The organism is Paenibacillus sp. G2S3 (assembly GCF_030123105.1).
GTDB lineage: Bacteria > Bacillota > Bacilli > Paenibacillales > Paenibacillaceae > Paenibacillus_AQ.
Window position 1 is genome coordinate 749,728 of sequence record NZ_CP126095.1, and the last position, 57,671, is coordinate 807,398.

Sequence of the window (57,671 nt, forward strand, 5' to 3'; positions counted from 1 at the left end):
AATGCCCGGGTTACCCGGGATAGGAGCGGAAAAGGGCGAATGCCTATAATCGTCTTTAAGAAGTGAAAAAAGCGTGTACATGCTTGATTTTCGGCGCTTATGTAGTACTATAGTGTAGGTGCTATTTTCTTAGGTACGGAGAAACAAACGTAGGTTGGTTCATTATTAGTGTGCGTCAGGGGTGGACGTTTGTCCGTCGATTTCGCTCTTTACAGCGTGAAATCGTTAATGCTTGAAAAATGCGCTCCAGTGCAATATAGTAGAGCAAGAAAGACACATTAGGGGATGATAATCTTATGCAGCTGAAGAAGCTAAACGATAAAAGTATCGACCAATTATTTGAAGCTATTTTAACGTTAAAAAATATGGAAGAATGTTACGTGTTCTTTGATGATTTGTGCACTGTGAACGAGATTCAATCGCTGTCGCAGCGACTGGAAGTAGCGCGTATGCTCGGCAAAGGCTCGACCTACAACCAGATCGAAGCAGAGACGGGTGCAAGCACAGCTACGATATCCCGTGTAAAACGTTGCCTGAACTATGGCAATGATGGTTATAAATTAACATTGGAACGTTTGGGACGCTAATTTATGGTACCGGGCGTACTTATTATCAGTCATGGCTCTCGCGACGAGGCTTGGGTGTCGATCGTGGAGGAAGCCGTAAGCGGATTATCGCTAGGTGAAAAGATTCCTGTGGTGGTCTCTTTTTTAGAGCTGGTAGAGGGCCGTCTGATTCAAGATGGAATAAATGAGCTAGAACACGCAGGGGTCACAGATATTATTGTGATCCCATTGTTCGTTTCCTCAGGAAGCACACATGTTGATGAGATAGAATATGCACTAGGCGCCAAACCTGAGCCTGAACGTGAGACGGATTTAGCGTTGTTCTCAGTGAAAGCTAAAGTTCACTATGGTTATCCTATCGACGATGATCCGGACATCGCTGTAATGATCTGGGACAAGCTGCGTGAGCTGTCTACGGAACCCAAGCGAGAGACGATTCTACTGGTGGGTCATGGCAGTATCTATGATGGTTTCCGGCAGCGGTGGCAGCAAGGAATATCTTCGCTGGCGGGGCGAGTACGTGAGGTAAGTGGTGTAGCGGCGGCTGACTATGGTCTGCTGAGTCCGGATAGTGTAAGAAGCAAGGTAGAGTATTGGCAGGAGCAGGGTCACGAGGTACTGGTGGCGCCGCTTTTTTTGAGTGAAGGCTATTTTACTAAGCATGTGGTTCCGAACAGACTTAAAGGGCTAACCTATAAGTATTCTGGTCAAACGCTTCTGCCCCATCCCCTTCTTCCGCATTGGATTGAGAGACAGGTAGAGGCACTCCTCGAACAGATTCGAATGAAACGATAAAGCACCTACCCTTGAGCACACTTAATCATAAAAAAAGTGCCCACATCCATGGATAATACGGGATTTGTTGCATACACATATAAATAGTTGTTTTTCTCTAACTTAGTGTCATTAATTGCTGTATAATGGAATATTTGCATGAAAGGGCCTTTAACATTGATTGTAGTGGTCCGAATTAGGTATAATCAATTAGGTTATTCTATTATAAAAACAGGTGGCGTTCCGGTAATGAAAACTGCGAGATTGATTTATAATCCCACTTCTGGACGGGAAGAAATGAAGAAGCGGCTCGCCGATATTTTGGACCGGCTGGATATTGGTGGCATTGAAGCCACCTGCCATGCAACAACCGGAGAAGGCGATGCTATGCTAGCTGCTGCAGATGCAGTAGAACGCGGTTATGATTTGATCATAGCAGCCGGTGGCGACGGCACTTTAAATGAGGTTATTAATGGTATGGCGGAGAAGCCTAATCTTCCCCCGCTCGGCGTTTTGCCGCTTGGTACTACTAATGATTTTGCACGTGCAATGGGGATCCCGAAGAACTGGGAAGATTCCTGTGATCTGATCATTCGCCAAGAGACACGTCCGATTGACATCGGTAAGGCAAATGACCGTTATTTTATTAATATAGCAGGCGGCGGTAGTCTAACCGAACTGACATATGAAGTTCCTAGTAAGCTGAAGACCATGATAGGGCAGCTTGCGTACTATTTAAAAGGTATTGAAAAAATGGTCAGCCTGTCACCTCAGGAACTAATCATTCGTGCCAATGGACAGGAAGTTATTCATGATGAGTTCATGCTGTTCCTGATTGCAAATACGAATTCTGTTGGCGGCTTTGAAAAGCTTGCTCCCGGCGCTCGTATCGATGACGGTCTGTTAGACGTTATTGCAGTTAAAAAATGCAACCTGGCAGAGTTTGTTCGTTTGGTCAGATTGGCCCTTCGCGGCGAGCATTTGAATGATAAAAAGGTTGTTTATTTCCGTACGGATGCGATGGATGTAATCTCTCCAGGACATGTCCAATTGAACTTGGATGGAGAATTGGGTGGAGAATTGCCAGGGCGATTCCGGATTTTGCCACAGCATTTGCGGATTTTTGCTGAGAATAACTAAAGCTCGATGCAAAGCTAAGAATAACCTGAAGATATAGTGGGTTTATACAGCGATGATAATGAAAGAAGTGAACTATAAATAATGAGTAAACACCGCAGTGGACGCAGCACCAGCCGCCCAGTCGGCAAGGCGCCTGTCGCCGGACTGCCTGTGAATAAAAATGATGAGGTTATGCTCGATATCATCGGCATGACCCATGAAGGTGAAGGGGTAGGCCGCGTTGAAGGCTTTACCCTTTTTGTGCAGGGAGCTCTTCCCGGAGAGAAGGTCCGGGCAAAGGTGCTCAAGACGAAAAAGCAGTATGGCTACGCCAAGCTGCTGAATTTAGTAGAGGCGAGCAGCGCCCGCATCGCGGCGCCTTGCGAGATCTATGACCAATGCGGCGGCTGCCAGCTGCAGCATATGGACTATGCGGCACAGCTGGCGTGGAAACGGCAGCTGGTGGTGGACAACCTGGAGCGGATTGGGAAGCTCCAGGTGAGTGGTGATGCTGGCGGGAACGCTGAAGCGGCTCAGACAGATGGTATTGTCGTCCGCCCAACACTGGGCATGGACGAGCCTTGGCGTTATCGCAACAAGGCGCAGGTGCCGATTGGCGTAACAGAAGGCGGCCTTGTGGGTGGTTTTTACGCACGGGGTAGTCACCGCATCATCGATATGGAAACCTGCTTGATTCAGCATGAAGACAACGATGACGTTGTACGCAAGGTGAAAGATATCGGACGGAAGCTCGGCATTTCCGCTTACGACGAAGAATCCGGCAAAGGCTTACTGCGTCACGTTGTCGTGAAAGTTGCCTTCCGCACAGGTGAGATGATGGTCGTCCTCGTCACGAACGGTGACCGTATCCCACATCTTGACGAATGGATCGCTGAGATCCGCCGTGAAATCCCAGCCGTAACAAGCATTTGCCAGAACGTGAACACTAAGAAGACAAATGTAATCTTCGGTGATACAACGCGTACCCTGTGGGGGAACGACGTTATTTACGATTATATCGGCGATGTGAAATTTGCAATCTCTGCGCGTTCTTTCTATCAGGTTAACCCGGCTCAAACCGAGGTACTCTATGGTAAGACGGTGGAGTATGCTGGACTTACTGGCAACGAGACTGTTATAGATGCTTATTGCGGTATCGGAACGATTTCGTTGTTCCTTGCACAGCATGCTAAACAGGTCTACGGTGTAGAAATCGTACGTGAAGCGATTGAAGATGCTCGAGCGAATGCCACTTTGAATGGTATGGATAACGTGGTGTTTGAGGTAGGCGCATCTGAGGATGTCATTCCTAACTGGAAAGAGCAGGGGGTTACGGCAGATGTTATCGTGGTCGATCCTCCGCGTAAGGGCTGCGATCCACGACTTTTGGAGACGATCCTGGCAATGAAGCCGGAACGTGTGGTGTATGTATCGTGTAATCCATCGACACTGGCAAGGGACTTGCGGGTGCTCGAAGATGGAGGGTACAAGACAGTGGAGGTAACTCCGGTGGATATGTTCCCGCATACGGTACATGTGGAGTCGGTGGCGTTGTTGGTTAGGAATAGTACAGTGAAATGAAATTCTTCTATTTACTGGGGTTTTCCAATATGGTACAGATTAAAAATGTCGGTGGTACAGATGGCGTAGAACAGACTTGATGTAAAATTGATGTAAAAATTCACCGAATTTCAGCTTAAATGAACAGAAGACACCGGGAAACTCTCCTGTGCGTCTTCTTTTTTATGCATGTGCAGAGTCAGATGCAAATATCGATATTACAGTAATTGTTCAAAGAAAATAGCTGAAAAATAAAATCTATGGCATTCTTGAACTGGAAATAAAGCCCTAGATAGCCCTGACGATTTAACTAACGTGTCCCGTTAGCCATCTATGTCGCTCACGCGACACCACAGATTATGGAAGTAATTGCGTTCTTCCATGGGAGCTCAATAATCAATTAGAACATTATCTGCTACGATGGTGAATTCCCTTAAAGGACTTCCAAATAAAACGTTAAGCTGAAAACCAGCATCTGTGGAGTAAACCTCGTCATAAAGCCAGTAACTGCCTATACTTAAGTCAGCAGGTTGAAGGTTTTTCACGCCTATAAATGTTAATTTTACATCGGTGTAATAATAATATCCTCCTCTAGAATCTAAGGTTATTATGAACGTGTCCTCAGAAGGTATTTCAAGTGAAAGTACTCTTGGATCGTGTAACGACTTTTCACACAATTGAACAACATTGTCTGGGAGTGAGTCCTTTATCGACTTATAGCTTCGAAGGTATTCATTTCCAATAATGCTCATACGCTTATCGTACTCATTTCGCCACTGCTCAGCCATTTTTCTAAGTTCTACCGAAGGGAAATGCGAATTTACCTTTCCGTTATGAATATAGGGGTGAAAGATCTTAGGGAGAAATTTTAGTAAGTCATTTTTCAAATACGCTAATCCGTCCCTACAGATTTCTTCAAAGTTCATCCCTACCGCTTTATAAGAAGCGACATCTTCTTCCCAATCCTTTTCCGTTTCATGGAATACCAAAAACCCTCTAATCTGTATTTCCTCATACCACTCTTTTGTGAAATAGTTCATGTTCCGTCCTCTATGCTATATGTATCTAACTTACTACATACTTTAACGTACGTATGGGAGTTTTGTTGTGTTAATCTGCCCGTTAGTTGAATAAGAATAAGGCTTCACCCCATATTGAAATAAAGCACCCGTTAGTTTATGTGTTATTTCTCACAAACATATAATATTATTCAGGTGAATAGACAGAGAAATTAGAATTATACATAAGTATTCGATAGATCGTTAGTGTCTATATTATAAATGGGGGAGGCTTGAAATACATGGACAGCGTATTGCCTATTGGAAAGAAACATGGATGTTTTACTATAATCGGTGGTTTTGAAGCATATCAAGAAGAAGTTGCTAAAGAAGGAATTGCAGACCTAGAACAAAATAAGCAAAAGTTTATAAATGGGGAAAGAAGTATTGAGCATAATATTGATTCTGTCGATTTTTTTGATAGCTGGATACAATTATATAAGTCTTACATGAATTACAAATGCCAGTGTAAATGCGGAAAAGTACATTATATTAATGGAACTACTTTATTAAGAAAAAAATCGAGAGATTGCGGGGATGATTGTGCGATAAAGCAAGAGCGTATTAAAAAGAGACTAGCTTCGTACCCTAGAGTAAAGGATACAAGCTATAATATTGATTATTCCAATACCATACATGAATCATTAGAGATATTAGAGTGTATTGATGATGGTTATGAGGAAGAACCTGTAATATTTAATAAACAAAAAAAGAATGGGGGCACATTTAAAGTATTCAAGTTATATAAATGTCATTGCTATCTTTGTGGTAAAGAATATCAATTTAAATCATCAGATTTTGAGATAAAAATTGATGCATACGGATATAGAGCGAAAGAAGGATATTATTGTGATGCTTATTGTGACTGTCATAACATTTCATCATTTCAATGGCGAACTATAAAAATACTGAGAGAATATAATGTAGCATATAGAGTTGAAGTTGAGTTTCAAGACTTATATGGTGTAGGGCATAAGAAATTGTTGCGTTATGATTTTGCTGTTCTCGGTTCAGATAATAGCATTAAATGTCTTATTGAGTGTCAAGGTGAACAGCATTATAAGCCTATAGCTGAGTTCGGTGGTGTTTCACAATATCAGTCTCAAGTAAAGAATGACGAATTAAAACGTGTTTATGCCAAGTCACATAATATATCTTTATTCGAAATTCCGTATACTTGTAATACATACGAAAAGGAAATAGAATTTCTTAAAACAGCTAGAATTATTTAATCACATATTTTCAGATATCGATTAACTTAACGGCTCTTGTCAAGATGCACTGAGTTAATGAGATAATGATTGTTGGATATCGGATTAAGAGAGCATAAAATTCCAATTTATCGGTGAGCTGGATTTGAAAGCACATAAGACACTTCGGTGTCTTTTTTTATATCATCGCCAACTTTCCCAGTCACACCTAATTGTTATTTCTTCCACTAACCTGCCCATTAGCTTAATCAAACACCCTCAATCTACTACTTTGTTTTCTGAGTCTAATACTTTATTTTTCAGTCTAGAACTTTATTTTCTTTTGACAATAATGGCTTCACTGTGTTTTGTATGTATCCCTCTGGAGTAGCAATCTTATATAGAGACGGATCTGCAGTAGCGATCATTTTATCTTTGGAGTCCAAAGGTGCTTACCAAGTTTATCGTGGTTTAAGTACCGGTATACAGATCGAGGTAGCAAAGGGTCATTTTAAGCAGACTCCGGAGTTGGCAGTTACCGGCTCAAATATCAATTACGTTTATGATTCTGCGCTCGATGATGTACTACAAACAATTCCTGATCCGCCAAAAGAGCATGTTTATATTTACAATATTGAATTGAATAGTGCTACCGGGGAGATTCAAAAGATCAGGCTTTCTGATAACCAAGCAATTATCAGTGCATCAAAGGTAAAATGTGATTAAGAACTGGCTAAAAAACATAGGGACTGGCTAAGAGTAGCCGGCCCCTATGTTTTTTAATTATTAGTTCGAAATTTCCACCCGCATTCGGAAGGATCAGACCGCGGAACAAAGTAGCAGAAGGCGATTCTATCAGTAAAAATCCGGAGTAGAGAGTTTTTGAAGCTGAATATGGTTACCATTTAATTAAGAGGGAAGGGGTTACAATTTAAGCAGAATGCCAACACCGCCAGATCCCCAGAGATATATGCATATCTTCCTGGTACATTTTCTGCGCCGCAATCGTCGCAATTGCCAATAGTTAATATAGCATTACGCCAATCACTCTCTTGACGCATTTGTTCTGCTTCCTCTTCTGACTGCAGATAAGCCTTTACTTCCTCGCTCCACTCCTCCAGACTTTCAATTGCTGCAGGCAAAGATCTATAATACTTGAAATTGTCGTCCACGATTTCCTGGAGGTTGATATCTAACTGATCCTTTCCAAAATCTTCAGTGTTGCTACTGATAAAATATAATTCTTGGTTAGAATCGTCCATGTATTCAAGGATACTGAAAAAAATAACCGCATCCCCCATGCTTTTCTTTTTATCTTTTTTAAAAAAGGGCTCTTTATTCATAAGCACATCGTCAATTAACGATGACTTCTTTGCTTCACTTAAGTTTATGTGTACGGTTTTTTTACTGTTAAATAAGTTATCAATACGTTGAGATAAATCTGTATATTCTTGAAGTATTGCAGGTTTTAATTCTTTAAGCAAAGTCATGCTCAATTCTAGCTGAGCACTTATTTCGGTATGCTTTGAAGATTTTGCGATTTTTAATGCCTCATTTATTGTATTTTTAGCTGCATTCAAGTAGTGATCTGTTGCAACTAGAATGCGCTCATTTTTGATTCTATTCCATTCGTGGGCTATTTGAGTGGGCACAACTAGTTTAATGTGATAATCCATAACAAGGTTTTCCAGTATAGTAAGCATGCGCTTTTCATATTTGCCTTTAACTAAATCTATCCATATACATGTATCAATAACAACACTGGGTTTAGGTCCACGATACATCAATTTGCTCGACTCCTCTTTTTCACACGATTCCCTTGCTATGCTGATTTCTATAATAGCACATAGCCCGATTGGTAAAACGGTATTTTCCCACAATCGAGCCAGTATGAGGATCTGCAGGAGTTGGCACGATGTCGGCGCTGCTCGTATTGAGCAGCCTTGTACCTAGATGGCCAGTACAATAGAATTTTGGCCACGAAACCCCACCACCCACTAAAAGTCCAAGCGACTGGCAGGAAAAGCACTTGCCCACACTTGCCGTTCCATTGGGCTTTTTTGCTGCGCAACCGTGGGTACCCGGTGGCGTGGGAGGGCAAGACCTGAAGAGAGCCGGAAGGCGCGGCCTGGATGACACTTGCCGCTCGCTGCAAAGCTTATCAGGGCGCTTGAAAGGGTCCAGGATTTTCCACTGCGCGTTTCTCCTGCCAGCAGAAAATAAAGTATTAGACTGGATGTTCTTATTCCCCGCGGTATTTTGAATCGTCATACCGTCAGACTCCATAAAATAAGTTTTAGACTTACCCTAGAAATTGAAACAGCGACAGCAAAGGACGAGAAAATAAAGTCCTAGACTATCGCTGTTTCATTGAACTAACGTTTCCAGTTAGTTCAATATGCGTCCCCTGTAATGCTACTAGCTCAAAAAATTGCCCTCACTTATGATAAGGTTCACCATAGTGGATGTAAGTGAGATTTTTAGGAAATTCGGCACTCACTAAAATTACTATATGATACAATAATATATATAGTAGGGTTTAAATACATATCTAATGAGGTGGATTATGAGCAATCAAGTCACGCTACTTAATATTTTGCTAGAAGAGTTTTTGAGGGAAAGTAATCTGAAAAATGCAGACATAGCATTCGAATCATTTGCAACAAATCAAATATTTAAGGATTATGATATTAGTTTTGAAGAAATACAGCTTGGATTAGTTGGAGAGAAAAAAGATTATGGTATTGATGGCATATTTATATTTGCTAATGATGAGCTAATTAATTCTGAAGAAGAATTTCAAGCAAGCAATAAACCAGTATTTGATTTCCACTTTTTACAATACAAAAACACTGATACTATTTCCGAAGATGTTATTAATAAGTTCATCGTAGCTAGTGAAGAATTATTTAATTTAGAAAAGGATTTTAATACTCTTGAGGGAGTGATATCCGAAACACTTAAAGACAAAATATTACTAATTCACAAACTTATTAAACTGACTGCTTCAAAACATCCTAGAATTAATATTAATTTCTATCATGTTTGTAAAGGCGATGCTTCAAACATCTATGGTCCAAGACATAACAATTATAGTTACATTCATAAAATTGAAACACTAAGAACAAAAATTACAGAAACAAACTTAGGTAATATTACTTTTGACTTTAAAATAATTGATGCATCAACTATTTTAACGTTAGCTCGTAAAGAACCTAGTTACTCGCTTCAACTAAAATTAAATGAGAATCCAATTGCACTAGAATATAAAGAGACTGATGAAAGAGGTTATATCGCTTCAGTAAATGTAATTGAATACTTCAAATTTCTTGTTGATTCAACGGATAATTCTTTAAGGAAATATCTATTTGAATCTAATATTCGTGATTATCAAAACAACACAACTGTTAATTCTGAAATAATACAAACATTAAAAAATAAGAATGAATTAGATTTTTGGTGGTTAAATAATGGAATTACGATTATAGCTGAAAATGGCACCTTAACAGGAAAGACTTTGCATTTGGATAATGTTCAAATAGTTAACGGTTTACAAACTTCTCATTCAATATACCATACATTTGCAGAGGGACTTCCAGAATCAGACTCTCGATCTATTTTACTGAAAATAATAATTACGGATAAAAAAGAAACAACCGATGTAATAATAAAATCAAATAACTCTCATAATCCTGTTCCACCTGCTTTATTAAGGGCAACAGATAAAGTGCAAAGAGATATTGAAGACTATTTACTATCTCATGATCTTTATTATGATAGAAGAAAAAACTATTATAAAAATTTAAAAAAACCTACTAAACAAATTATTTCAATAAATTATTTATCACAATGTTTAACTGCCTTAGTCGAAAAGAATCCCTCAAAAGCAAGGTCCAATCCAACAATCTTAACAAAAAACGAACAAGATTATAACAGATTATTTCCAACCACTAGACCAATGGAAGTATATTCAAACTCAATTAAATTAATGAAAAAAATTGAAGCTTATCTAAAACAATCTTTTATTGCTGAAGATGAAGTAGATGTAGCAGTTGCGACGTATTATCATTTCCATATTGGTAGAGTATTAATATCTTATCTTTCAAATCAAGCAAGATTTAATGGGGAAAGACTCCTAAAAACATTTGATTTAAATCAAATTATTGACTCAAAGATAAATGTTGCTTTAAGAATAACCAAACAACTTGTATTAGACTATGCTTCTCATAATCAACAGCATAATTTAACTTATATATCTAAACAAATACCATTTAGTGATTATATAAATACTAATCTTGATTCTTTACTAACATCATAGTTTCCTACAGGTTGATTTTTTGGATAGTTAAGACTTCACTACGATACGGTTCAGCGTAATGTATCTAAACTCAAAGTACAGTTTGACTATAAGATTTACATATCGATTTTAACAAAAACCCATTCCCTTAACGGGAAGTGGGTTTTTAAACTATCGTTTTCGGTTAGAGTTTAACCACTTAATTATTTCATTGATTTGCTAACGTGACAATTTCCTCTTTAGTCAAATCTCCGCTGTCGAATTTAATGAAAGTACCATTTTGTAACAATCATAGATATCCCTCCTGGTATATGGTTAGCCCAAGGTTCAAATCGCCCTTCGATTCTGTTTATGTTAAATTTCTCTCCACGTTCATTATAATTAAATCTTCGCCTATATTTCTTGTTGTACTTGTTTGGTTACGGATATCGATGCTAGTGACAACTTGGTTTATTTTATGACCAACCGCCTTATGATATTCAATCGCAAACAAATATGTCTCTCCTGAGGCATCAAAAAAATGAAGTCTAACTTTTGAGTCTGATTGACTAAGAACAAGCGGATATGGTTCGTTAATTTCTAACTTATATATTTGAACCGAGTAAGACGGTGTAAGTAATTTAAAATCCGCAACATTTTTCAGCTTTTCCAATTCAACATTTGGATAAGCTAGCGTAGGTTTAGCTGATGCGATGAGTAGCCCATTGCTGATTCCAATATATAGCGAAAAGATAAGAACCAATGAAATAATCCGTTTAAACAAGGGCTGTTCCTCCAAATTTTTTGGTAATATTGTGCTCTTGTTTAATTCAACTAACATACCTGTAAATTTAATGTTCTCTACAGTCTAGTATTTTTTTGAGATGAACACTTTATTTTTCAGTCTAAAGCATTATTTTCTTCTGACAGTACCGACAGTGCAGGGATAAACTGCAGCTGACGAACTGAAATAATAGATATTAGCAATAAATCGCCTTGACCTATAGTTCCTATATTGCTATATTTACCAGTATATGAGACTAGCAATGAATAGTCTTTTAGTATAGACACTTCACTGCTACATGCTACATTACAAATTGGGAGTTGATATGTGTATGACAAAGGATTTTTCTGATCTCTTGGAGAGTGTACGAATACGAAACGGATGGACGCAGGAATACTTGGCTTATATGTTGGGATATAGTGCTTCACACATTAGTAAAATTTTGAGAGGGGATAATTCCGTCACTATTGGTTTTATTAATCAGGTTATTGGGCCGCTCAATATCTCGCGGTATCAAGCTTTGGTTTCATTTTACCGCAATAGTGCCTTCGTTAAGCTTGGAGTTGATGTTCGAGGGGAGTTCATTCCTGAATCCGTTGCACTAAGAGCAGTGGAGGGCGGTAATTATCAGATCACAACATATTGGCCATCATTTCTTAGTTACAGATATTTAGATAAAACTGATAGTAAAAATATACAATGGGAGTTCAAAGATCTTACCGATCTTTCTACTGAGACGGGGATTAGCCAGGAACGATTAAAGGAAATTTTTGATTGTTACTACATACGCTGTGCTCCGGTCAAAGTCGAGGAAACGATACGCCTGTGTAAGGCTTTAGATAAGAGCTGGCATGAACTATTTGCTCTTACCTGCTATGATCTCCAAGACGAGTACATCGTGAACGTAGCTGTTACGGTGGATCGTTATGTAGAGCACCAGAGGAGGAAGAGGGACGATCGTTTTCAGCAGCTACCAGTTAATAATCTTAGTGAAGAGGAGGCTGCCTTTTTGCTTGAAATGTTAAAAACCTACCGAAAACTACACTTAGCGCCGGTTATGAAATAAGGCGAATTTGGTGCTGGCCAGCGAAGCGATCACGACGATTTTTGGCTACAATAGTCTGAAGCTGGCCGTTTTGGGTGGAAAATCATTGCCTCTGCAATGCTTTGGCCAGCTTTTGTGGTAAGCATCCTATTATATGGTAGGAAGGGCGCTTGGGAATTGTCCCGGTCTATATCGATTCATCTTTCATATTTAATACGTAATGTTTAAAATTTTGATAGTTAATGGTATCCGGTATGTTAAAGGACGTGGTGCAATCCTCCGGTGTACCGTACATCCGATAAGACCAGCATGGTGTTGGGCGGACTGGATATATCATGCAGCTGCCATCGTCGCCAATCAAGGGACAAAGAAGAAGATTTAGATTAAAATACTTGTCCTTCACGGAATCTTAGTTCTTTATAATTTCAAGCATCTGAGAGCCATTTTTAGGGGGGCTAACTCTTTATTCAGAAAATCCACCGCATCACAAAAATGCGTCTTTGCGCCCGTTTTAGCGTTTCCCGATCGTAGTTCCGTTGCAAATGGTTCAAAATGATATCCGTTTCAAACTCATTGGTAACAATGGCATGTTTGCGGCATGCGGTACAACCTTTTTGACATGATGTTTGAAGACCTAGGCGCGTTTCTGCTTGATTAATGAAGTCTTCTAATTTGACTAAAACCTCGCCTATACTCCCGGTGTTGTACCTTTCCCCCGCTGAAAGCCCATGGTGGGTGCTCTTTTACACAATTGACAAGGTCTTTGTCGGCTTCCTGATTGAGTAGTTCAATTCTTGTTACATCCATACTCTGACCTTCCTTGATGTGCTACATTTAACACCACCATACCCCTAATTTCGCAAGCTGTCGTCGAAATCAGTCAAAACCTTTAAGGACGATATATTCCAAAAAACTCTAATTTCGGACTAGTCTTTATTATCCTTGTGTATTATCAGATGTGAAAAACGTTTCGAATTTATCAGCTGCAGCTTGGTCGGCAGTGCGGAGCGCATGTCCATAAATATTCATAGTGGTGGCGATGCTCCCATGTCCAAGTCGCTCTGAGATGATCTTAGCATGAACGCCTTGGTTAATCAGAATTGTGGCTGAGGTATGCCGGAGATCATGAAACCGAATGTACCGAAAGCCATTTTTCTTTATGAACTGTCGAAACCAAAGGTAGGGACGCTCATGATGAAAAGGTTGTCCATCGGGATGTGAGAACATAAAAAACCAATCTCCGCTATACCATGAATCGCCAACGTCATTTCGTTCTTGCATTCTGTAAGCGTAGTATTCTTTCAGCTCCTTTAACATAGAACTTGGTAACGCTACTTTCCGAATAGATTTTTTTGTTTTGGGAGATTTGACAATGACCTCGCCTTTAAGAGCATGAATCAGTGATTGTGACACATCCAAAATCCCATTGTTAAAATCAAGATGCTTCCATTCCAGTCCGAGTAATTCACCTCGCCGTAATCCGGTTGTAAGAGCCAAGGTAATCATGATCCTCCAGTGATAGGGCTCATGTTGTAACGCTCGAAGCATTTGTTCTACCTCTGCTTCATTGTAGGGGATGATCTCTTTTGAATTGACCTTTGGTTTCTGCACATCGTTAACCGGATTGCGCTTAATAATTCTCCATTCTACTGCACGTTTGAGTATGCTTTTTAAGATACGGTGCTGAATTTCAATTGTACCAGAGGCTAATCCTCCTGTTTTTTTATCTTCACGACTTCCTTCCTTTTCGAGTTGATTCAGAAAGTTTACGATGTGAAGTGGTTTAATTTCCTCAAGTCTCAGATGCTCAAAGTACGGAAGAATTCGGGTCTTAAGATTAGAGTCATATGTGTATAATGTCTTGAAACCCAAATGCTTTACGGCATACTTATCTCTCCATTCTTCGACGAACGCCCCAAATGTTAGTTTCTGAGGCGACACATATTCATCCGCTTCCACTTCCATCCGAAATTTAGCATATTCGCTTTCCACTTCTCTTTTTGTTCGGCAATGAACGGTTCTTGTGAAACGAACATATTTTCCTCTAGCGTCTTTACCGGCATTAACTGTTAAGAACCATGAATTATCACCACGTTTTTGAATATTAGCCAACTTAAACCACCTTCTACAATGGATTTTTTTATATTATTCATTATGTCCATTCATGAAAAAGTGAGACCTTAGCTTAATGGATTAATATTTGATTGATATCGTTTAGGTATCTTCGAGAATCTTAGTCAAATCATTCAATGGTGGTACATAACGCAACGTTGTTCCTACATTTTTATGGCGCAGCTGATGCTGAATATCGATGATGCTCATACCACCTGTCTGCATCAAATATCCCGCTGTTCGTCTAAGATCATGAGGCCGAATATGCCTGTCAAGACCTGTATCATGAGTTAAATCGGATAGTATACCTTTAATCTTATCGACGGTCATGATTTTTCCATGTTGATGGAATAGGTATTCATCCCCCTGATTCGCATACCTAAGATATTCAGGATGTTGGACGTACCGTTCAAGTTCTGCCGTGAGATCCTGAGGGAGGGCTACAGGTCGTTTCTCGGTTTTTTGTGCATCAAAAACATGGACGATCCGTGTGTCCAAGTGTACCCGTTTCCGCCTTAGGAAACGGACCTCTGAGAGTCGAAGACCCGTGATCAGCATGAACCAGAGAAACACAAACTCTTGCCGGTAGAACGGGCTCTTATGCAATGCAGCTTGTAGAAGGGCAAGACACTCAGCTTTCGACAAGGCAGTGTTTTGAATGGAGGACTCGAATTTTGGCCTAGGATATCCGAGCAGTGGGTTATGTTGAATCAGATCCGCTTCATACAGGAATTCAAAGAAACATCGTAACACGGTAATGGTTGCTGCTAAATTCATATTCGACATATGTTCATGATGTTTTAAGTCAATAAAAAAACGATCAAAGACCTTTCGTTGAATGGGGAGGAATCTGCCAGGATGCTCACGACTGGCATGAAATTGATCAAAATCAAGTTCTCCTTCAAAACCATTGTCAAGTAGGAAGGCTTCGAATTTTTTGAGTACGCTAATATATTTTTGTTTGGTTGAACTTCTTAATGTGAATTGGTTGCTCCAGATCTGGAAGTAGGCGGACTGAAGTAAAAAAGCCATAGGGATCGCCTCCTGATTCAAAAGAGATCGCTTGCATTGAGCTGAGCGAGGGGATGCTGGTCGATTGCTTTAACTAGCATACTATCAAATAATTTTAAATAAACCTCAGTGGAACTCAGCCACGAATGCCTCATGAGCTCCTTGATCGTGTATAGATTTACGCCGGACTCAAGCAGATAAAGAGCAAAGGAATGCCGTAGAGAGTGTACGGATAGCTGATAAGGTTTTTTATCGGATTCGGGTATAGATGTTGCTTGATCAATCAATGAAGCAAACATCTTCTGAACTGTGCTTTCGTGTAGAGGGGATTTTCCTCTGTCATCCGAAAAAATATATCGTTCTAAATAATCTTGCGCATCTTTTACGCCATGGTACCGAAAGTTCACGTAGGTGCTTAGTATTTCAAGGGACGATTTGGTTATTTTGCTAGGCTGCTTATATCCACGTTTTCCTTTTCCTCGTACAAGGATCTCTTGTCGGGATACAACAATATCGCCAATCTGTAGATGTAACAATTCACTTAGCCGAATACCCGAACCTAAAAAGGTCCATAAAATAGTGAAATTCCGGTGGGCTTCGCGGCCAAGTCGAACAAGACACAGCAGCTCATCCAGCTGTTCTTTGGCAAATGCACGTGGCTCACGGTTTTGATCAATTTCCATAGAGAGGGTTCGTTTGAGTTTTCGGATATCCTGGTTGAAGAAATGAGCAAAAACCTCGCCTAAAAAACTTCTTAAAAAAGCAGCTTTCTTGCTACGTGTATTCAGTTTTTGAACAGGGGCTAAATAGTCGTTTAAAAAGGCTGCGGATGAAATCTCCTTGAGGTTTGGGTTAGTTCCTTTTAAGCGCTCGCAATACCGTAAGAACAAATCCATTTCATAGCGATATGCTTGTTGCGAGGTTTTTGCTAAGCTCTGAAACGCATCACTCTCGTAATAATGGAGAACCGCAACATCCAGCAGAACCGATTCCTTCACTTTTATCGCTTCAGCATGGTTTTGAGGAGATAGGCGCTGCAACATACGTTTAAACGTATCCGGTCCGTGTTGATCCGCCAGTTGGATTAAGCTTTCTTCAAAAGCAATATCGTTGGCTATCGTATCATCAAATATAGGCATAACAGGTACCTCCTTCTTATTCATACTGGAGCAAATCAATTTGACGAATCATGTGCTGGTCTCGGTGCGCCATATGAATATATAGCCCGACGGTATCCAGCATACGTACACGGGCTAATTCCTTTATCGCTTGCGGGAGGATGCCTTTATAGGCAAGACGCGTTATAAACATATGACGGAAAATATGAACGCCGCCTGGAAACGGCCAGCCGGCAATCATTGCATAGAGAATGAAATATTCATATACATCGTGTTTAATCGTAGAGATTCTTTGTCCCAAGAGGTAGGTTGTCCTCGGCTTGGTTTGAAGCTCTTGTAAAAGGGAACAAAGTTTTCCTGACAGTGGTAAAATGTGACTCTTGTTACCTTTGCTATGGATAACAATCGTTCGTGTTCCTAAATTAATATCACTCCATTTGATATGTGCCACTTCAGATAATCGGAGCCCCAGATGGAACATCAAACGATACCCAATCTGTTCACGGACAGGATTTCTTGCATACTGCTCCACCACATGAAAAAAGGCTTCGATTTGCTGATCCGTTGGAAGCTCACGAGGGCTGTATCGGGGTGCCTTAATGGAACGGAAGCGCTGTAAAGGAGACTCAAAGCCAAATCTTTCATGTAAAAAACGATAGAATGAGCGAATGGCATATATACTATGTGTAAATGAGATTTGACTGCACTCTCCATCCCTTACGAGCTTAAGTTTGTAGGTGCGGTACATCAGCAAATGTTCATTTTGAATTTGAAAAACGGAGATTGTGTCAGGAGTAGCTTGCTTAAATGTCTGGACGTTTGCACAAAGCCAAACAAAGAACTGGGTTACGTGGGTAGATGTGTTTCGAATATGTTTACGAGAAAATCCTTTCTCCTCCATATGCATTTGGAAGCCCAGGATTCTCGGATGCATATTTGTCTGCTTGTCTGATGCTTTAAAGAATGGAAAGATCTTTTCTAACCTTCCGCTTTGAATGGATCTTCGCATTAAAAATTGGAATAGAGTTGATGTGTACGCATCCTTCGCTAGGTGTTCGAACCCCTGATGAAGGGTTTTGGGATCAAGCAAGTGTCCATCTTCAATCTGAGAAGGTGCGATCTCAAAAAGTTCTGCAGTGTGAAGCAACAGGTTGCGAGTGAGTTGGAATTTCCTGAAAAAGACATGGGGTGCATTGCGCATACTACGACTTAAATACTCTCGTAATAAGCTTTGAGATATTTCAGCTTGTACTTTGTTCTCCCAGATCCATTGATTAATACCTTTTGCACCTAGATAGGCCTTGTCTTCAATAGGTTGAATTTCAGGTATCAATTGTTTGGCATACAGCATATGTTCCACCTTCTCACGCGTGACTTTTCTAATATCATGATCGTCACTGAGAGTGGGAAACATACCCTGAACGTCAAGAATCTTTTCGGCAAAAGAAAAATTCTGCCGAAAAGATTCTTGGGTTTCGTCATGGTTCGAATGCTCGTTCTTAGTGATTAAATGGCTGTCGTAATCCATTATTTAGCCCTCCATGTTTTATCTTTAGGATGGCCGTGTTTGGGATGGATTTTAAAATTTCTCAGTTTAAATGAGAAAGCCGCCTCCAGATGGAGACGGCTTAGTGGGGCTACCTAAGTTGATAATGGACTGTAGCATCCCTAAATCCCTTAAATTCTGTAATGAGTCCTTTATAGTCCTGCTCTCGTCCCGCTTTTGGCATCATAATCCAAAGGGATCTCATATTTGATCTAAATGGTACATAGGTTGTTATCACATCGTTAGCAAATGGAAATACGTTAAGGATGCGTTTCTGTAAAGCCTTGTCCATTACGGGCTCATGGTGGAGATGGAACTCAAAGTAATCCATTTCGGGATAAGTGGTAACCCAGCGTCCGGTCACAGGAGGTGTTTCTAATGAAAATACTTCCTGGGGGTTTAAAATGACAAAACCTGCAATGCTTTTTACTTGGGCTCTCTCCTTAGAAAGATCCTTAATGTGTATCTTTTTTGCAACTCCGGGGTCGAAGTACTCTGCTGGCGAAGAGTATGAAAATTCCTCTGGGTCATTTTTGTTAACCAATTGCCACGGATGATTGAGCAAAATGGAAAGTTTGAATGGTCTGGGCCAATGTGGCATACCAGATGAATTAAATAAGTTATGTGCGGCGCCTGCTCTTGTAGCAGAATATCCAAGTGCTTCTGCTACATCAGGCTCTGAAAGATTAAATAATTTTCTGCAGAGCGTGCGTCTAAAATACAGGTCTGGATCATTCATAAGTGCATGCCAAAGTTCAAAGGAGTTCTGCAACGCTAGCACATCCACATAATCTAACCGACATAACTTGCGTTTTGTTGATTTTAGTTTTGCTTGTAGCTGTTTTAAATCACTTGAATTATTGAGCTTATCCGTTATCGTAAAATACTCATCTACAAGGGAACGAATATGACTTTGATAGACGCCATCATATTTGATGGTAGTGTTCATAGCATCACCACTAACCATATTAATGCATATAGGTGAGCATTATAGAAACTCTCAGTTGAACTGAGAAATTTGAACCAATGTATTGAATGGGGGAAACTGATATTAAGACACCTCCGAAGTACTGTTGTTGAAAAGCTTCTTGATGTTGATTGGAGGAATTAAGTACTCTGTAGTACCTCGGGATTTGCTTAAATATTTACATCTGTAAGTCCCAGGTACAACTTAGGTATGCTGGAGTGAGTTAATAACTGATGCTTAACATTACTGAAACTGCGATTATATAAACAAAGATGTTAAAACTCCAAAGTATAGGCATTCCGACAATAGTACATCCATAAGAAATCATTTCAAGTTGGGTTCTTTATTCTTAAAGCTCAAATCAAGAGCATCAATCACTGCAACTATTAATTTATGTAAAGTGTTGAATTAAATAACATTCTTGGAGGTGATCATTATGAGCGAATATGAATTATTACGAATTCAATTATTAAAAACACTTGTACAAATGGAAGAAAAGTTGTTAGTCTGTGTCGAGAAGGAAAAGTTTCAATCTTACACTACTGTTGAAAGTAGAGACGAGAATTTAACCTTTAGCCAAAATAATCTTCAGCAGAAAGCTGTATTGTCTGTATTGGAATTGTCTGATTATCTTGGTGTTTCATCAGACAGTATCTATACAATGGTACGTGAAAAACAAATACCCTTTATAAGAGTACGAAGAAGAATATTATTTGACAGAGATTCAATCAATTCATGGATTCACACTAACACCCCATATCCTGAATAACGGTTCTACGTTAATTAGTCTTAATAACTTCAATAAATCAGAAAAAAAACCACCACAAAAAATCCCTCCGATTCGGATGAATTTAACTGTGGTGGTTTAATATTTGATATTACAATAGGATTAACATTCAAAACAAGTGGTAAAAAATTCATATATATATTCAGTGGCGTTAAATTAGCGTAGACAGCTTTCTACGGTTCATTTACAAGTGATAAAGAGTGCCATAAATAAGTCTAGTGAGGATCATCGTCCAATATGGATAAAAGTATATTATCCGAAAACGAAAGAGTGATACTCGGGAGCGTAATGATTATAGATGATCAGCTACAACGAATTGAAATGAGGACTAGCAGGGATCAATCAGGATGGATATAATTATAGGATACTTAAAATTTAAAGCATTATTCGAACTGGAGAGTTAATGATATTACTGCCAAACAACTGTAGACTTCACTATTCTTACCACCTCCTAAAGCCCAAGCGGCGGGTTGAGCCATTCCACTGGGCTGGTAACGGTAGCAGGGAAGTTTAAGGGCATGCGGAGAGGAGGGCTTCCGGCTACCCCCTCAGATAAGCGAATCTACCGGCCGCCATACCCAGCTATTTCATGACTAAACTTCCGATCAAAGAATTCTTGAATTCTGCCAAAGTCAGTCACCGCATAACGTATCGGTGCATTTGGGTATAATTCTATATCTGTTTCAGGACCACGCTCGTAAGGCATAGTATAGGTTGAACCCGCGTCACGATAGGCACGGTACACTTGCCATGGAAGTGCCTCTGAAATCACCTTAAATTTTGAACCTAGTTGACTACAATGCCCATTAGGAGTCAAGGTCTGAACTGGGAAAGCATAATTGGTATAAATCCAATTGTTGCATAAGCTGTAATGATCTATTTTTGTCGAGAAGTAAGCAATTCCGTCGTAGTTGGACTTTCTAACCCACTGCAGAAGCATTTGGGGAATGATATACTCTGGCTTAAATGCATCATTTACTTGCCGTACACAAATTGAGCAGACAAAGATTAGCGGCCAGATTTGAAGATATGTATTTAAGCTCGATAACGGCTCAGTCGCGCTTGGATCACCGTAGTTTTTAGTGAAAACAGATTTAAGGTAATCTCGAACAAAAGCTGGATTAGCACTAAGATCGATATAGCGAATATCTTCTTTGGGGGCAAAGAGAGAAGTCTGAACGTTATTGAGATCAGGACGTCCAAGTTCTTCCCAACAAATTAACGGGGTATTTCCGAGATACACGCACGGAAGACCTGGAATGCTGTAGCGGTTAGTTTTAACTAAACCCCGCTTTTCAAAAGGAATATGAAACATTTCGTCAGCACTATAGTTTGTATTACCACCTGTACGCATCTTATACAAAGTTGGCTGACCGTTTTGTCCCATCATTGCACTGGTATATTCCAATAGTGAGTTTATGTGTTGCAGACCCATGTCTAGTTTCGAAAAGGCTGCATGGGGTTCACCACTTAGAAATGCTTCTATAGATGATATAATGGCAGATGATAAAAAAGATATTTGCGTAACTGCGGCGACGCCTATTGCTTCTAGATGAACATGGCTCGTAATGAAGTTGATGTAATCATTAAGGTATTTGGAAACGAATTCTAAAAAGTTAGCGTCTCTCGGCTGATTCTTAGGTAGCTTGCCTGTTTCATTCAACAGTTCAAGGATTGGAACAACCTCATTTGTCCATTCTACAAGAAACTCTACCCGAGAACGATTTAGGTTGCCTGGAACGACGACTCCGTTTTTCACAACAGAAATCAGCTCGTTTTGTGAGTTACTAAAGTTAGGCGCGAGCTGCGCATTCTGGAGTTCTTCAAAAAGAGCAAATGCTTCGGCTTGAAGAGCATCATCAACATCCGTAATTTCCTTTAGGCGCTTTTCAATAAGTTTAATGATCTCTGTACATTTCATTTTTAAATTTTTTCTCCTCTCTAAATTGCCTATGTTACGATTATATCCCATAACTAATCTCTCACATGTAATTCTATTAGAAAGACCGACAGCAACCTGACTTTATTTCCTGTGGTCAGACGGAGAATAAGTAGCCTACTAATAAAAAAACCGCAATTAGATTGGTCGAATAAATACTTCTCCATATTGGCTTTGGAAAGCAATAAAATGTGAAGATATATGGATTTTCTCTTAGCGCTTTGACAACCTTAGGATAAGTGGATTTCCACTTTTCACAGAAGGTTTCTAGAGCTGCACGATCAGATACACGGACCTTATGAGCGATATTACACGCTAAATGTACACAGCACGTTTGGTATTTGGCCTGTGGATAGACTTCTCCAATGGCATCTACAATCCTTTTCATTCCATAGGAGTTTTAAAATGAAATAAGCACTCAATACTGAGTGCTTATTTCATACGGTATCTTTTAGAAAAGAGTATCACCAGATTGTTTACTGAGTCCTTTTTTCTTTAATGTTTCAGGTAACCAATGGCCTTTCTTAATACGTAGCTTTTTCATATCGTCGGTAAATAGAGTGTTTTTGTTTCGTTGTATGTCATCGATGTATGTTTTCTGAGAATCCAAATCATTAAGTCTTTTATTGATTAAATCCACACTACCCAGTTCAACGCCGATCCATTTACGCTTCATTATTTCAGCTACAGCATAGGTTGTACCGCTTCCGCCAAAGGGATCGAATACTAGATCACCTTCGTTGGAGGACAGGCTAATGACACGTTCTAGCAGCTTCATTGAAAGTTCGTTGCTGTCTCTTGTTTTGTATTTACTATGTCGGACAGGAGGGATGTCATACCAAACGTCAGTAAGGTTAATACCAAGAGTGTTTAACTTGTCCTTGTAGCCCCCATAGTCACGAATATCTCCTCCGCATTTACGACAAATCTCCAATGGTAGTCTCTGCTCATTAAAGGTATTTGCTTTTTCACCCTTCGTGTAATAAAGAAGTGAATAGTGTGATGGATAGAGTTTGTTTTTTATTGGAAGTCTGTATTTGATATCAACGGCAATCCAATGCTTAAAGGTTAGTCGCTGGTTCAATATGTCTGAAATATAAGTGTTCCACTTAGGAAGATTCCAAATGAATAAAGAGCCACCTTCTTTGAGTAAATCGACACACTTCAATACCCATTCCTCAGTCCAACGTAGGTATTCCTCATCCGTTATCTTATCATTCATTCCTGATTCATATACTTTATCTAAGTTGAAGGGTGGATCAGCGAAAATTAAATCTACTGAACCATTTTTCATGGTATTCATAAGAGAAATACAATCACCTTGATACATCTTTCCATAGGGGGTTTCAAACGCAAAGTCATGTTTTGTGGCTGGCTTTATTTCGTATTGATCTTTTTTAAGGATATTACTAACCTCTTTGGAATGAAGCTGAAGTAGGTCCAGAATTGAATTATCTAAAATACCCAGATTTATTTTCAACTCCAATTCAGACATACCTGTCATATGAAGCATGGTTTCAAGGTCTACGGGGAAAGGAAGTATCCCTTGATCATTATAATATTTCAATTTGGCCGTAGTAATCTTGGATTTTTTAGAAAATATTTTCAGATCATCATTTGTCTTTATATTTAAGGTTTTAAATAGACGGTTTTCAAACAATTTATTACACTCCTTCGAAGACTATAGTACGCATAATGTCTTCCTAATACTAACATAATAACATTGGGTTGTTAAGGTGGTTACTTTCATTTGCAGACTATAGTCCGTGGACTGATTGTCTCATTTCCCCTGAAAATTGGAAACAAGAAAGGGGGACAACTTCTTGAATCCAGAAAAGGCATTTGGAATAACTTTAAAGAAGTATCGTGGTATGGTCTGCCTGACTCAGGAAGCACTAGCTTATCAATGCAACCTTGATCGTACATATATTAGTCTTTTGGAGCGTGGTTTGAGAAGACCTACACTAAATACAATAATAGTTATTTCCGAGAGTCTTAATATAAAACCAAGTGAAATAGTTCAAGAAGTTGAACAACTACTCAATGAACATAACAAGAGTGAAGACACTGGTAAATAAGGGGTACTTCTCCCAAACTGATGATTACAAAATAATTAGGCAACAGATCGAACACGCAACGTATAGCATTCAGAATCCACCTGGGAGTGGTAAGTTCTATCTTCATGAGAAAGTAAAGGGTAATGGTGTTGTTCCAATTAAAGATTCATTCATAACGACGTTGAATTCCTTTGGATGGGAAGATGAGAAAATAGTTTCTGACCCTGAAGTGAAAAGAAGAAAGTTTGATACAGCAGTTAAACTTAGTAATGGTAGGTATTTTGCCGTTGAATGGGAAACAGGTAATATTTCATCAAGTCATAGAGCAATCAACAGAATCGTTCTTGGCATTTTGGATGGTGTTATTGATGGGGGAATACTTATATTGCCTTCCAGAAAAATGTATAAGTATCTGACTGATCGTATTGGGAATTTCCAAGAACTTGAACCTTATTTTAAAGTATGGGAAGCACTGGAACCCAGTATACATAATGGACTTATCGAGGTATTTGAAATTGAGCACGATGGTGTTAGCATGGACATTCCTCCTATCAGAAAAGGCACAGATGGTAGGGCACTCCTATGAAAATTTTGAGAGTAGAAACCCTCATTAATAAAGGCACATTTCGTGACAGTACTTTATATGATACGGTTTTGAATAATGTAATTGAAGCTATTAAATGTATCGAACATCCTGTGGGAACAGGCAACTTTATACTTCATGATATGAAACATGCCAATGGAGTTACTCCTATAAAGAATAACTTTGTGAAGCAATTGGATTTGTTTGGTTGGAAAAATGAGAGAATTGCAGATAAAGAAGTGAAAAAGAGAAAGTTTGACTCATCCATAAAACTAGAAGATGGAAGATACTTCGCTGTTGAGTGGGAGACAGGGAATATATCTTCGAGTCATCGAGCCCTAAATAGAATTTTTTTGGGTATGAAAAGCGGGATTTTTAGTGGTGGTTTTTTAGTGTTACCCTCCAAGAATATGTATGATTTATTAACTGATAGAGTGGGTAATTTTAAAGAATTAGAAGGTTTTTTTGAAGTTTGGAGACTACTTGGACATTATATTGATGACGGTGTAATTGAGATAATTGAGATAGAGCATGATGGTGTGAGTAAGTCAATTAAACCGATTAAAAAGGGCGGGGACGGAAACTCTAAGAAAAAGAAAGCTAAAAAGCTAGCAGTAAAGAAAGTAAATATATAGATTCATTTGAATTCTATCTATAGGGTTCTTTTCTTTGTCTCATAAACGACCATTAATATCTCCAAATCTAAGCCTACTAATAGTGAATTTATTACCATAGTAACCGATAAGCATCGCTGCTTGCAACGTGAAATCGCTTCTGTTGTAAACACTGGAATAGCTGTAACGAAGACGGTACTAGCTCCTAAGCGATTTGTGGTGGACAGAACAAATAATAAGAATTGTGAAACAAGGTTGAGATAACAAAGATTCTTGGCAAAAGTAGAAATATAAATGCATTTATTGGTTATTATAGATTTTTTTAATATAGTCAAAATCGGTTGTGAACGGAAGAAGTTAGATGGTGCTCAAACTCTTTTTGAGTATGCGAGGACATAGCTTTAAAACGAGGCGCCACATTGAGTGGCGGGTGCAGTTTAACTTGATTGATGTAAAATTGATGTAAAACATCAACTGAAACCATCGAAATGTAGCATCACAAAACAGAAGGCCATCGTCAAAAAGCCCGGAAAATCAAGGTTTCTGCGGAGTACTACAGAACACATCTCAAGATAACATGTTCCCGCATACGGTGCATGTGGAGTCGGTAGCTTTGTTGGTGAGGAACCCTTGTCAAGTAGACACTAAATAATTGGGCAATTTTAATTCCACTAACAGAGAATGATAAAAGAGCAGCGAGTTAGACGAGCGTAGCCCCTAGGCTCCACCATAAAAAACCGCCCTGTTCGCAATGTTGCTGATGAAGTGACCCCTTAAAGTTAGACAGGTATATAATTAAGCGACTTGTTGGGCCTGAGTTCGGTACTGTACCGGACTCAGGCCTTTTAGTTTTGCCTTAATTCGCTTGTTGTTGTAATAATCGATGTATTTTGATAGCTCTTGTTTGAAATGTGTGATACTTTCGAATTCCTTTAAATATAGAAATTCAGATTTCATGATACCAAAGAAGTTCTCAATGACGGCGTTGTCGTAGCAATTACCTTTACGGGACATACTTTGCTTGATATCGCGTTCTTCAAGGGCATGACGATACTGCTTCATCTGATAGTGCCAGCCTTGGTCAGAATGAATAAGGAGGTTATCTTCATCGGTTAATCGACGGAATGCTTGATCTAACATCGTTGAAACAAGCGAGTAGACCGGTCTTGAACCGATTGTATACGTAATAATCTCACCATTATATAGATCTAGGATTGGAGATAAGTACAGCTTTTCTCCAAATAATTTAAACTCTGTAATATCCGTAACCCACTTCTCATTTGGATTCTCAGCGTGGAAGTTACGTTCTAATATGTTCGGTGCGAGTTTGCCAATCGTCCCTTTATAGGAACGATATTTCTTCATACGTACCACACACTTTAAACCCAATACCTGCATCAAGCGTTGTACCTTTTTATGATTTACATGGTGTCCTCGATTCACTAACTCGTCACGAATACGACGATAACCATAACGCCCCTCATGCTCCTCGTAAATCGCTTGAATAACGTCTTTTAGCTCCTTATCTCTATCGGGCATACCAAACGTTTTTACCACGAAATAATACGTACTACGAGGGATATCTGCTAGCTGTAGGAGTGCTTTCACCGAAAATTCGTTCCTTAGTTCATAGACTACTCGTGCTTTGTCTTGTTTGGTGATTTTTCCTTGTTTTGAACTAAGGCATTCAACTTTTTTAAATATGCATTTTCCATTCTCAAACGCTCTACCTCTGCTTGTAATGCCTCAACAGACCCTTCTTTTAACGTTTGAATCTTTCGTTTATTAGGTTCTTTTTTCATGGATGGACACCCCTTCTTCTTTGGTTGTAGGGCGTCCATTTCATGTAACTCTAAGCTTCTATGCCAGCTTAAAATGGTACTATGACTCGCGATATTAAATATCGCAGCCGTTTCTCTAACAGACGTCCCGAATTCGTTCATATAATTAAGTACGTCTAGTTTAATCTTTGCAGGATATGATGTATAGCCCTTTTTAAAAGCTTCTTCACCATGATGCTCATATTGACTAATCCAGTTTGAAAAGACAGAATGGTGAATCCCGATTGATTTTGCAATGGTTTTCAAGCTCTCGGATCCCTTTTTATAACGCATAACGGCTTGGATTTTTTCGTCTGTACTGTACCTGGTCATAAAAAAACTGCACCTCCAAATGTTAGTTGTGTCTAACAATTGGGGTGCAGTTCACTGACAGGGCGGTTTCCTATGTCATAGAGGGCAGCTTGAAAGTTAGCAGTCAACCTGCACTCTACAAACTATCTTGCACATAAACGTACCTTATAATAGGATTGAAGCCCTCTGCAGCACCCCATGGATGCTATGCTCGGAGCCGCCTTCTATCAATACGGTTGGACGGAAATCTATTTGCCGCTTGCCAAGCTGCTGATGATGGCCGTTATTTTCTTCGGCGTGGGCATCAATTTAGTAGAACGCCTCGGCAATTAGGCGCCACCATATATAAACACGACGCAACCTCGAGGGGTTGCGTTTTTTATGTGGCGGATTGCTTAGAGGACATTGATAGAAAATAAGTAGGACCCAAGGAGGTAAGCGCTATCTTTATACCTATAAAAACGCGACGTGAAGGCCTTCATGTCAACAAGTGTATACCCGATGTCATTAATTATCTATTTGAAAGAAAGGCCACTTTTCATAATGTTACTATAAGGACATTGACATATGTTATAAGCTTCTATGGCGTGTCGGAATCTCGGAAGGGAGGAAAGAGCATCGAGGTAAGCTGAAATGGAAGCGCATACCATTTAGGAGATTGATGTTTCTTGACTCAAGAATCAGAAGGGAGTTCGTACGATATGAAGAGGAGTAGAAAATGGGTAGCTCTCGTTATGGTTGCGATCATGATCGTAACGATGATGCCGATCGCGCAAGCGGAAGAGGCGCTGCCGCCTACACAGACAGAGGGACAGACACCAGTGAACCCGCCGGGCGAAGCCGATCCGGTCGAGGTGACGAATCCATCAGACCTACCGGGAGCGGGTACGGAGGGTGTTATTGCGTCAGTGTATGGGGCGGTATATCACAATCTTGCAGCGGGCTTATCTTATGAGTGGTCGCAAGAGCCGGAAGCTTCCTATCCGGATGAAGGCAACACACTTACGGATGGTATATATGGGGCAAGCAATAGATCTGACGTAGCATGGGTTGGACATCATTTGGGTAAGACACGCGAAGTTGTGTTTGATTTGGGGGCGAAGAAATCACTCACGGGTATTAAAGCCAATTTCCTCGAAGATTGGCCAACGAACAATGTACTCGTGCCACTCACGGTATCGATGTACGTCTCCGATGACAAGGTGAACTGGGGACTGCTCAAAGACAATGCCACGCAGAAGCTGTGGAATGACGGCAAATACACGGAGACCTATGTGTGGGACGGCAGCAAGGACGGCATTAAAGCGGTCGGCCCAGATGCGAAAATCGCGTATGCTCGGTACGTGAAAGTGACATTCACAATGCATACGCGTGCAATGAGCTTCGTGGATGAGATTGAAATCCTCGGTGAAGACGGCAAAGTTGCCGGAGCCGTAACTGTTCCAACGCATACGCCGAAATTCTTGGCGGCAGGCGGAGCGACAGCGGGTATCGAGCATCTTGGACTTTTGTATAACGGGCAATATGCGAATGACTTAGGCATCTGGACGAAAGAACGGATCATTCCGAACATTAGTTATGTCGATAAGGACGGCAAGATTAAGGATCGACTCTTCGACGGTGTCCTGTATCTTGGCATTAACTCTCCAAATCCAGGTCATGATTTCGGCGGGCGGGCTTATCTGGAAGATTGGCAATGGTATCTGGATAAAACCTTTGCGGTAGGCGGCGATATGGATGCGTTAAACGCAGCGGCTAAGGAAGTATCCGATGCGCTGAACGAGTCTGGCGTGAAGGAAAAGGTTGTCCTCATGATTCCAGATCCAGGTGAATCGATCACTAATTTTGGAGCTGTTGAACAAGGTGGTGAATCGCTGAACTTCAATGATTCCGTTGGCAAAGAGAAAGCCCTTGCGAACCGTGAAAAAGCAGTTCAATGGTGGCTGCAGCAAGTCAAATCGAGATGGGAAGCAAAAGGTTACGCTAACCTCGAGCTTGTAGGTATGTACTGGTTCGAAGAGCAAATCAGCACAAGCCAATCCGGACCGGATCTGATCCGTTCGGTGAGCAGCACCCTGCATGACATGCAAATTAGCGGCAAGGACCTGAAGTTCTTCTGGATTCCGCACTTCTTCGCTTATAAAGCGTTCATGTGGAAGGATGTTGGCTTCGATGCGGTGACGATCCAACCGAACTACTTCTTCGAGCCGACGGATATCGAGCGCTTGGAGGATTCTGCGAATCTGGCGAAGCAGTATGGCATGTCCAATGAACTCGAGTTCGATGATCGGATGCTGACGGACGGCGTGTTCCGCGAGCGGTATATCGATTACTTGAACAGCGGTGCGAAGACAGGGCTCATGAAGGATGGCTTCAAATCGTATTACCAAGGCAACAATGCAGTCTATAACACCGCGGTAAGTAAAGATCCAGCGACACGCGTTCTTTACGACTGGCTGTATCAATTTGTTAAAGGAACGTATCAGGTCAACGAGGCTCCGCCTTCCGAGGTAGACGTGCAGATGAACGGCAAGCCTTTCCAGAGCGGGATGAAGCTGCCCGATTCAGAATCCGTATCCTTTACATGGAAGCTTAGAACGGATGATGGTCTGACGAAAGTGACGGTGACGTATGACGGCAAGCCTTATACAGCGGGTACCGTTATTTCGCTTGCAGGCAAGCTTGGCAAGCATGAGCTTAACATTACCGTTACGGCGGGGCATATGGTGACAAAGTCATATGTTATCGAAGCAACGACAAATGCATCTGGTATGAAAGCGTTAGTCGACCGCTTCGAAAAAGCGAAGCAATTTACCAATTCTGCAAGGGTGCGTTCTTTGAACAACTATTTGGAAATGATGAAGCGCTATGAAGGGAAAGATGCAGCGCAAGTCACCAAGTATCTCCAAGGCTTTAACGCAAAGCTGGATGAATTCAAGAAGGCAGGTACGATAAAAGATGAGGCGTACAATACGCTGAAGGAAAGCGTCTATTACCTGATAGGCAATTTGGCGCAGAATAAAACGGTAGAAGCTTCATCGACCGAAGGCAATAATGCGAATTATGCACCGGCTAAAGCCGTCGATGGATTCCCTGCTTCAAGATGGGCGAGCGAATACGTGGACAATACTTGGTTCCTGGTCGATCTCGATGAAGTGAAGGAAATGGATACGGTTCGAATCGATTGGGAATATGCTCGCGCCGATAAATACAAACTTCTTGTGTCGAACGATAAGCAGAACTGGATCAATGTCATGCCAAATGACGGAATTATTACCGCGCATGATGGCAAAGAAACGATTCAGTTCAACCCGGTCAAGGCAAAATACATGAAGTTTCAAGGCATAAAAAGAGCAACCGATTACGGATATTCCATCTACGAGTTTGGTGTCTATAACCTCTCGGGCGCTGTAGACGTGAAGGGCATTGAGGGCATACAAGTAAAGGTTGACGAGGAAGCGAAAAAAGTAACGATTGATGGATTGCTGATGAATGGCGTCCTTACAAATGTGAAGTTGAAGGTGCTTGATCCGAAAGGCAAGGTTCAACTCGAAGATGAGACGAAGAGTACAGTCGCGGGAAGCTTCCAATTCACATTCAAACTTACGGGTAATTTAAAGGGAACCAATGAGGTGTATCTATCGACTGGCTATATGAGCGAGCCTGTAAAAGTGACCTTTGAATACTTAAAAGAAAACCCGGGTAAAGGTCACGATAAGTAATGGAGAAATAATCCATCCAAGCAGCAATACGACCCGCGCTGAAACTTCCTGTACCGGTTATTGAATTATCTGTCCGAGTAAGACTAATAACCGAAGTAAAAACGTTTGAGGCGTAACATAACAAGCCGATTAGGTGCCAGACCACGGGGTCTATACCTAATCGGCTTGTTTCTATGTAGACGTGACAAATAGAGGATTAGGTTATATCAAGATATTATTCAGGTTTTAGTGGGATTGTATTATGTATTGTATAATAGAACGACTGCCTCAACAGGTTTTTATAACATAAAACATAGGAGGATCCATGTCCTGGAGCAAATTAAAACAACAACTGGAGAGTTTTCTCTGTCCTGCGTTATACGGCAGGGTTGAATATCGCGCAAGCAGTTACCGTTATTTACCTGATAAATCAGGGAATTGTTATATTTCGGTAGATAAAAAGAACGTACTTAATATGAATGATAGAACTAGCTCAATTAGATGGTATCAGACGGAGCAGGAGATTAAGAATGATTCAGATCTTCAAATTCCTATCAACCATGAAGACATTGAAGCGGTTAGAAAAGATAGTAAGGGGATCATCCCGGAGGATCGGCTAATAGTCATTGCAAGAAGCAGAAAAATATCAGAAGTTGCAAAGGAGCTTTTGTCAGCACAGACATCATTAAGTAAATCGAACTTTATTGTTATAGCTACTAAGTATTTATCTATTTCCATAGAGGAGAGCTTAGAAAGCGACGATATCTTATTGAATATTCTAGCTTTAGTGGACAGACGAGTTGGAAAAAAGCGGATTTTAAACATGAGCGAGAAGATGAAGTTAAAGCATCCAAGTGTGCAATATTTTTATGAACTAAGGCGTAGTATATTATAAAAATAAATAACTTCATTGAATATTCAAGAAACACTCTCTACAAAAATCCCTAATTCTACATGACTTTTTCCCACCATAACAATAGCCATGATAATGAGAGGGATGTTCGCATATGGTGCATATGGAATCGGAGAGTGTCGCTCTACTGGTAAGGAAGGATACAGTGTTATGAAATCCTTATATTTATTGGACTTTACGGACAAGTATGAGGAAAAATCGTTGTTAAAGAGATGGCATCATTGCCGTCTCTTTTTTGTTTCACTTTTTTAGTATTGCGCTGACTCTGGTTCCCGCTACCGCATCTTACGATCACAAGTACGAAGACTGCAGCATAATTAGCGTTGATGCTTATGTTCAAGCTCTCTCTGCTCTGCTCTGCTAGGTGACGGGAATCATAGACGTACTTGCGTGAGGTTGCTACGATGTTCCATGGAAATTAAGTGAAAGTGATCACAAGAAATTACAGAAGGAGTTATTTATCGTGAAAAGAATCGTAACACTGAGCACCCGCAAACTGATGGATACCGCAAAACACGGCGGATGCGGCGCATGCCAGACATCTTGCCAGTCCGCTTGTAAAACTTCCTGCGGCGTTGCAAACCAGAAGTGTGAAAATGCAATGAACAGATAGGATTCGGAATTTTACCGCCCATTGCTCTGCTGATGGGCGGCTATTTTTAAGAAATGGACGCTTCCTCTAAAGGATGGCAAAGCCGTTTCTACTTGTGTGCAAAAGGAGCTTGATTAGTAAGCATGATTCATCAATATAAACTAAATGGATACAATATCGTGCTCGACACTTACAGTGGCTCAGTACATGTTGTTGATGACCTAGCATATGAAATTATAGCGGATTATGAGAAAACTTCTGCCGAAAAAATCGTGTCAACGCTGTTGGATAAATATAAAGATGATTCCAGCATTTCCGAGAGCGACATTCGAGAAACCATCGCGGATATCGAGGAACTTAAAAATGATGGACAGCTCTTTACAAAAGATGAGTATGAGAACCTCTCGCTCGATTTAAAAAAAAGAAAAACTTATGTCAAGGCACTCTGCCTCAATGTTGCACATACCTGTAATTTGTCATGCGACTATTGCTTCGCTAGCCAAGGGAAATACAACGGAGATAGGGCAATCATGAGCTATGAGGTTGGACAAAAAGCTATCGATTACCTGCTTGAAAATTCGGGTCATCATCGAAACCTGGACATCGACTTTTTCGGCGGGGAACCGCTTTTGGCCTGGAAAGTGGTTAAACAGATCGTAGCTTATGCAAGAAGCAAAGAACAAGAATACAAAAAGAAGTTCCGCTTCACCTTTACGACGAACGGGATGCTGCTGAACGATGAGGTCACCGAGTTTTTAAATCAGGAAATGTACAATGTCGTATTAAGCCTGGATGGAAGAAAAGAGGTTCATGACCGACTTCGCCAAACGGTTAATGGAAAAGGCAGCTACGATCATATTGTTCCGAAGTTCCAGGAATTCGTTCGTAAGCGCGGAGACCAAGAGTACTATGTACGAGGAACCTACACTCGTAACAATGTCGATTTCACCAACGATATATTTCATATTGCAGACCTTGGTTTTGACAAAATCTCTATGGAACCAGTCATCTGTGATCCAAAGGAACCCTATGCACTTACCGAGGAGGACCTGCCGGAGATCTACAACCAGTACGAAATTCTCGCCAAGGAAATGATTGGACGTGATGAGCAGGGCAAGGGGTTTACCTTTTATCACTACATGCTTGACCTCTCGGAAGGACCTTGCATCCAGAAGAGAATTACTGGCTGTGGTTCAGGAACCGAATATCTTGCTGTCACCCCTTGGGGAGAGCTTTTTCCTTGTCACCAGTTCGTCGGGGATGAAGAATACAGCATGGGAAACCTCTGGGATGGCATCACACAACCTGAGCTGCAATGTCAATTCCAAGAGAGCAACTGCTACTCGAAGCCGGAATGCAAGGACTGCTGGGCTAAACTCTACTGCAGCGGTGGTTGTCCTGCCAATGCACTGCACGCGACGGGTTCCCTCGTCGGAACCTATGACTTCAGCTGTGACGTCTTCCGCAAAAGAGTCGAATGTTCCATGATGGTAAAGGTTGATGAATCTATTAGAGCGATGGAAGAGCAATCTAGCTAGTTAACGTAACGGATGAAAAAACTCTAACCGAGAAATAGACACTTTTAAATAAAGTGCCTTTCTCGGTTTTTTTGTATTAACTAGAACTATGATCATAGATCGTTTTTTCCATCGGCAATCAGGATGAGGAATTCAAAACGTGACGGCCTAATCTGTTTAATAGACAGAGAGGGCTTTTTTAATGTGCGAATCTATGATTTTTTCTTTGAACGCAAATATATATGACTAAAGTCATATTAAATTCGTGATTTATCGTATTTTTTTTGTCGAAAATTAAACTATTTTCTAAGAAATGTCGATATAATAGGATAGAAATCTGCTTTTCTGTATTAACTGCAATTACGGAAGCGTTAACAATTATATGAATAGTCATTCGACAAGGAGGAAAGCAATGTTAAAAAAGTTAGGCAAGATTGGATTGGCTTTTATATTAGTCATTGGACTGCTGCCGATGATTTCACTCCGGGCATACGCTGCCATCCCCTCATTCACCAAAACGGTGGACTTTCCCATTCAGACTCCAGTTACAAACGCCTCGGGTAAGAATGTTTCTGATGTTGATGTTCTTCCTGACGGAAGTACCGCAGTAGTGTTGAACACATTCGCTTATCAAGGCAATTCCTATGTTTATTCTTATTTTTTAAAGATTTTTGACCGCACGGGAGCACTTAGATCAGATGTTGATCTTAGTAGTCTAATGGATACCTATTACAAAATGATTGATGTGAATATGCTTGCGCTAAGTGATGGAAGGATTCTGATTACTTACCATAAAAGCGACAGCGGCGATAACAATTTGCAATTGGGAACCGTTAGGGAGAGTACTCCCAATGCCTATTTCATGGTGCTAAACCAGTCAGGACAAAAGGTGGTCGGTCAGACACAGATTAATACATACTCTGCCGCCAGTACCCCGGCACTCACGCGCTTTGTCTCTATAACGGAATTGTCTGACGGCAATATAGCTTTTTCCTGGCAACGGAACGACAATATTAGCACGGCTACGCGTGTGTTCACTGTTGAGGGTAACCCAGTTTCGGGAGAAACACTTCTGGTTTCCCATAATGCGAGCATGTCTAATGTATCCGCTGGAGACGGTGTATATATGGTTGCTTACAATTCAGGAGTAGGACCCCAGACGGATACTGTTTATCTGAAAATATTCAGTAATAGTGGGACTCTGTTAAATACGATTAATAAAGGAATAAGAACGGATGAAAAACAGCTGTTTCTATCCACGTTGAACAACGGGAATTTCATGTTCAGCCAATATAGCTATAGAAACGGCACATCAACAGTCTCCTTATATGATAAGAACGGTACGAACAAAGGTGATTTTACGGTAAATGGCTCTCTGGGTGAATCTTCGGCTGCTATTTATAGGGATGGTGCAAATCCGGGCTTTGTAACCGTAAGTACGGACCCCACTTCTACCAATGCCATCAATGATGCGTACAACAACTTTAAAGAATGGTCGGGAACGCAGTATGCTTACCTGAATTATTATGACAATGACGGTAACTTAGTCTTTACATCGGATCAGCCGGTGGATTCCGCTCCGGTGGCTATGCAGGGTTTCAATGAAGCCACTTGGATGTACGCTGTGGAATATTATCCAAGCTTCAAATTGTATCCCACCTTTGGTGACAAGCTTGTCTTGGTGACAACCGATAATACGGATGCTGATCATTATAGAATAACCGCTAAAATATTTGAGACGGGAGCTCCGGCACCAGCGGCTATCATTGACTATGCAGCTGAGCAACTGACCGGACTGACGCCAAACAGCGCGTACTCGGTTAACAACGGTACGGCGGTAACGGCGACAGCGGATGGTAAGCTAGCTATAGACATCAGCTGGTTGGGAACGTCAGTGAGCATCGTTAAGAAAGGTGATGGCTCGACGACAACGGATAGCCCGGCACAAACGCTGACTATTCCATTCCGTCCAGGGGCACCGACTGGTGTAACGGCGACGAATGAAACGGCGATAAGTGCTAACGATGGTACATTGACTAACGTAACAACTGCGATGGAGTACAAGAAGGGTGTGGCGGGTACTTGGACGAATATTTCAGGTGCAACCGTAACGAGACTTGATCCGGACATCTACTATGTCCGGACAAAAGCGACGGTGACGGCGTTTGCGTCAGAAGCGAAGAGCATGACGGTGGCTACGTTCGTGGCAACACCGGAAGTGACACCGGCAGCCATCATTGATTATACGGCAGAGCAGTTAACCGGTCTGGTGCCAAACGGCTCGTATACGGTGAACGGTACGGCAGTAACAGCGACAACAGATGGTAAGCTGGCCATTAACAGTGGTTGGTTGGATACGTCGCTGAGCATCGTGAAAAAAGGCAATGCCTCGACGACATTGGATAGCGCGGCGCAGACGCTAAGCACTCCGCCTCGTGCAGGGGCGCCGACTGGTGTGATGGCGACGGATGAAACGGCGATCAGTGTTAACGATGGTACATTGACGAACGTGACAACCGCGATGGAATACAAGAAGGGTACAGCAGGTGCATGGACGAATGTAGCAGGTGTAACCGTAACAGGACTTTTTCCGGACACGTATTATGTGCGGACGAAAGCGACGACTACGGCATTTGCTTCAGAAGCGAAGATCGTGACGGTGGCTACGTTTGTGCCAACGCCGGAAGCGGCACCGGTAGCCACCATTGATTATGCGGCTGAGCAGTTAACAGGTTTAACGGCAAGCGGCTCGTACACGGTAAACGGGGCTTCGCTAACAGCGACAGCTGATGGCAAGCTAGCTATTGATAGCATTTGGTTGGGGACGTCATTGAGCATCGTGAAGAAGGGCAATAGTTCTACGACAACGGATAGCACAGCGCAGACGCTAAGCATTCCGATCCGTCCAGGGGCGCCGATAGGTGTAACGGCGACAGACGAAACGGCGATAAATGCTAACAATGGTACATTGACGAACGTGACAACCGAGATGGAATACAAGAAGGGTGCGGCAGGTGCATGGAAAGATGCGACGGGTGTAACCGTAACGGGACTGACTCCAGACACGTACCATGTGCGGACGAAAGCGACTGGGGCGGCATTTGCGTCAGCTTCAGTGCAAGTGGCGGTGGTTGCTTTTGTAGCAACACCGGAAGTGGCGCCGACAGCTGTTATTGATTATTCGGCCGAACAATTGACAGGTCTCACGCCAAACAGCTCGTACACAGTAAACGGAGCTTTGGTAACAGCGACAGCAGATGGCAAATTAGCTATTGGTAACAGTTGGTTGGGAACGTCGCTGAGTATTGTGAAGAAAGGCAATGGCTCGACGACAACGGATAGTGCAGCGCAGACGCTAAGTATTCCGTCCCGTTCAGGGGTGCCGACTGGTGTAACGGCGACGGATGAAACGGCGATAAATGCCAACGATGGCAAATTGACGAACGTAACAAACGCGTTGGAATACAAGAAGGGCACAGCAGGGGCATGGATAGATGTGTCGGGCACAACCGTAACAGGATTAACTCCAGACACGTACCATGTACGGACGAAAGCGACGGCGACGGCATTTGCGTCAGAATCGAAGAGCGTGACGGTAGCTACGTTCGTGCCAACACCGGAAGCGACACCAACAGCCGTCATTGATTATGTGGCAGAGCAGTTGAAAGGCTTGACGCCAAGTGGCTCGTACACGGTAAATGGTTCAGCGGTTACGGCGACAGCAGATGGTAAGCTGGACATTAATAGTAGTTGGATAGGAACATCGCTAAGCATCGTGAAGAAGGGCAACAGCTCGACGACAACGGATAGCGCGGTGCAGACGCTAAGCATTCCGTCCCGTTCAGTGGCGCCGATTGGTGTGACAGCAACGGGTGAAACGGGATTGAACACAAACGATGGTACGCTCATCAATGTTACTACTGCAATGGAATACAAGAAAGGTACAGCAGGTGCATGGACAGATGTACCTGGTACAAGCGTGACGGGGCTTACTCCAGACACGTATTATGTGCGGACGAAAGCAACAGGGATGGCATTTACCTCGGCTTCGGTGCAAGTGACGGTATCGGCATTCACGAAAATGCCAGAAGCGACGCCAGCGGCCATCATCGACTATGCTACTGAACAGTTGGCAGGCCTGATGCCAAGTGGCTCATACATGGTAAACGATACAGCGATTACGGTGCCAGTAGATGGCAAGCTGGAAATTGATAGCAGCTGGTTGGGAACGTCACTGAGCATCCTTAAGAAAGGTGACGGTTCAACAACTACGGATAGTGCGGTACAGACGTTAAGCATTCCATCTCGTGCAGCGGCTCCGGTAGGTGTGACTGTCACGGATGTGACGTACAATGGGGCTAATAATGGCACCATTCAGAATCTGACAGTCCAAATGGAATACAAAATAGGCAGCACTGGTCTTTGGACAGAAGTTACAGACACAATGATTACTGACCTTGCGCCGGACACGTATTATGTTCGGGAAAAGGCAACGGCGACAGCATTCGCATCTATTGCTGTTCAGGTTATCGTTCATGACTCGAATGCGGTCATCCCGTCCGCACCTGAAGTCACAGCAGAAGATCTGAGCAATACGATTGTTGGTCTGGACACAAGTATGGAATTTTCAGTGGACGACGGACCTTACGTGCGGTACGACGGAACCAACTTGCCGGATTTGAGTGGTGAGCACATCGTTAAGGTACGTGTGGTAGCTAGCGGGTCCGTTCCGGCGGGGCCGGCAACCACGCTGACCTTTACAATTAATATGCTTAACCCTGCGGGTGGCTTGAACGTGATCGCCATCGATCCAAGTGGCTCGGCAAATAACGGCTATACACAAATCACCGTTATACCTGCGCTGGCTGAAGGACATAAGCTCTTTTATAAGAACTTTGGCGCTGGTAGCGTAGTCGTACCAAATGTGGGAGATGTCCTGGTTGGATACACGCTTGTAGGCATTGAGGGATTGGTTCCTGCGGCCAATGGGGATATGATTGGGATTGCAGAGGTAGATGCTGACGGCAAAGTGGTGAAATACGGTAGTGCAACAGCAGCTGTGGTGGCTGATACCGTAACACCTGGTACTGATCCGGTCAGCCCAGGATCAGGAAGCAACTCGAATAGCGGAACAACCCCCGGTAACGCGAACACAGTCGTTACCGATGTGATCGTCCTTGTTAACGGTAAGGAAGAGAACGCGGGCAAAGCAACAACAACGGCCTTAGGAAACGTGGCAACAACTATTATCGTCGTCGACCCAGCTAAACTCCAAGCGAAGCTAGATGCGGAAGGTAATGGGGCGGTGGTGACCGTTCCTGTGACGCTGGATTCCAACGTCATTGTCGCTGAGTTAAATGGTCAAATAATTAAGAACATGGAGAACGCATCGGCTACTCTAGTGTTTCAGACAAGCAAAGGGACTTATACTTTGCCAGCCGACGAAATCAACATCAGTGCGTTAGCTAAGAAACTTGGAAATGGCTTGAAGCTGGAAGATATCACACTGAAGATTACGATCAGCGAATCCTCAGCATCCATGAACCAGGTAGTGGCGGGTGCGGCAAGTAGAGGTGGCTTTACACTCGTTACACCGTCACTAGATTTCACTGTTACCGCTACTTACGGTACATCGACAGTGGAAGTGAGTCAGTTCAATGCTTACGTAGAGCGGATAGTGGCACTTCCAGGTGGTATTGATCCGAATCGGATTACGACTGGAGTCGTTGTGGAGCCAGATGGCACAGTGCGCCATGTGCCGACCAGATTCGTTCTGAAGGACGGCAAATACTACGCAGTTATTAAGAGTGTGACGAACAGCTCGTATTCGGTGATCTGGCATCCGCTGACTTTTGCGGATGTGGAGAATAATTGGGCGAAGGACGCAGTGAACGATATGGGATCTCGTCTAGTAATTAATGGAGTGAACAAAACGACGTTTAACCCGAATGCAGATATCACCCGGGCAGAGTTCGCGGCGATCATCGTACGTGGTCTGGGACTGAAGCTTGGGGAAGGGAAGACAGCATTTGAGGATGTGCCAGCGAATAGCTGGTATGCAGGGGCTGTTGAAACGGCATCCAAGTACGGTCTGATCACCGGATTTGAGGACGGGACATTCCAACCGAATGCTCCAATCACACGCGAGCAGGCCATGAACATTATCGCTAAAGCGATGAAGTTAACTGGCCTTGCGGACCAGACTGGCACAGTGGATGCGACAAGTGTACTTGCTGCCTTTACAGATGCAGGCAACATAGGTGTCTGGGCTAAGGACAGCCTGGCGTTTGCAGCCAAAGCTGGCTTGATTAGCGGCCGTGGCGACAATAAGCTGGAGGCAAAGACTAATGTCACCCGTGCGGAAGTGGCAGTTCTGATTCAGCGGTTGCTGCAGAAGTCGGGGCTTATTGATTAGATCGAAATGAGTAATGGAAGAGCGGATTCAGCTTAGGCTGAATCCGCTTTTTTGTAAGATAGGGCTTCGTAAAGATCTGTTTGGAGAAGGATTGGTCAAGGCACGTTTTATTATTTTTTGTTTATTTGTGTAATTTCGGGTTCTTCCTTTATCATATGCAGCAGTCTGTCTTTATAAGATGAACCCTATCAATTGATTCGTGTTGATTTGATAGAAATAGTAATTGGACAAATTCAAGCCTTTAATAAGGAATTGGTATTTGTGAAAATGCAGTTGCAATACATAGAGAAGTATAAACATAATGCGGATTTTGTCTGCTTGCTGGAGCAGGATTAATCCAATTTGATTAAATATCTCGCACCTATTGTCTAAATGGATGATGTAGATGAGCATGCCAAACGCTTTGATAATTTAATATATGGTTTAATGCTTGCACAGGCTGAGGAATCACCTCAATAGAAGAAGGGGAAAAAACAACTGATAGAGGTGGCTACAGCCCTTTTGCAGCGTACAACTATACCGCAGGTTAGAGTAAAACTGACGCTTATTTAAACTATAGGAACAGATGAGTTCTGGGAAAGTGCTAATATACTGAATTTTGAAAAAGTACGCACGGAGCTAGGCAATATCATTAAATATTTCGTGGATGTAGGCGAAAAAAACCGATTTATAACAACCTTGTCGATGAGGTTCTTGAAGTCCACGGACGAAAAGCGATATATGAGGCTTATACCTTTGAGGATTATAAGTTCAGGTCAACCGCTTTATTGAGAATAACCGGGACAATCTTGTGATTCACAAGTTCTGTAATATATTCCGTTAACAGCTCTGGACTATGAGGCCTTGCAGAAAATCTTTACAGGCGAACTTGGCACAACTGAAGATTATCAGCGAGAATTCAAGGACACCCAGTTTGGCTTGCTGATGCGCAAAATCGCCAAACTGGAGAATGAGGCGGCAAAGGCTGCTTTTTTGGAATTCATCAATGACCAGTCGCTGAGTCAGGGGAAGATTGTCTTTGTTAAAAAGGTAATTGAGCACATAGTTCAGAGCAGTTATATCGACAATGTGTCTTAACTGATTAAACCACCGTTGACAAGCCGCAGAATTTCATTAAGTTGTTTGATGGGTCGAGGCAAAAAAGACTTGTAGAGATGGTTACACAGATTAAAGAGAATGTGGTTAGGATTATCGGGTGATGGAGGGCAGAATTTATAGTTTTGCCTAAGTTTGTGGATTATGCTCATAGTAGTTTGAAAAACATGTGCCAAACCACGATTTTCCGCGGTCTGGCTTTCATTTGATGTGCGCACATCGTATTAAGGTTGATCACTCGGAACACTTGATACATGTGGAGAGTGTAGCTCTACTGGTAATAAATATATCTTTTGATAACAATCTTCCTTTAGTATATACCCAAATCAAAACGCTACTGGAATCATAATCTAATACAATAAAGCCACCATAAAAACTCCGAATCTAATGGTCGGGGTTTCGTGGTAGCCCAACTGTTTAAATAGCGTAGAAGTATTGATAATGCTAAACAGAGAAATCACGATTTTACTTTTTATTAAATAGCCAATGTAAACCTCCGGCACTTACGCCGATAAACACCGCTGCTAAAGAAGTGTAAAAATAGAATTCTTTTGCCGCAAATGTTTTTGCAAAGTATGTTCCTAGTAATAATCCTCCAGCACCTATCATGGTCATAACACCAAAAAATATAGATTTGCTCCATTTTCTCTTTACTTCGATTAATAGTTCCACTTTATATATTGCATCATCTTCGTCTTTTGATGAAAAAGCCAGAGAAGAACTTTGGTTTCTAAACTCTATGGCTCGCGTATTCAATCTTATAAATGAAGTATCTACTTCATTCCCTTTTGGGATACCTCCGCTTAAATCTATTACTTTATCATCTTTGGTGATATCCACTTGTACACTTCCACTTGTTTTATCATAAGTTAACACTTCGGATACATACTCTTCTTCATCGTCGAGTATTAGAAAACTCCTTTTCTGTAATCTGTTGTAGTGGAACATTTTTATTTTTCTGTTTTTTACACTTTTTATTGATTTTATATAAATGAATTTAATCTGTTTAAAATAAGGCTTGATCCTTTCGATCAAATTGACCCACTTTTCAGATGATATTTGACTAATAATAATGTTTGAAACAAATGTATTTGGGGGGAATTGTGAGGGCGTATTCAATCCGTCACTAATTTCACAATTAACAAAATCCCCTAATTCCAGATAGAAATTAACATATCCAAGTTCTTCGCTAACATATACATCAATCACTTTAACTTGCCGAACCGGAATATTTCGTAAGCCTAAGTCTTCGGTAACGCTATAAAAAATGATACCTTGATCACCAATTGCAGACATAATATTACGTCTAATATCATTATCTATATCTGTCTCTTGATAACGGAACTGTATAACATATTGCTTTGGGAAAGCGAGGACTTTGTAAATATCTTCAATATATAGTTGCCTTTGCTGAGAACTAAAGAAACCTATCATTGTTATCTTCCTCTACTGTAGTTATTTCCATAATTATACTATATATAAGCCGCTTAAGTTACTACATATAGGAGGGTATTTAAAAAAAGCCTTATTGTTGGTTACTACTCATTCATTGTTGCAACTTTGCCACTTACTCAAGCTATGTATATGAAAGACCGTCTACGTAGGGAATGGCTACTAATATGACGATGTAAAGAGGACGAGAGTTAGATCAAAGCGTGTACATAGGTAACAACAATGAGGAATGTATGACTGATTAGTTGGAAGTGAGCACAGTGGCGGAAAGGATGAGCTTGTCCTTTCCGCTTTTGTCTGCATTTAAACACTTAGCCGGGAGGCCGGATAGAAAATGAATAAACTTATCGAGTTGATTATAGGAGAAGCATTCAAGGAAGGAGTGCATAAGTTGTTCGGTTAAAAGCCTGAGTGGGCCAAGGATACCGTCGGAAGTATTGGTTATCTGCTCATTATAATGATGGCGGCTTTGTACCCCATCGGTATTTATTGGCTGAAGCCACGATTAGTAGTAGGATTATTCTGGTAAGAACACATCTGCACATGGTCATTGTATCTGCTTGAATTATGGGTTAGTTACTATGTTCACAAGTTTATTCTGTATTGTTTGAAAGCGGCCCCGTTCCATACGCTAATATCGTTAGGCTTCGCTTGGTTTGTATGGCAAGCCTTTAACAGAGGCTGAATATAAGAGGTTTTTTAAAGTTACGTTACAAAAAGGGAGAATCCATGATATATATTGTCGTATAAAAAGGAAATAAGCTAAACTTATAGAGCCATTCATCATGTTTAAATGTGGAGCAGAGGTGAAAAGGCTTGGAAATACAATGTCACACCCAATAGATAGTTTTTAGGTAGAGAATAATGTTTTAGACTGGGCAATGGCCTATTAATAAGATTATTAGTTGTATATAATAAGACAAACGAGTGTTCGTGTTGATGTGTCTATTAGAAACGAGCTCTTTATAGAATTTTATTACTGATGTCACTAACAGCCTGAATAATTTAGTAGGATAAAGATTATTAAACCATTTGAATAATATCAGTGAAAGCGGGATTGTATGGCTAGCAAAGCGACGAAAAAAAATAAACAAAAATCAGAGTTTTTACCGTTTAATCCATCTTTGGATTCTTATCAAAAAGAGGTTTTTATAATTATAGTCAAAGGAGCATTAGAAACCTTTGTTGATCGTAGAGTTGCCTTTATCAATGAGAAAATTGAAAATCTCAAATTGATTACTTTTGATAATGACGTGGAGGGCTCTAAGCTTTTATCTGCATTGAGCATATTAAGGGATTTGATTTCTCAGGGCTGGAGAATGATGCTTGAAGATGACATAGCACAACTCGCCCCACCAAAACAATTAAGAAGTGAAAGTAAGGATTACTTGAGACAGCAACTGAGACATGAAAGAGACGCTCAATTTTCAGTGTTGAGCGTGAAAAAATTTATTTTAAGAATGGAAAAGGTAAAGAGGTTTAATGGAAGAGATGTAAGTATTTTAAATCTCATTGGAGATAGTGAATTAATAGCGGCTAGAACAAGAGAAATTCAAACTGCTGCGGATGAGACTCAACGTGATAATTTGGCGAGAGAAGCAGTAAAGCCATATATTCAACTGGTTAGTAATAATGTGTGTACACATACAGGCTATAAGCTAATGGATATATGGAGATATTTTCGTTATACCTGGTCTATACCTTATAAATCTACTCCAGGAAGAAATTTGTTTTATATAATAAGGGACGCTGCCCAACCAGATCATCCTGTTATGGGAATTGCAGCACTTGGTAACTGTGTGCTTCAGCTAACCCATAGGGATAATAATATTGGATGGACAACAGAAGCAATAAAGCTCTGCTTAAAGAAGAAGGTTAAAACGGAAAGATACGAGGAACTCTTAAAGGGGCAAAATGGCTTAAAGAGATCGGTTGAGAAGACAACGGAACTGGAGAGTGAAGAAGAGTATCAAATTAGAGTACTGTTAGAAAGTAGCAAAATCCTAAGTCGGCTTGAATTTTTTCTGAATGAGGCTATCAACGATATAAATCATGAGGGACTATTAACGCCAGAAGAAATTGAAACTCCTAAGAAGGACACTATCGCGAGATTACAAGAGACTGCTGCAGGGCTTAAAAATCAACAGTTAAATAATAAAAGAACTTCTGGTAAGATAAATTGGAAGGAAGAATCTTCCTCAGCCTTGTTCACTAAGAAAAGAGCAATTGAATTGGCAAAACTCTTGGATGCTAAGCTAATTTTTGACGATGTAATGAAAGAAGGAATGAATGAACTTCAGGTATTAAGGAAATTGTTGGCTACTGATAAGGGAAAGGTTGTTAACATTGCTCTACAGGCAAATCGCAAGAGAAAAATAGGTTCCAATCTCATGGAAATTATAGTCTGTGGAGCTGTGCCGCCTTACAATGAGATACTAGCAGGCAAGCTAGTTAGCATACTGATTTGTAGCCCTATCGTAATTAAAGATTATAATGATAGATATTCTACTCAGATTAGTGAAATTGCATCTAGAATGAAAGGAGAGGAAATTGTCCGTGATTCTAGGCTTGCTTTTTTAGGGACAACAAGCCTCTACCATATGGGAAGCAGTCAATATAATCGTATAAAGGTACCTATTAAAGAAAAAGGTTACTTAGAGTATAAACGACTAGGGGAAACAGAGGGCTTTGGTTCAGTATTTTTTTCTAGAGAGACAACTAGACAAATTAGCCATACAGTTGAAATGATTGATGGTGGTAGAAAGATTAATAATGTTTTTGGAGAAGGAACAAGTCCGCGACTTCGACTCATTCGATCAGGATTAGCGGCTTTAGGCATTTCTTCTGAAGCTTTTCTAAAACATCATACTAGAAGAATTGTTTATGGTATAGAACTTGCATCAAACACAAGGGAGTTTCTTAATGGTGAGGAGAATTATTTAGATTACTATGCTCCTTTGAATGATGATAATGCAGAAATGTATACAAATCAACTTATTGAGTATTGGAGAAAGCGCTGGTTTGTTAATCGAGGTGAAAACGTAGATATACAGCAAAGACTACAACGTTTCGACAGAAGCTCTATTTTATTAAGTAATTACTTTTAGGGATGGGATGAATATGAGGTTCGATTTAGATTTCATTGCTAAGTTATATAATAATAGAAATAGCTATGCTGATGTGTTTACAGATGATGAGTTAAGGGCACTTCATGTCGAATCAGGAATTGAATCGCTTTTAGTAAAATATATAGAGCAAAAAAAACAGATTTATTTGACTGGGAATCCGGGTGATGGTAAAACACACTTAATTAAGTCGTTGGGAAAGATATTAAGTAAATATGATGTGTTTGTAGAACTTGATGCAAACAGCGTAAAGGATGAAGGGGATTTTGTAAAAAGGCTTAGTAATGCTGTTGCTAATGGAAGACCATGCATTATTGCAATTAACGAATTCCCACTGCTTTCTCTTATGGAATCACTAGGTGAGCAGATCCCTGGACTGGAGCAAATATATTTACAGCGGGATAGAGGAATCATCTATAACAGAGGTGATGAGCATCAAATTAAAGATGTTGTAGTTATTGATTTAAATAATCGTAATTTACTGTCCTTAAATATGGTTACAAAAACACTGGAGAAGGTTTTAGCAATAAGCGAAGCATCCGATGAATGCTTAAGAACGAATTGCTGTCCTTCCCCTCATAATTTAGAAAAGCTAAAGCATCCGATTGTCCAAGAAAGATTGCTGTCCTTAATTGAGAAGATAGGTAGTATAGGGTTGCACGTCGTTATGAGGGATCTCATTGGTTTCTTTGCTTACATTATTACTTCAGGTAAGAAGTGTATTGTAAAAAAAGATGAAAAATATAATGACAATCAGTATTATAATCTTACTTTTAGTGGTTCAAATCAATTGTTTTCGGCAATTTCAGTTTTTGATCCATATCGTTATACACATCCAGAGATAGATGAAAGCCTTTGGAACGGTACGTTAAAAGAGGGTTGGCTATTTGAAGATGATTATGAAATACCAGGAAATGCAGAAGATCCTATAGAAGCTATAGAAGCATTTAAAAACCTAAAGAGGAAGTTCTATTTTGAAAATAAGAGGGGGGGAGAACTTCTGAATTTATTGCCTCCTGAGTATCAGGCATTTTACGAGGTACTAAAAAACGGCTATGATCGAGACCACGAGATTATTAAGAGGATTATTGCTGGTATTAATAAATTTTTCAATCCAGAAGACCTTGAAGACGATAAACTTAGAATCTGGACAACACATAAGTATGAATTACGTACCTATCCTAAAGTTGCTGTTTCAAGTAGAGATATATACTCTAATCAGGCAGAACTGCTTGTTCCTAAGATCCCTTCGTACTTAACAGGAATGGAGTATGTACCAGATCATTTCCTATTTTGTGTTTATCAAACACAGAATAACTCGAATTTTGTTAAATTAAGAGTTGATTTAAACCTTTACCGTGTACTTATGCTAGTACAAAAGGGATATCCCTCGCAGCTTGTGCCAGAGCAACATCAGTTTAAATTACTTCGTTTTATGAATGAACTGTCATCCTTAGATTCTAACATACGATATAATGATTTTATTATTAGAGATATGGATAATCGAACCTCCTATAAAGTAAAGGTCAATGATGCACAATTTATCTCAAAACGGGGTTAGCACATGAAAAATAGACTTAGAGATTATGGTAATCAAGTATGTGAGGAATATATTAAGTATAAGCCAACATCATCATCTGTTAAGCCAGTGCACATTGCTAATGGCTTATTTAGACTAATTTCTGGAGAAAGCTATACAGTCGAAGCTCTTAATGACTGGATTATCCGTTGGAAGCAGGGTGAAGAGATATGCTCTGCCAGTCAAATCCGTGAAAAGTATAGCACGGCATTTGATGCAAATAGCTTCGACGATGATGAGATAAATAAACTTAGACATTATATGAACATTATTTTTAATGCAGACGGTGCTGCTTATCCAAGTGCAAGTAATACCGTTCTTACAATTAGCTCTAAGACACAAGTACGTAGCTCCGTTCCTGGGGAAGCTAGTATAAATAACTTTTTATATAATGTTCTTTTATCAGATGTGAATGGAAAAGCTTCTCCATGCATTCAATTAATTAAGGAAGCATTAAATGACGAAAAAGATGATTTGAGTAGAATAGCCTCTCCACTTACAAACTTTTCAATAAAAAAGAGCGTAGAGAGCCATAAAAAATTAAGTAACTATACTCTATCTGGAGTGGAGGGCAGAATACGAGACTCATTTGATAGATTAGCAGAGAACTCTAAGTCATATAATAAATTGCTCACTTTAGAGAGAATTATACTGCTTGGATGCTTTGCAATCATAAGCCATCTTTCTTCAAGAGTACTTGATATATCTCCAAATTATACTCAATATGATCGTGTTCCGATGCTATTTGACGCTGATGGATCATTGCCAGCTATAAAATTTGCAAGTGAAGAAACCTTACAGGTTGCAAAGCTAATGGTTGAGGAGTTCTTTGAAAAAGGACTGGAGGATATTTTACAACGAGAGGGATATGATAAATACTCTCATGAGAAGATGTTATCTCGGATCGAGGATCTCCCTATGGAGGATAGCTCTAAAAAAACCACGAGTAAACAGACTGAGGATGTAAAGCGTAAAAGCTACAAGGCACTGTATTTAGGATATTATGAGCAATATAGAGATCCCTTTCAAGCATTTGTAAAAGCGACTAGGTTTAAGTTATTTGCCGATGAGTTTTCTACTGACCCCAGTGCTTTTATTGCAAGTTTAGGTGGTAAGATTGCATTATTAACTCCTAGAGCACAGACAAGCGGAAGAAAGAGATATTCACCAGACCCATTAATGCTTGAAATTATTCTTCATTCAATTTTAGATGCCAACAAGAAGTTTACATTAGGTGATTTTGGTCATGAACTATGGAATAGTTATGGCATAATTATTGGAGCTAATCCAGAAACTGATTTGGAGCATTTAAAAAAATGGAGAGTTAGTCAGATAGTACCTGGAGATCTTGCAGGTGAACTGGCTAAAAATGCTGAAAAAATAGCCGATATCTTGATTTCTATGGGATATGGGAAAAAGTATGCTGATGGAGTTACTGTAATTTCATTGTAGGGGTGATCTGATGTCTTCTCAAATTGTACTTTCAGATATATTAGCTTCAATAGTTTCGAAAAAGGTTTTAAATGAAAGCTATGGTGTGTTATTAAAGGATCTTCCCAGTTTTTCGTACACGCATTTTTTGGAATCATTGGAATTAAAGATACGAGAGTATAGCTTAACACAGCCTAATATATTCTTTGTGGGTTTTTCAAATGATGAGATCAATGAACTTAAAGCAAGCATAGCTAAGCAACTTTGCTTACTTCCACTTTACTACTCAGTCGAAGAAGCCGAGGACTTTAGAAATAATGGTGATGAAACAGGAACTCGTATTGTTATAGTAAAAAGAATGACACCTAAGCTATCATCATTACAATGGTATGAAATGATCAGTGCCGATGTTATCTACAAAGAAATCTGCAAATCCGCTGAAAAACAAATAGGTGGAATAAATGATTATTTAAAGAATATTTGGAGAGCATTGGATTTTAAAAAAATGAGAGATATCATTTCTTTAGAGAGGTTAATTGACTATTATCAGCAATTGATTATAGATGATGATGATATTCCAAAGCAGTCAATAGAACAATTGTTTAGATTAGGATTGCTTATTGATGATAGCTTATTCATTAATAGTAGCATTGATGCTATTCGAAAAAGAATTATAAATAATTGGAATTTGGTTTCCCGTATAGGTAATCTTAATAGTGACAAAGAAGATATGAGAATACTACAGTCAAATTTTGATTCTGAAAAATATTATTCAATTCGAGCCAATGTTCTTAAATTTTACGGAACAAGAGAACTTTCGGTTCTTAGAAAAATGAAATATCAAGAGGTATTGGAACTTTTCTCTAGAGTAAAGAAGGATAAAATAAAGAAAAAGAAAGGGAATAATATTGAAGATTACGATTCAAATGAAAATATTTTCACTAAGAAAAAGCCGGATTCACCTGAAGCAGCAGCAGTCAACTTGCTCCTTGAGCACGAGACGGAAAAAGTGCAAGAAATTATAGAGGAAATAGATAATAAGTATAATGAGTGGGAGAAGGGAAAGCGGAGTAGGGAAAAAGTAGATAATAGTTCAGATAATAATATACAAATTGAATTTATACCGGAAATTCATACGTTAGTTGAAACATTTGTAGGTGAAAATGCATATGGTGGAGTGATTAGGGCAAATGTAAGAAACCCTACAGATGCATTACGTTCTTTAGGGCAATTTAAGGTTCAAACGTTTGATAATGACTACATTCAGCATATAAAAGAGGTAATACAAACCTTTGAAGAGGAATTTAATGAGGTTAAGGGTCTATTAAATAATTTTAATAGCTTTTTACAGATTAGGTCCTCCTTGGTCTCTGCGGCACATAGACTTGCAGATTGTCCTATGCTTAAAATTGTTGAAACTGAAGAATTAATGAATAACTGTATGTCTTACATGGATATTTATTCAAAAATTCTTAAGCAGGTTAAGGAGCATTATAGTTTATTTTCATCGTTTAGCCCAAGAGGTTCAAAACAATTAGTAGCCAATTTGAATTCAATTGACATGATTTACATTATAGGTGACGACAACATCCATGCGACTATGACACCGCTATATCCGCTTCATCTATGGAAGTACATTGAATTGACTGCTAGATTACGTGAGTCCTCCCCAAACTTAAACGAGATCGATAAAGATTTTCTATTGCGGAAGTCGGATGAAATTCCTAACCCATTGCCAACGTCATTTATTAGTAATTTTATTTCTAATCAGGGTGATACAGTTATACCTGAGGTTGGAGCATTGGGTAAGCTGCCCTTATATTCAAGCGAACAACAGGTTAATCAGGCAATTGATGGACTACAATTAATCGAGAATTCACTTATAAAGCTTATGAAGGTCTATCCACATAGTTCCTTTGGGGTAAGGGTAGCTTTTGTTAATCCACCTAGTGTAAAGCATGTATTAGATATCTATAAAAGACTGCTTCAGAATAAAGACATTAATTTTGAGGGTGCTCATATTCATATTTATAAAACTAAAGAAACCCCAGAAAATTGGGCTAGTTTTGATGCTGTTGATGACACAATACACAGTAGATTTGCTCTTTCTAATGACTCTAACTTTTCTATAAAAATCGATACTACTGTGATTAGCTTTAAAGGTTTAGTGGATTCTATAAAAAGACATCCATTTCATGCCGTAGTTATTTTTGATCCTTGCGGTAAAGCAATAACTAATACTAGAAGGAACCCTTTATTGAAAATTCATCCTTTATGTATTCCAAAGGTTTTTGAATATGATCCGATCTATGATCGTGTTGAAATACTGCCAGCTTCTGATGGTAATATTTTTTCTGATCATCATGATTTAATTGCTAGACTGAACGATAAGCCGCAAGGTTGGCATCATACAGTAGTTCTAGAGCTTGAGACTAGCAAAGAGGAATTTGAGCAGATTTTAAACTCAACTCAATGGCTTATAATTGCAGATGAAAATCTTAAGAATTTAGAGTTTAGTGTGATTGGCTCAGATAAATGCATTTTCTACCAATCAAAGGCTTTTAGAGATATTGGTATATATACAAATGATTGGACAAAGTTAACTAGAGGAATGGATCGCTCTATTCGTTCTATTGGGAATTATGATCCAAAGGAACAATGTGTAACTCGTGTGCTGAGAACTATTCAGGGCTTAAATGAAAAGGGAGTGCTTCAACTCGCGTCTTCACGTGTTGATAAAACCTTTAATTTGAGCCATACAAAGGGAGCATTGGGAACAGCTATTTCAGCTATATGGTCTAAGCAATACCTAAAAAATCATATTCTTGTTAGTCTTGATACGGATTTATCTCAAAATTGGCTAGATGAACGTGATAATGGAGCCTTTTCAGATTTACTCGGTATTAACTTCAATGAAAATCAAGCATCAATTGATATTATCGAAGTTAAAACCTATGATGGTGCATATCAGGTTAGCCAAGGTGAAATTTCTGGTAAAGCTATAGATCAAATAAATTCAGTCAGACAGATAATTAATGAAATATTTTCCGAAAGAGACAAGATAACAAGTACTTCACGTAAAGAGCTATTAAGGTTTCAGGTATTCAGAGCTTTTTATCAGTTGCCGCTTACAAGAGCAGAAAAGAAGGAATGGACATATCAGTTGAATCGACTATTCGCAGGGGAGATTCCTGTAAATGTAAATTCTTATATTCACCATGTCCGATTTAGTGAGCTAGGAACTACGACAAATAATCAATTTGATTCTAATTATAAGATAAGTCTTGTTGAAATTCGTGATGATTTTATTAATCAGGTTCTCGTTAATTGCTCAGGGCTACAGCTAGAAAACGATTTTGGCTCAATAGGTTCTAAGCGTGATAGAACAGATAATCAGAATGAATTTAAAATAGAATTGAATGTGGATAGTTTAAATATCTCTGAGAAAGGTGAACTCAACAGTTCGTTAAGTTCAGAGCAGCAAATTAATTTATCAACACAAGGGTTCTTAAAAGATCCCTTCATAGATTCTAGTGAAACTGATAATGAATCTTTGAATGCTTCTACAGATCTGGCAACAATTGAGGTCGCACGAAAAACAGCAGGAGATCTCTTTCAAGCACTAAGGGATTATTCAATTGATGTTTCTGCGGTTGATCCGGATATGGCACTTATAGCTTCTAGGTTCATTAGGTACAGAGTGAGGCTGCGACCAGGTGAGACGCTTCAGAAGCTTCAGAGATATCGTACAGATATAAGTAGAGAGATAGAGGCAGAAGCGGATATTTTGGTCGGAAACGAACGTGGTACGCAGTTTGTATACGTAGATGTTCCACGAAAGAACAGCGATTCTATAGAGCTATTAGAGCATTTATCTATGCTTTCTAATGAGGAACCAGTCGGAAATCTAAATGTTGTAATAGGGCAAGAGCCAAATGGAGAGTTTAAACTACTCAATATTGCACAAGCTCCTCACCTACTGACGGCTGGATCTACTGGCTCTGGTAAGACAATATTCTTATACAGCTTAATAGTGAGTTTAATAGCTCAATATACACATGAAAGCTTAGAACTTGTTATTATTGATCCAAAGCAGACCGATTTTATCTTTTTTGAGGGTTTACCACATCTTCGAAACGGTGAAGTTATATTAGATGCAGAACAGGCTGTCGCAATTTTAACTGACTTAACAGAAAATGAACTAGAAAGAAGAACAGAGCAACTGAGAAAATCAAGGAGTAGAGATCTTTTTAGCTACAATCAAAAAAATCCAGATACTCCATTGAAGCCAATTGTTGTTATAATTGATGAGTATGCAGATCTTGTTCAGGTTGCAGATATGGAAAACAGGAAGAAAGATTTTGAAAGACAGATGATTCGGTTGGCACAGCGTTCACGAAATGTAGGAATCCATTTAGTTGTCGCTACTCAAAGGCCTAGTGCTGATATTGTTACTTCTAATCTAAAAACGAACATCCCATGTCGAGTTTCTTTTAGATTGCCTGCACACCAAGATTCTATGACTATTCTTGATTCTCCAGGGGCTGAGGATCTATTAGGGAAAGGTGATATGCTTTTTTCTCTAAATGGTGAGATAACAAGGCTGCAAGGACTTTATATTAGCGAAGAGGATCTCGAGAGTTTTTTGAAAAAATATATTTAGCTTTAATGCCGTTAGGGGAGAGGGCTGCCCGTGACGGCATTTTTATGAATGAGGGGATTAATTTGAATTACGGTACAGAACTGGTTAATGGTGTTTTTATTGAAGAAAGTAAGAATAGATTTTTATGTAAAGTTATGATAAACGGCGAGCTGTGTGAATGCTATGTGCCCAGTTCATCGAGAATTGAAAATTATTTAAAGTTAAAGAACAAGGAGGTATTGCTGTCCATTAATAAGGGTGTCGATAAGCGGACCAAGTATTCCTTGTTTGCTGTTAAATACTATAGAGGATATATATTATTAAATCTAAATTTAATAAATACAATCGTTGAGTCATTGATTAATCAAGATAAAATTAAGCTATTAAAAGCAAAAAACATTCAGCGAGAGCAAGTAGTAAATGGCTATAAGACTGACTTGCTCCTTACTAATAAGAGTAATGAAGTAATTATAGTTGAGATTAAAGGGATAATATCCTCAAGGAAAGAAGCTGATTTCCCAAGTGTTTATTCGGAGAGAGCAATAACACAACTATATAAAATCAGGGATATGCTGCTGAAAGGGGAAAAAATTTATTATTTAGTTGTTTCACTGAGTCCGAGTGTAAGAAGCATAAATATCGATGAAAAATATGAAGAGTACGTAAAACTGCTAATGGAGTGTCAAGGCTTAGGGATGGTTATTTCTTCATTTTCAATAGTATTCAAAAACAATGTAGTTCAATATAATAAAAAGATTAAAGTGAACTATCCTGACATCCATTTTTAGCCATCGGGTAGAGGGAGGCTATTTAAATTTCAGATTCCTCGCTGTAGTGAATGCCTGATGTCTGTTTAATAGAGGAATACTGTCTAGTAAATAACTTTAATGGGAGGTAATGACGACCTCATTCTATGGATATGAGCAAAGATGCCTTTTAAATAGCAAAAAAAGTATTTCTAGGAGAATTAACAAGAAGTGAAGCGAAAATTAAAATTAACAAGTGTATGGGGATGAATGAAGGTTCGGCACAGGATTGTATTACTATTTTTTGGATATAATGAGTGCGAAAGTTTATAAGAGGGCCTTTAATAATGCTACTAGTAAATTCTTTCTTGAAAGTATCAGACAACAATTTGGAGACGAATCTTATAGAAATGCTTTAAAAGCTGTCCAGCAGCATATAGATTATTACTCTACTTTGGGTAAAGTGAAATTAACAGGATTACAACGGATTGTAGATCAAATGAAGTAACACCAAATTCATTAAAAAGCATGTAAAACAGGAGCATTATTCATGAGGAATATGAGGTGATGAACCCCTGTGCTAAAGTTATTATTGCCGTAAATCTTCTGCAAATAATCGTATTGAAATATGATGAACTAAGAGAATACTGATTATAGAAAAACTAAAAAACTAGTTTCTACGCAATTTTATGCGATTCTATACAGAAGGTAAAACAATTAGGGTGGATTTCCGCACAGTGCCATTCACTATTAGTTTGGAACGGGAATAACGAATGAGAAGTTAATACGGGAATACCCTCTCTATATTGAGAGGGTATTATTTTGTCGTCAACAAGGGTGAGGGAGTTACAACCATCCATTAGGATTGGGTTGAAGCAAAATGAATGTCTCTAATATCGATACGAAAAAACCACCACTAGCAGTTCCATCCATAAGGTGAGGAAGAGTAAGGATACTTTTTTTAGTTTAAGAAGTTCTACTTTCTACTAGCACGATGGATGTCACCTGTAAGCGGACCGAAGGATACAAAGCTAGGGCCAGAAGTTGCTTAAGTTCTCCATCTTTTGAGACGTTATAGGTACGTACTTACGCTTAATTGCCAAATCTCTTTCAGCACCATAGTCATCCCCATTATCCTTTCATTCACTCTCCCCCAGCAACTCCCCAACGGAAACATCCAGCGCTTTCGCAATGGCAACCACCTCATAATCCTGCACGAGTCTATATTGACCTTCCAATCGCGATAAACTGGTTGGACTGATGTCTAAACCGAAGGTTTGCAACTTGGCGAGGAAGTCTTTTTGCTTCATTTGCTTAGCTTTTCGAATAGCTATAACTCGGGTCCCGATGATGTTTTTGTCACCTGGGGGCTCTTTTCGATGTCTCATTTCCGTGTCACCTCACAATTTAACCAAATTGTATGCGAGGTAAAGGTTGTTTTAATGCGAATATCGAATTAAATTAAAATAAAATAAACCGATAAACGCATTAAAGTCTATGCACATCGTCTACAAACATAGCTTTTCCAGGAAGGTGGGGGTGCAATGCAACATCTGAAGCACAAATATGAGGAGGAAAAGCGAAAGCTGAATGTACTCGGACAGAAATCACTGGAGCAGGGAATTCCGTTAAGCAGCAATGAAGCGGTTCAGGCTCAGAGTCGTAAGGTTGACGAACTCATTAATCGGATGTACCAAGAAAAAAACGGACATGCAGCGTCATTTCGTTTGAGTTTCTATCTTGGAGGGGATATGTTGAGCTTTCCTGCATGGTTTTTACAGACGATTCAAGGTCGATTGGATGAGGTGACCGCACAGATTGAACATCAATCCGAACCTAGGCATGTTTTTGAAGAAGAGCGAAAAGCTTTTCAAGCGTTGTTTGACTCCATGGACATTGCAGGTATGCCAGAGTTTGAGTACTGGGAGGATAAGCTTCAATTGAAGCAAGCCGTTCTTTATGAACGTCTATATCTACAAGGACTAAAGGATGGCATGCAGCTTGCAAATGCCTTTAATGCCCCTTCAGTTCTCACGGACTAAGACATGCCCTGTTGCTGCCGGAAAAGCACATAGGGATCGGAACCATAGGGGATAAACGCATACTTTATTTTCGGACTGTCATGCGACAGTCTTTTTTTTTACGTAAATGTAAGGATGCACACGAACCAGAGTATGGAGAGAAGGAGGAAAAAAGGCAATAGGATGCCCGGGATTTATTGATAAAAAAATTTTAAAGGCCTGGCGACAAGGATTAAGAGACTACCGGCGGCGAGTCAAGCTGCACATTGTAGCCCAAAGATGCCAATTGTTTGACTAATCGCCATGCTCTGACGTGTTGATTCAAATGATCTAAGTAATCTACGCCAAGTTCTACATAGGGCTGCTGTCGAAGGAGCATGTGATAAATCATGGTGAGCATCTTGTGTGCTGTTGCAATCAACGCTTTTTTCTTTCCTCGGCGGGCAGCTAACTTCCAGTATTTTTAGGCTAAATATGTTTTTTTCGTTCGGGATGCGGCCCACGCGGACTCGGCAAGGATCGATTTTAGGTGGGGATTGCCGTGGAGGATGCGTGAGGACTTTTTTTTCCAGCACTTTCGTAGTTGCCTGGGGATAAACCGGCCCAAGAAGCCAGATGGCGCTGGGAATGAAACTGAAGCATATCCGCACCAACCTCAGCTAAAATCGCGGAAGCGGCGGTGACATCCACGCCTGGAAGAGTTCGAAGAATATCGATCTCGACACGATAGGGTACTAAATGAGAGTCTATCGTTTCATCGAACGCCTGAATGGAATGTTCCAGATGAGTAAGGTGTTGCCAAGACTGTGCGAGAAGAAAGCGATGGTGTGAGGAAAGTTTGCCTTGCAGTGCATCCATGAGTTGGGGAACTTTATTTTTGATTTGTCCTTTGACGAGGGAACGAACGGATTCCTGATCCAGTCTGCCGTTGTCCATAAGTTGACGCAACAAGGCACGCCCCGTCACACCGAAAACGTCGGAGATCACGGAAGCGAGTTTGATGCCAGCAGATTCAAGAACCTTCTGGATACGATTTTTTTCTGCGGTCATATGATGAACGAGCTTCTTCCGGTGACGTGTGAGTTCACGAAGTTCGCGAATGTCTTGAGGCGGAACAAAGCTACCCTCGATAAGACCGGAGCGAAGGAGTTTGGCGATCCATTCCGCGTCGGAGATATCTGTTTTGCGCCCAGGAACATTCTTG

General features: G+C 40.2%; 40 protein-coding genes and 2 pseudogenes (1 of these 42 running past the window's edge). 27 read left to right on the forward strand and 15 right to left on the reverse strand.

The genetic code is table 11. The features are described 5' to 3' along the window. The first annotated feature begins 296 nt into the window (after nucleotides 1–296). From QNH28_RS03385 to rlmD, 4 genes are all read left to right on the forward strand, one after another. Nucleotides 297–587 (forward strand): YerC/YecD family TrpR-related protein, encoded by a 291-nt coding sequence (locus tag QNH28_RS03385; RefSeq protein ID WP_019913624.1) that lies wholly within the window; start codon nucleotides 297–299, stop codon nucleotides 585–587. A 3-nt stretch (nucleotides 588–590) separates the two neighbouring features. Continuing rightward, entirely contained in the window at nucleotides 591–1,361 is a 771-nt protein-coding gene (locus QNH28_RS03390) for a sirohydrochlorin chelatase (protein ID WP_283910163.1), read from the forward strand. Between the two features lie 228 nt (nucleotides 1,362–1,589). Beyond that, on the forward strand, nucleotides 1,590–2,480 hold the full coding sequence (locus QNH28_RS03395) for a diacylglycerol kinase (RefSeq protein ID WP_283910164.1): 891 nt from the start codon (nucleotides 1,590–1,592) through the stop codon (nucleotides 2,478–2,480). Nucleotides 2,481–2,561: 81 nt separating this feature from the next. Next, entirely contained in the window at nucleotides 2,562–4,040 is a 1,479-nt protein-coding gene (gene rlmD / locus QNH28_RS03400; protein ID WP_283910165.1) for a 23S rRNA (uracil(1939)-C(5))-methyltransferase RlmD, read from the forward strand. Between the two features lie 368 nt (nucleotides 4,041–4,408). On the opposite strand, the gene QNH28_RS03405 is transcribed toward rlmD, so the two are convergent. Further along, on the reverse strand, nucleotides 4,409–5,059 hold the full coding sequence (locus QNH28_RS03405) for a DUF4085 family protein (protein ID WP_283910166.1): 651 nt from the start codon (nucleotides 5,057–5,059) through the stop codon (nucleotides 4,409–4,411). A 260-nt stretch (nucleotides 5,060–5,319) separates the two neighbouring features. On the opposite strand from QNH28_RS03405, the gene QNH28_RS03410 reads away from it, so the two are divergent. Continuing rightward, nucleotides 5,320–6,309 (forward strand): hypothetical protein, encoded by a 990-nt coding sequence (locus QNH28_RS03410; RefSeq protein WP_283910167.1) that lies wholly within the window; start codon nucleotides 5,320–5,322, stop codon nucleotides 6,307–6,309. A gap of 393 nt (nucleotides 6,310–6,702) precedes the next feature. Then, nucleotides 6,703–6,993, forward strand: coding sequence for a hypothetical protein (locus QNH28_RS03415; RefSeq protein WP_283910168.1), 291 nt, complete (start codon nucleotides 6,703–6,705; stop codon nucleotides 6,991–6,993). Between the two features lie 179 nt (nucleotides 6,994–7,172). Here QNH28_RS03415 and QNH28_RS03420 read toward each other — a convergent pair whose 3' ends face one another. Further along, a complete protein-coding gene (locus QNH28_RS03420) occupies nucleotides 7,173–8,051 on the reverse strand; it encodes a PIN domain-containing protein (protein ID WP_283912040.1) in 879 nt (292 codons plus the stop codon). Nucleotides 8,052–8,833: 782 nt separating this feature from the next. Between QNH28_RS03420 and QNH28_RS03425 the strand changes: the two genes are divergently transcribed. After that, on the forward strand, nucleotides 8,834–10,585 hold the full coding sequence (locus tag QNH28_RS03425; RefSeq protein ID WP_283910169.1) for an AIPR family protein: 1,752 nt from the start codon (nucleotides 8,834–8,836) through the stop codon (nucleotides 10,583–10,585). Nucleotides 10,586–10,913: 328 nt separating this feature from the next. Here the strand turns inward: QNH28_RS03425 and QNH28_RS03430 are convergent, their stop codons facing one another. Then, entirely contained in the window at nucleotides 10,914–11,327 is a 414-nt protein-coding gene (locus QNH28_RS03430) for a hypothetical protein (RefSeq protein WP_283910170.1), read from the reverse strand. 331 nt (nucleotides 11,328–11,658) lie between these two features. On the opposite strand from QNH28_RS03430, the gene QNH28_RS03435 reads away from it, so the two are divergent. Continuing rightward, a complete protein-coding gene (locus QNH28_RS03435) occupies nucleotides 11,659–12,393 on the forward strand; it encodes a helix-turn-helix domain-containing protein (protein ID WP_283910171.1) in 735 nt (244 codons plus the stop codon). A 915-nt stretch (nucleotides 12,394–13,308) separates the two neighbouring features. Here QNH28_RS03435 and QNH28_RS03440 read toward each other — a convergent pair. From QNH28_RS03440 to QNH28_RS03460, 5 genes are all read right to left on the reverse strand, one after another. Further along, nucleotides 13,309–14,484: a site-specific integrase gene (locus QNH28_RS03440; RefSeq protein WP_283910172.1), complete on the reverse strand. Its 1,176-nt coding sequence runs from the start codon at nucleotides 14,482–14,484 to the stop codon at nucleotides 13,309–13,311. A 102-nt stretch (nucleotides 14,485–14,586) separates the two neighbouring features. Next, on the reverse strand, nucleotides 14,587–15,516 hold the full coding sequence (locus QNH28_RS03445) for a tyrosine-type recombinase/integrase (RefSeq protein WP_283910173.1): 930 nt from the start codon (nucleotides 15,514–15,516) through the stop codon (nucleotides 14,587–14,589). Between the two features lie 17 nt (nucleotides 15,517–15,533). Further along, complete coding sequence (locus QNH28_RS03450; RefSeq protein ID WP_283910174.1) at nucleotides 15,534–16,634, reverse strand: tyrosine-type recombinase/integrase; 1,101 nt, start codon at nucleotides 16,632–16,634, stop codon at nucleotides 15,534–15,536. A 16-nt stretch (nucleotides 16,635–16,650) separates the two neighbouring features. Then, on the reverse strand, nucleotides 16,651–18,141 hold the full coding sequence (locus QNH28_RS03455; RefSeq protein WP_283910175.1) for a tyrosine-type recombinase/integrase: 1,491 nt from the start codon (nucleotides 18,139–18,141) through the stop codon (nucleotides 16,651–16,653). Between the two features lie 109 nt (nucleotides 18,142–18,250). After that, the gene (locus QNH28_RS03460; RefSeq protein ID WP_283910176.1) at nucleotides 18,251–19,108 is read right to left on the reverse strand and encodes a hypothetical protein; all 858 of its coding nucleotides are present in this window, start codon (nucleotides 19,106–19,108) and stop codon (nucleotides 18,251–18,253) included. Nucleotides 19,109–19,562: 454 nt separating this feature from the next. Here QNH28_RS03460 and QNH28_RS29620 point away from each other — a divergent pair, with 454 nt between their 5' ends. Beyond that, on the forward strand, nucleotides 19,563–19,895 hold the full coding sequence (locus QNH28_RS29620) for a helix-turn-helix domain-containing protein (protein WP_349655033.1): 333 nt from the start codon (nucleotides 19,563–19,565) through the stop codon (nucleotides 19,893–19,895). Between the two features lie 580 nt (nucleotides 19,896–20,475). Here the strand turns inward: QNH28_RS29620 and QNH28_RS03470 are convergent. From QNH28_RS03470 to QNH28_RS03480, 3 genes and pseudogenes are all read right to left on the reverse strand, one after another. Further along, nucleotides 20,476–21,834: a hypothetical protein gene (locus QNH28_RS03470; RefSeq protein WP_283910177.1), complete on the reverse strand. Its 1,359-nt coding sequence runs from the start codon at nucleotides 21,832–21,834 to the stop codon at nucleotides 20,476–20,478. Between the two features lie 145 nt (nucleotides 21,835–21,979). Beyond that, nucleotides 21,980–22,249, reverse strand: a pseudogene (locus tag QNH28_RS03475) (transposase); the annotation flags it as partial. A gap of 54 nt (nucleotides 22,250–22,303) precedes the next feature. Further along, on the reverse strand, nucleotides 22,304–23,512 hold the full coding sequence (locus QNH28_RS03480) for a DNA-methyltransferase (protein ID WP_283910178.1): 1,209 nt from the start codon (nucleotides 23,510–23,512) through the stop codon (nucleotides 22,304–22,306). 163 nt (nucleotides 23,513–23,675) lie between these two features. Here QNH28_RS03480 and QNH28_RS03485 point away from each other — a divergent pair, with 163 nt between their 5' ends. Genes QNH28_RS03485 through QNH28_RS03495 form a run of 3 tightly spaced genes read left to right on the forward strand, consistent with a single transcriptional unit; the run spans nucleotide 23,676 to nucleotide 25,127 of the window. Next, nucleotides 23,676–23,930 (forward strand): helix-turn-helix domain-containing protein, encoded by a 255-nt coding sequence (locus QNH28_RS03485; RefSeq protein ID WP_283910179.1) that lies wholly within the window; start codon nucleotides 23,676–23,678, stop codon nucleotides 23,928–23,930. Next, nucleotides 23,896–24,495 carry a BglII/BstYI family type II restriction endonuclease gene (locus QNH28_RS03490; protein ID WP_283910180.1) on the forward strand — a complete coding sequence of 200 codons (600 nt, stop codon included), beginning with the start codon at nucleotides 23,896–23,898 and terminating at the stop codon, nucleotides 24,493–24,495. The genes QNH28_RS03485 and QNH28_RS03490 overlap by 35 nt, the downstream gene beginning before the upstream one ends. Beyond that, a complete protein-coding gene (locus QNH28_RS03495) occupies nucleotides 24,492–25,127 on the forward strand; it encodes a PDDEXK family nuclease (RefSeq protein ID WP_283910181.1) in 636 nt (211 codons plus the stop codon). The genes QNH28_RS03490 and QNH28_RS03495 overlap by 4 nt, the downstream gene beginning before the upstream one ends. A 774-nt stretch (nucleotides 25,128–25,901) precedes the next feature. Here QNH28_RS03495 and QNH28_RS03500 read toward each other — a convergent pair. After that, a protein-coding gene (locus QNH28_RS03500) for an IS3 family transposase (protein WP_283910182.1) occupies nucleotides 25,902–27,259 on the reverse strand; the annotation gives its coding sequence in 2 pieces (ribosomal slippage) (nucleotides 25,902–26,806 and nucleotides 26,806–27,259; 1,359 coding nt in all). Nucleotides 27,260–27,445: 186 nt separating this feature from the next. On the opposite strand from QNH28_RS03500, the gene QNH28_RS03505 reads away from it, so the two are divergent. From QNH28_RS03505 to QNH28_RS03535, 7 genes are all read left to right on the forward strand, one after another. Beyond that, on the forward strand, nucleotides 27,446–27,571 hold the full coding sequence (locus QNH28_RS03505) for a hypothetical protein (RefSeq protein WP_283910183.1): 126 nt from the start codon (nucleotides 27,446–27,448) through the stop codon (nucleotides 27,569–27,571). A 368-nt stretch (nucleotides 27,572–27,939) separates the two neighbouring features. After that, a complete protein-coding gene (locus QNH28_RS03510) occupies nucleotides 27,940–30,960 on the forward strand; it encodes a DUF4855 domain-containing protein (RefSeq protein ID WP_283910184.1) in 3,021 nt (1,006 codons plus the stop codon). A gap of 304 nt (nucleotides 30,961–31,264) precedes the next feature. Next, nucleotides 31,265–31,834 (forward strand): SF0329 family protein, encoded by a 570-nt coding sequence (locus QNH28_RS03515; RefSeq protein ID WP_283910185.1) that lies wholly within the window; start codon nucleotides 31,265–31,267, stop codon nucleotides 31,832–31,834. Nucleotides 31,835–32,315: 481 nt separating this feature from the next. Next, nucleotides 32,316–32,465: a six-cysteine ranthipeptide SCIFF gene (gene scfA, locus QNH28_RS03520; RefSeq protein ID WP_076098734.1), complete on the forward strand. Its 150-nt coding sequence runs from the start codon at nucleotides 32,316–32,318 to the stop codon at nucleotides 32,463–32,465. Nucleotides 32,466–32,587: 122 nt separating this feature from the next. Beyond that, the gene (scfB, locus tag QNH28_RS03525; protein ID WP_283910186.1) at nucleotides 32,588–33,982 is read left to right on the forward strand and encodes a thioether cross-link-forming SCIFF peptide maturase; all 1,395 of its coding nucleotides are present in this window, start codon (nucleotides 32,588–32,590) and stop codon (nucleotides 33,980–33,982) included. A 391-nt stretch (nucleotides 33,983–34,373) separates the two neighbouring features. Continuing rightward, nucleotides 34,374–40,376: an S-layer homology domain-containing protein gene (locus QNH28_RS03530; RefSeq protein WP_283910187.1), complete on the forward strand. Its 6,003-nt coding sequence runs from the start codon at nucleotides 34,374–34,376 to the stop codon at nucleotides 40,374–40,376. A gap of 828 nt (nucleotides 40,377–41,204) precedes the next feature. Next, nucleotides 41,205–41,453 (forward strand): type I restriction-modification enzyme R subunit C-terminal domain-containing protein, encoded by a 249-nt coding sequence (locus tag QNH28_RS03535; RefSeq protein ID WP_349655055.1) that lies wholly within the window; start codon nucleotides 41,205–41,207, stop codon nucleotides 41,451–41,453. Nucleotides 41,454–41,936: 483 nt separating this feature from the next. Here QNH28_RS03535 and QNH28_RS03540 read toward each other — a convergent pair whose 3' ends face one another. Then, nucleotides 41,937–42,905, reverse strand: a complete 969-nt coding sequence (locus QNH28_RS03540) for a hypothetical protein (protein WP_283910189.1) — start codon at nucleotides 42,903–42,905, stop codon at nucleotides 41,937–41,939. Between the two features lie 429 nt (nucleotides 42,906–43,334). Here QNH28_RS03540 and QNH28_RS03545 point away from each other — a divergent pair, with 429 nt between their 5' ends. The 7 genes from QNH28_RS03545 to QNH28_RS03575 all read left to right on the forward strand — a co-directional run bounded on the left by QNH28_RS03545 (nucleotide 43,335) and on the right by QNH28_RS03575 (nucleotide 54,954). Next, nucleotides 43,335–43,487: a hypothetical protein gene (locus QNH28_RS03545; protein ID WP_283910190.1), complete on the forward strand. Its 153-nt coding sequence runs from the start codon at nucleotides 43,335–43,337 to the stop codon at nucleotides 43,485–43,487. 497 nt (nucleotides 43,488–43,984) lie between these two features. Next, nucleotides 43,985–46,030, forward strand: coding sequence for a Druantia anti-phage system protein DruA (locus QNH28_RS03550; protein WP_283910191.1), 2,046 nt, complete (start codon nucleotides 43,985–43,987; stop codon nucleotides 46,028–46,030). A 13-nt stretch (nucleotides 46,031–46,043) separates the two neighbouring features. Further along, entirely contained in the window at nucleotides 46,044–47,609 is a 1,566-nt protein-coding gene (locus QNH28_RS03555) for an AAA family ATPase (RefSeq protein WP_283910192.1), read from the forward strand. A 3-nt stretch (nucleotides 47,610–47,612) separates the two neighbouring features. Beyond that, on the forward strand, nucleotides 47,613–49,079 hold the full coding sequence (locus tag QNH28_RS03560) for a hypothetical protein (protein ID WP_283910193.1): 1,467 nt from the start codon (nucleotides 47,613–47,615) through the stop codon (nucleotides 49,077–49,079). 10 nt (nucleotides 49,080–49,089) lie between these two features. After that, a complete protein-coding gene (locus QNH28_RS03565) occupies nucleotides 49,090–53,721 on the forward strand; it encodes an FtsK/SpoIIIE domain-containing protein (protein WP_283910194.1) in 4,632 nt (1,543 codons plus the stop codon). Between the two features lie 44 nt (nucleotides 53,722–53,765). Beyond that, nucleotides 53,766–54,488, forward strand: a complete 723-nt coding sequence (locus tag QNH28_RS03570; protein ID WP_283910195.1) for a DNA/RNA nuclease SfsA — start codon at nucleotides 53,766–53,768, stop codon at nucleotides 54,486–54,488. Between the two features lie 271 nt (nucleotides 54,489–54,759). Next, entirely contained in the window at nucleotides 54,760–54,954 is a 195-nt protein-coding gene (locus tag QNH28_RS03575) for a hypothetical protein (RefSeq protein WP_283910196.1), read from the forward strand. A 631-nt stretch (nucleotides 54,955–55,585) separates the two neighbouring features. Here QNH28_RS03575 and QNH28_RS03580 read toward each other — a convergent pair. Continuing rightward, nucleotides 55,586–55,834, reverse strand: coding sequence for a helix-turn-helix domain-containing protein (locus QNH28_RS03580; protein WP_283910197.1), 249 nt, complete (start codon nucleotides 55,832–55,834; stop codon nucleotides 55,586–55,588). 156 nt (nucleotides 55,835–55,990) lie between these two features. Between QNH28_RS03580 and QNH28_RS03585 the strand changes: the two genes are divergently transcribed. Further along, complete coding sequence (locus tag QNH28_RS03585; RefSeq protein WP_283910198.1) at nucleotides 55,991–56,488, forward strand: hypothetical protein; 498 nt, start codon at nucleotides 55,991–55,993, stop codon at nucleotides 56,486–56,488. A 211-nt stretch (nucleotides 56,489–56,699) separates the two neighbouring features. On the opposite strand, the pseudogene QNH28_RS03590 reads toward QNH28_RS03585, so the two are convergent. Then, nucleotides 56,700–57,671, reverse strand: a pseudogene (locus QNH28_RS03590) (IS110 family RNA-guided transposase) (it continues 269 nt past the right edge of the window).

Excerpts from the sequence above, each read along its gene's own strand:
- QNH28_RS03470 (WP_283910177.1), bottom strand. The coding sequence starts at position 21,834 with ATGAAATGTACAGAGATCATTAAACTTATTGAAAAGCGCCTAAAGGAA.
- QNH28_RS03450 (WP_283910174.1), bottom strand. The coding sequence starts at position 16,634 with ATGCCTATATTTGATGATACGATAGCCAACGATATTGCTTTTGAAGAA.
- QNH28_RS03510 (WP_283910184.1), top strand. The coding sequence starts at position 27,940 with ATGAAGAGGAGTAGAAAATGGGTAGCTCTCGTTATGGTTGCGATCATG.
- QNH28_RS03570 (WP_283910195.1), top strand. The coding sequence starts at position 53,766 with ATGAATGAGGGGATTAATTTGAATTACGGTACAGAACTGGTTAATGGT.
- QNH28_RS03425 (WP_283910169.1), top strand. The coding sequence starts at position 8,834 with ATGAGCAATCAAGTCACGCTACTTAATATTTTGCTAGAAGAGTTTTTG.
- QNH28_RS03460 (WP_283910176.1), bottom strand. The coding sequence starts at position 19,108 with ATGAACACTACCATCAAATATGATGGCGTCTATCAAAGTCATATTCGT.
- QNH28_RS03530 (WP_283910187.1), top strand. The coding sequence starts at position 34,374 with ATGTTAAAAAAGTTAGGCAAGATTGGATTGGCTTTTATATTAGTCATT.
- QNH28_RS03565 (WP_283910194.1), top strand. The coding sequence starts at position 49,090 with ATGTCTTCTCAAATTGTACTTTCAGATATATTAGCTTCAATAGTTTCG.
- QNH28_RS03395 (WP_283910164.1), top strand. The coding sequence starts at position 1,590 with ATGAAAACTGCGAGATTGATTTATAATCCCACTTCTGGACGGGAAGAA.
- QNH28_RS03390 (WP_283910163.1), top strand. The coding sequence starts at position 591 with ATGGTACCGGGCGTACTTATTATCAGTCATGGCTCTCGCGACGAGGCT.
- QNH28_RS29620 (WP_349655033.1), top strand. The coding sequence starts at position 19,563 with ATGAGCGAATATGAATTATTACGAATTCAATTATTAAAAACACTTGTA.
- QNH28_RS03435 (WP_283910171.1), top strand. The coding sequence starts at position 11,659 with ATGACAAAGGATTTTTCTGATCTCTTGGAGAGTGTACGAATACGAAAC.
- QNH28_RS03540 (WP_283910189.1), bottom strand. The coding sequence starts at position 42,905 with ATGATAGGTTTCTTTAGTTCTCAGCAAAGGCAACTATATATTGAAGAT.
- QNH28_RS03410 (WP_283910167.1), top strand. The coding sequence starts at position 5,320 with ATGGACAGCGTATTGCCTATTGGAAAGAAACATGGATGTTTTACTATA.
- QNH28_RS03585 (WP_283910198.1), top strand. The coding sequence starts at position 55,991 with ATGCAACATCTGAAGCACAAATATGAGGAGGAAAAGCGAAAGCTGAAT.
- QNH28_RS03455 (WP_283910175.1), bottom strand. The coding sequence starts at position 18,141 with ATGGATTACGACAGCCATTTAATCACTAAGAACGAGCATTCGAACCAT.
- QNH28_RS03515 (WP_283910185.1), top strand. The coding sequence starts at position 31,265 with ATGTCCTGGAGCAAATTAAAACAACAACTGGAGAGTTTTCTCTGTCCT.
- QNH28_RS03575 (WP_283910196.1), top strand. The coding sequence starts at position 54,760 with ATGAGTGCGAAAGTTTATAAGAGGGCCTTTAATAATGCTACTAGTAAA.
- QNH28_RS03495 (WP_283910181.1), top strand. The coding sequence starts at position 24,492 with ATGAAAATTTTGAGAGTAGAAACCCTCATTAATAAAGGCACATTTCGT.
- QNH28_RS03420 (WP_283912040.1), bottom strand. The coding sequence starts at position 8,051 with ATGTATCGTGGACCTAAACCCAGTGTTGTTATTGATACATGTATATGG.
- QNH28_RS03385 (WP_019913624.1), top strand. The coding sequence starts at position 297 with ATGCAGCTGAAGAAGCTAAACGATAAAAGTATCGACCAATTATTTGAA.
- QNH28_RS03560 (WP_283910193.1), top strand. The coding sequence starts at position 47,613 with ATGAAAAATAGACTTAGAGATTATGGTAATCAAGTATGTGAGGAATAT.
- QNH28_RS03445 (WP_283910173.1), bottom strand. The coding sequence starts at position 15,516 with ATGGCTTTTTTACTTCAGTCCGCCTACTTCCAGATCTGGAGCAACCAA.
- QNH28_RS03580 (WP_283910197.1), bottom strand. The coding sequence starts at position 55,834 with ATGAGACATCGAAAAGAGCCCCCAGGTGACAAAAACATCATCGGGACC.
- rlmD (WP_283910165.1), top strand. The coding sequence starts at position 2,562 with ATGAGTAAACACCGCAGTGGACGCAGCACCAGCCGCCCAGTCGGCAAG.
- QNH28_RS03555 (WP_283910192.1), top strand. The coding sequence starts at position 46,044 with ATGAGGTTCGATTTAGATTTCATTGCTAAGTTATATAATAATAGAAAT.
- scfB (WP_283910186.1), top strand. The coding sequence starts at position 32,588 with ATGATTCATCAATATAAACTAAATGGATACAATATCGTGCTCGACACT.
- QNH28_RS03505 (WP_283910183.1), top strand. The coding sequence starts at position 27,446 with ATGCTCGGAGCCGCCTTCTATCAATACGGTTGGACGGAAATCTATTTG.
- QNH28_RS03490 (WP_283910180.1), top strand. The coding sequence starts at position 23,896 with ATGAACATAACAAGAGTGAAGACACTGGTAAATAAGGGGTACTTCTCC.
- QNH28_RS03405 (WP_283910166.1), bottom strand. The coding sequence starts at position 5,059 with ATGAACTATTTCACAAAAGAGTGGTATGAGGAAATACAGATTAGAGGG.
- QNH28_RS03550 (WP_283910191.1), top strand. The coding sequence starts at position 43,985 with ATGGCTAGCAAAGCGACGAAAAAAAATAAACAAAAATCAGAGTTTTTA.